Origin of the sequence: Nocardia yamanashiensis NBRC 100130 (assembly GCF_001613325.1) — a bacterium.
GTDB classification, from domain to species: Bacteria; Actinomycetota; Actinomycetes; order Mycobacteriales; family Mycobacteriaceae; genus Nocardia; species Nocardia yamanashiensis.
This window is the reverse complement of the sequence record NZ_BDCD01000051.1, coordinates 1-43941: the sequence shown is the minus strand read 5'-3', so window position 1 is coordinate 43941 and position 43941 is coordinate 1. Positions and strand designations below refer to the sequence as shown.

Annotated in this window: 48 protein-coding genes and 1 pseudogene; 30 read left to right on the top strand and 19 right to left on the bottom strand. The window is 65.5% G+C overall.

Going from position 1 to position 43941, the window contains the following annotated elements; all coding sequences use genetic code 11:
* The coding region (locus NY1_RS43955) for a hypothetical protein (protein ID WP_169815477.1) at positions 1-189 on the top strand (189 nt) is incomplete at its 5' end.
* A gap of 672 nt (positions 190-861) precedes the next feature.
* Positions 862-1263 (top strand): hypothetical protein, encoded by a 402-nt coding sequence (locus NY1_RS39610; protein WP_067722868.1) that lies wholly within the window; start codon positions 862-864, stop codon positions 1261-1263.
* A gap of 247 nt (positions 1264-1510) precedes the next feature.
* Here NY1_RS39610 and NY1_RS39605 read toward each other — a convergent pair whose 3' ends face one another.
* Positions 1511-1762: a MerR family transcriptional regulator gene (locus NY1_RS39605; RefSeq protein WP_084536245.1), complete on the bottom strand. Its 252-nt coding sequence runs from the start codon at positions 1760-1762 to the stop codon at positions 1511-1513.
* Positions 1763-1922: 160 nt separating this feature from the next.
* On the opposite strand from NY1_RS39605, the gene NY1_RS39600 reads away from it, so the two are divergent.
* A complete protein-coding gene (locus tag NY1_RS39600) occupies positions 1923-2459 on the top strand; it encodes a hypothetical protein (RefSeq protein WP_157762799.1) in 537 nt (178 codons plus the stop codon).
* Positions 2460-3162: 703 nt separating this feature from the next.
* Here the strand turns inward: NY1_RS39600 and NY1_RS39595 are convergent.
* Complete coding sequence (locus NY1_RS39595) at positions 3163-3588, bottom strand: hypothetical protein (RefSeq protein ID WP_157762798.1); 426 nt, start codon at positions 3586-3588, stop codon at positions 3163-3165.
* 121 nt (positions 3589-3709) lie between these two features.
* The gene (locus NY1_RS43485; RefSeq protein WP_157762797.1) at positions 3710-4888 is read right to left on the bottom strand and encodes a hypothetical protein; all 1179 of its coding nucleotides are present in this window, start codon (positions 4886-4888) and stop codon (positions 3710-3712) included.
* A gap of 194 nt (positions 4889-5082) precedes the next feature.
* Between NY1_RS43485 and NY1_RS39585 the strand changes: the two genes are divergently transcribed.
* The 5 genes from NY1_RS39585 to NY1_RS43475 all read left to right on the top strand — a co-directional run bounded on the left by NY1_RS39585 (position 5083) and on the right by NY1_RS43475 (position 8871).
* On the top strand, positions 5083-5475 hold the full coding sequence (locus tag NY1_RS39585) for a hypothetical protein (protein ID WP_067722858.1): 393 nt from the start codon (positions 5083-5085) through the stop codon (positions 5473-5475).
* Positions 5476-5675: 200 nt separating this feature from the next.
* Positions 5676-6053, top strand: coding sequence for a hypothetical protein (locus NY1_RS39580; protein ID WP_067722856.1), 378 nt, complete (start codon positions 5676-5678; stop codon positions 6051-6053).
* Positions 6054-6444: 391 nt separating this feature from the next.
* The gene (locus NY1_RS43480) at positions 6445-6651 is read left to right on the top strand and encodes a hypothetical protein (protein WP_157762796.1); all 207 of its coding nucleotides are present in this window, start codon (positions 6445-6447) and stop codon (positions 6649-6651) included.
* Between the two features lie 748 nt (positions 6652-7399).
* Positions 7400-8410, top strand: coding sequence for a YncE family protein (locus NY1_RS39575; protein ID WP_067722854.1), 1011 nt, complete (start codon positions 7400-7402; stop codon positions 8408-8410).
* Positions 8411-8724: 314 nt separating this feature from the next.
* The gene (locus NY1_RS43475) at positions 8725-8871 is read left to right on the top strand and encodes a hypothetical protein (RefSeq protein WP_157762795.1); all 147 of its coding nucleotides are present in this window, start codon (positions 8725-8727) and stop codon (positions 8869-8871) included.
* A gap of 579 nt (positions 8872-9450) precedes the next feature.
* Here NY1_RS43475 and NY1_RS39570 read toward each other — a convergent pair.
* Positions 9451-9786, bottom strand: coding sequence for a hypothetical protein (locus NY1_RS39570; protein ID WP_157762794.1), 336 nt, complete (start codon positions 9784-9786; stop codon positions 9451-9453).
* 93 nt (positions 9787-9879) lie between these two features.
* Here NY1_RS39570 and NY1_RS39565 point away from each other — a divergent pair, with 93 nt between their 5' ends.
* Positions 9880-10254 carry a hypothetical protein gene (locus tag NY1_RS39565; protein WP_157762793.1) on the top strand — a complete coding sequence of 125 codons (375 nt, stop codon included), beginning with the start codon at positions 9880-9882 and terminating at the stop codon, positions 10252-10254.
* Between the two features lie 470 nt (positions 10255-10724).
* On the opposite strand, the gene istB is transcribed toward NY1_RS39565, so the two are convergent.
* A complete protein-coding gene (gene istB, locus NY1_RS39560; protein WP_067722848.1) occupies positions 10725-11513 on the bottom strand; it encodes an IS21-like element helper ATPase IstB in 789 nt (262 codons plus the stop codon).
* Entirely contained in the window at positions 11513-12730 is a 1218-nt protein-coding gene (gene istA / locus NY1_RS39555) for an IS21 family transposase (RefSeq protein ID WP_157762800.1), read from the bottom strand. Before istA ends, istB begins: the two co-directional genes overlap by 1 nt.
* Positions 12731-13003: 273 nt before the next feature.
* Here istA and NY1_RS45270 point away from each other — a divergent pair, with 273 nt between their 5' ends.
* Positions 13004-13132, top strand: coding sequence for a hypothetical protein (locus tag NY1_RS45270; RefSeq protein WP_267888496.1), 129 nt, complete (start codon positions 13004-13006; stop codon positions 13130-13132).
* A 32-nt stretch (positions 13133-13164) separates the two neighbouring features.
* The gene (locus tag NY1_RS39550; protein ID WP_084536235.1) at positions 13165-15810 is read left to right on the top strand and encodes a tetratricopeptide repeat protein; all 2646 of its coding nucleotides are present in this window, start codon (positions 13165-13167) and stop codon (positions 15808-15810) included.
* A gap of 130 nt (positions 15811-15940) precedes the next feature.
* On the opposite strand, the gene NY1_RS39545 is transcribed toward NY1_RS39550, so the two are convergent.
* The 3 genes from NY1_RS39545 to NY1_RS39535 all read right to left on the bottom strand — a co-directional run bounded on the left by NY1_RS39545 (position 15941) and on the right by NY1_RS39535 (position 17131).
* The gene (locus NY1_RS39545; protein ID WP_067722842.1) at positions 15941-16285 is read right to left on the bottom strand and encodes a DUF6968 family protein; all 345 of its coding nucleotides are present in this window, start codon (positions 16283-16285) and stop codon (positions 15941-15943) included.
* 10 nt (positions 16286-16295) lie between these two features.
* Complete coding sequence (locus NY1_RS39540; protein WP_157762792.1) at positions 16296-16667, bottom strand: hypothetical protein; 372 nt, start codon at positions 16665-16667, stop codon at positions 16296-16298.
* A 128-nt stretch (positions 16668-16795) separates the two neighbouring features.
* On the bottom strand, positions 16796-17131 hold the full coding sequence (locus tag NY1_RS39535; protein ID WP_067722838.1) for a hypothetical protein: 336 nt from the start codon (positions 17129-17131) through the stop codon (positions 16796-16798).
* A 209-nt stretch (positions 17132-17340) separates the two neighbouring features.
* Between NY1_RS39535 and NY1_RS39530 the strand changes: the two genes are divergently transcribed.
* Entirely contained in the window at positions 17341-18546 is a 1206-nt protein-coding gene (locus NY1_RS39530) for a helix-turn-helix domain-containing protein (protein WP_067722836.1), read from the top strand.
* 205 nt (positions 18547-18751) lie between these two features.
* Here the strand turns inward: NY1_RS39530 and NY1_RS44305 are convergent, their stop codons facing one another.
* Together NY1_RS44305 and NY1_RS45495 are read right to left on the bottom strand one after the other, a co-directional pair.
* Positions 18752-19618, bottom strand: coding sequence for a transposase (locus tag NY1_RS44305; RefSeq protein ID WP_233434687.1), 867 nt, complete (start codon positions 19616-19618; stop codon positions 18752-18754).
* 55 nt (positions 19619-19673) lie between these two features.
* Positions 19674-19976, bottom strand: a pseudogene (locus NY1_RS45495) (IS110 family transposase); the annotation flags it as partial.
* A gap of 1168 nt (positions 19977-21144) precedes the next feature.
* Here NY1_RS45495 and NY1_RS39520 point away from each other — a divergent pair.
* Together NY1_RS39520 and NY1_RS39515 are read left to right on the top strand one after the other, a co-directional pair.
* Positions 21145-21642: a hypothetical protein gene (locus tag NY1_RS39520; protein ID WP_067722833.1), complete on the top strand. Its 498-nt coding sequence runs from the start codon at positions 21145-21147 to the stop codon at positions 21640-21642.
* Complete coding sequence (locus NY1_RS39515) at positions 21639-22820, top strand: NsdA family TPR-like regulatory protein (RefSeq protein ID WP_157762791.1); 1182 nt, start codon at positions 21639-21641, stop codon at positions 22818-22820. The genes NY1_RS39520 and NY1_RS39515 overlap by 4 nt, the downstream gene beginning before the upstream one ends.
* Positions 22821-22824: 4 nt before the next feature.
* Here NY1_RS39515 and NY1_RS39510 read toward each other — a convergent pair whose 3' ends face one another.
* The 3 genes from NY1_RS39510 to NY1_RS39500 all read right to left on the bottom strand — a co-directional run bounded on the left by NY1_RS39510 (position 22825) and on the right by NY1_RS39500 (position 24875).
* Positions 22825-23181 carry a hypothetical protein gene (locus NY1_RS39510; RefSeq protein ID WP_067722829.1) on the bottom strand — a complete coding sequence of 119 codons (357 nt, stop codon included), beginning with the start codon at positions 23179-23181 and terminating at the stop codon, positions 22825-22827.
* Positions 23178-23435: a hypothetical protein gene (locus NY1_RS39505; protein WP_067722827.1), complete on the bottom strand. Its 258-nt coding sequence runs from the start codon at positions 23433-23435 to the stop codon at positions 23178-23180. Before NY1_RS39505 ends, NY1_RS39510 begins: the two co-directional genes overlap by 4 nt.
* A 222-nt stretch (positions 23436-23657) precedes the next feature.
* Positions 23658-24875 carry a helix-turn-helix domain-containing protein gene (locus tag NY1_RS39500; protein WP_067722825.1) on the bottom strand — a complete coding sequence of 406 codons (1218 nt, stop codon included), beginning with the start codon at positions 24873-24875 and terminating at the stop codon, positions 23658-23660.
* A gap of 35 nt (positions 24876-24910) precedes the next feature.
* Here NY1_RS39500 and NY1_RS39495 point away from each other — a divergent pair, with 35 nt between their 5' ends.
* Both NY1_RS39495 and NY1_RS39490 read left to right on the top strand, forming a co-directional pair.
* Positions 24911-25627 carry an HAD family hydrolase gene (locus NY1_RS39495; RefSeq protein ID WP_067722823.1) on the top strand — a complete coding sequence of 239 codons (717 nt, stop codon included), beginning with the start codon at positions 24911-24913 and terminating at the stop codon, positions 25625-25627.
* 280 nt (positions 25628-25907) lie between these two features.
* Positions 25908-26360: a deazapurine DNA modification protein DpdA family protein gene (locus tag NY1_RS39490; protein ID WP_067722821.1), complete on the top strand. Its 453-nt coding sequence runs from the start codon at positions 25908-25910 to the stop codon at positions 26358-26360.
* 501 nt (positions 26361-26861) lie between these two features.
* On the opposite strand, the gene NY1_RS39485 is transcribed toward NY1_RS39490, so the two are convergent.
* From NY1_RS39485 to NY1_RS39470, 4 genes are all read right to left on the bottom strand, one after another.
* Complete coding sequence (locus NY1_RS39485; RefSeq protein WP_067722819.1) at positions 26862-28424, bottom strand: hypothetical protein; 1563 nt, start codon at positions 28422-28424, stop codon at positions 26862-26864.
* A gap of 505 nt (positions 28425-28929) precedes the next feature.
* On the bottom strand, positions 28930-31074 hold the full coding sequence (locus tag NY1_RS43470) for an FYVE zinc finger domain-containing protein (RefSeq protein ID WP_157762790.1): 2145 nt from the start codon (positions 31072-31074) through the stop codon (positions 28930-28932).
* Positions 31075-31214: 140 nt separating this feature from the next.
* Positions 31215-31562, bottom strand: coding sequence for a helix-turn-helix domain-containing protein (locus NY1_RS39475; RefSeq protein ID WP_067722815.1), 348 nt, complete (start codon positions 31560-31562; stop codon positions 31215-31217).
* Complete coding sequence (locus NY1_RS39470) at positions 31552-32685, bottom strand: tyrosine-type recombinase/integrase (RefSeq protein WP_233434686.1); 1134 nt, start codon at positions 32683-32685, stop codon at positions 31552-31554. The genes NY1_RS39475 and NY1_RS39470 overlap by 11 nt, the downstream gene beginning before the upstream one ends.
* A gap of 94 nt (positions 32686-32779) precedes the next feature.
* Here NY1_RS39470 and NY1_RS39465 point away from each other — a divergent pair, with 94 nt between their 5' ends.
* Positions 32780-33358, top strand: coding sequence for a deazapurine DNA modification protein DpdA family protein (locus tag NY1_RS39465; protein ID WP_157762789.1), 579 nt, complete (start codon positions 32780-32782; stop codon positions 33356-33358).
* Positions 33359-33483: 125 nt separating this feature from the next.
* Here the strand turns inward: NY1_RS39465 and NY1_RS39460 are convergent, their stop codons facing one another.
* The gene (locus NY1_RS39460; RefSeq protein WP_067722811.1) at positions 33484-34212 is read right to left on the bottom strand and encodes a hypothetical protein; all 729 of its coding nucleotides are present in this window, start codon (positions 34210-34212) and stop codon (positions 33484-33486) included.
* 820 nt (positions 34213-35032) lie between these two features.
* Here NY1_RS39460 and NY1_RS39455 point away from each other — a divergent pair.
* The 13 genes from NY1_RS39455 to NY1_RS39405 form a co-directional block, all read left to right on the top strand.
* Complete coding sequence (locus NY1_RS39455) at positions 35033-36091, top strand: DUF4192 domain-containing protein (protein WP_067722809.1); 1059 nt, start codon at positions 35033-35035, stop codon at positions 36089-36091.
* Positions 36092-36199: 108 nt separating this feature from the next.
* Positions 36200-36724, top strand: a complete 525-nt coding sequence (locus tag NY1_RS39450) for a hypothetical protein (protein ID WP_067722806.1) — start codon at positions 36200-36202, stop codon at positions 36722-36724.
* Positions 36724-37086: a hypothetical protein gene (locus tag NY1_RS39445; RefSeq protein WP_067722804.1), complete on the top strand. Its 363-nt coding sequence runs from the start codon at positions 36724-36726 to the stop codon at positions 37084-37086. Before NY1_RS39450 ends, NY1_RS39445 begins: the two co-directional genes overlap by 1 nt.
* 20 nt (positions 37087-37106) lie before the next feature.
* Positions 37107-37271 carry a hypothetical protein gene (locus tag NY1_RS43465; RefSeq protein WP_157762788.1) on the top strand — a complete coding sequence of 55 codons (165 nt, stop codon included), beginning with the start codon at positions 37107-37109 and terminating at the stop codon, positions 37269-37271.
* Between the two features lie 28 nt (positions 37272-37299).
* Positions 37300-37935 (top strand): hypothetical protein, encoded by a 636-nt coding sequence (locus NY1_RS39440; protein WP_067722802.1) that lies wholly within the window; start codon positions 37300-37302, stop codon positions 37933-37935.
* Between the two features lie 122 nt (positions 37936-38057).
* Complete coding sequence (locus tag NY1_RS39435) at positions 38058-39827, top strand: ParB/Srx family N-terminal domain-containing protein (RefSeq protein WP_067722800.1); 1770 nt, start codon at positions 38058-38060, stop codon at positions 39825-39827.
* Between the two features lie 98 nt (positions 39828-39925).
* Positions 39926-40381: a hypothetical protein gene (locus NY1_RS39430; RefSeq protein ID WP_157762787.1), complete on the top strand. Its 456-nt coding sequence runs from the start codon at positions 39926-39928 to the stop codon at positions 40379-40381.
* Positions 40382-41059: 678 nt separating this feature from the next.
* Positions 41060-41398, top strand: a complete 339-nt coding sequence (locus NY1_RS43460; protein ID WP_157762786.1) for a hypothetical protein — start codon at positions 41060-41062, stop codon at positions 41396-41398.
* A gap of 86 nt (positions 41399-41484) precedes the next feature.
* Positions 41485-41649: a hypothetical protein gene (locus tag NY1_RS39425; protein WP_157762785.1), complete on the top strand. Its 165-nt coding sequence runs from the start codon at positions 41485-41487 to the stop codon at positions 41647-41649.
* Between the two features lie 18 nt (positions 41650-41667).
* Positions 41668-42120: a DUF8317 domain-containing protein gene (locus NY1_RS39420; RefSeq protein ID WP_067722794.1), complete on the top strand. Its 453-nt coding sequence runs from the start codon at positions 41668-41670 to the stop codon at positions 42118-42120.
* 89 nt (positions 42121-42209) lie between these two features.
* Positions 42210-42623 (top strand): DUF6573 family protein, encoded by a 414-nt coding sequence (locus NY1_RS39415; RefSeq protein ID WP_067722792.1) that lies wholly within the window; start codon positions 42210-42212, stop codon positions 42621-42623.
* Between the two features lie 69 nt (positions 42624-42692).
* Positions 42693-43226, top strand: a complete 534-nt coding sequence (locus tag NY1_RS39410) for a hypothetical protein (RefSeq protein ID WP_067722790.1) — start codon at positions 42693-42695, stop codon at positions 43224-43226.
* A gap of 101 nt (positions 43227-43327) precedes the next feature.
* A partial coding sequence (locus tag NY1_RS39405) for a hypothetical protein (RefSeq protein ID WP_067722788.1) occupies positions 43328-43941 on the top strand: 614 nt, incomplete at its 3' end.

The window sequence follows — 43941 nt, the reverse complement described above, 5'->3', positions numbered from 1 at the left end:
GACGGAAGCATATCTACGTCCTGGTATTTCAACACCCGCTACGACAAGGGCGACCAGGGCCCTCGCAACCAGATCGCCAGTCTGGCCGTGCACGATCTGCAGAACATCGGCGACTACTGCGTGTGGCTCAACGCAGGTGACTTGAGCTTCACCAAGCCGATCCTCGGCCATCGGCAACCCCCGTGCTGAAGACGAGTAGGAGCTGAAAGAACCGTACTGTGCAGGAGTTCAAGACACCCCGACGATCCGCAGTCCCGTTCAGCCGCCAGCAGAATCCGCAGGTCAGCACTGAACACGACTTCGAGAAACGACAATTGGTGGAGGCGGGCGAACTTCCTGGCGCGGGTTCCCGCACTGCGACTCGTCACCGGAATACCGGTTTACGGGTGGTCGCGACGTCCGGTTTTCCAGCCCGGGACGGTGCCCTGTCAGTATGACCACAGCGAAATCACGGCTCGCACCGTTCCAGCTACGCGATGTCAACGGCGCGGATCGGCGGGATGGGTAGACCGCAGGTGGCCACGCTCACCTGACCGAGACCGATATCGAGGCGCTCGGACACGAACTCGACCAGGTCCGCACCGATATCGAGACGTCCCTCGGGCAGCGCGACGACGACTATATCCGGCGGGTCATCCGGGTTCAGCGTGGTCTCGAAGTGGGCGCTCGGCCATAACGTCGGTCACGACGGCGTCCTCGCGGCGTAGGTGTGTGAGGCAGGGTGGGGGCATTCGTAAGTTGGGTCGCCGTACCACGGACACCACTGGCCGGGATGGTCCCACCAGTGGGAAGCGAAGCTTGTCCGGTGATGTGAGAGGCTGGCCTGCCGTGCCGAAATCCTTACCGCAGGAGGAGTCATCCATGTCGAAGGCCGTACGCCGATTCGCACCGATCGCCGTGTTCGCTTCCGCCGCAGCCGGATTGATTGCCGCCGCACCGCAGGCCGCAGCGCACACCATCACCGCGGTCGCAGTCGCGCCCGGTTTGGGTGGCGGCTATGGCACCGGCTGCACCTATCAGGTCTCCGCGACCGTGGACGAGGACGCCTACCGAATCACGTTCATCGACAACGGGTATCCCATCCGCGGCGGTGGGAATCTCCAGGTCTCCGGCAACACGGCATCCCTGGCGTGGACGCCGGGCACGACCGGAAGCCACACCATCACCGCCCTTTTCACCGTCGGTGATCAAGCGCCCGCATCGATCACCGTGCAGGTCAACGGCGCCGGAACCAACCTCGGCAGCAGCTGCTTCGCCCAGTGACGTTTGGTTGATCCTCAGCGACTCGGCGCAGGCCGAACAGTCTGGACACCTGCGGTGAGGATCGTCGACTGTTTGCTATTTGCGGGCGTCAAGTTTCGTTGTTGGCTGGGGATCACGGCCGTCTGCACCCATGCCCGCGAGAAGCAACAGCCCGTCCTCGGCAGGACTGCCAGGGGCCGCGGACTGAACGTCACGGGTTGGGGACCGCTTCTTCCTAGTGGAAGATGGTTCCCATCATGACGAAGCGTTACCCGCCCGAGGTTCGCGAGAAGGCCGTTCGTCTGGTCTTGGAGTGAATGGGCAGGTCGACACCCAGTCCTCGCAGGGTACGAACCAATTCCAGGCGAGTAACGGATTCGGCGTCGTAGAGCCGGTAGCCGGCCAGGCTATGAGTGGTCGGCGGCACGGTCCCTCGATCGGAGTAGAACCGAATCGTCTTGACCGTCAACCCGGTCCGTTCGGCCAAAGCCCTGATGGTGAAGAGCGTGTCGTCGTCCACGCCCGAACACTCCAGCCCCCCCAGATGGAGACTCAAGCCCTGAACCGAAGCAATTTTCGCGGCGCGATCGTCCGGAGCTCCATGGAGCTGTCGCCAACCACAGCGACGCTTCATTGCTACTTCTTCCGATCCCGCCACGACGACCACTACAGTCCAGGGCGTGGACGCGTCGAACGAAGTATCAACACCACCAACGATCTTTCGCTCTTCGTGGGCCCGTTGGTTGGAGATGATGCTGTTGGGCTCGGTGGGAATCGCGGGCGGCTGGCTACTGTTCATGACAACCACCAGCCCTGGCTCGCCGCTGATATTTCCTGTGTTAGCGCCGATCGTCCTGGGAACGCTATCGCTGTTTCTCGGACTCGATCACCTCACTCACCCCACCCCGGATATAGCGATCAACGAGCGGGCAGTCGTAATCAGCCCACACGGCCGAATCCCGTGGACAGCGATAGCGGGCGTCCACCTGATCACGGCCCACGGGAGCAGGTATCTGGCCATCGACATGGCCGAACCCGTGCCGCAACTCACTGAACGCCGTTGGCCCAGCAGGATTTACAGCCCGCTGAACAAGTTCACGGTGGGGTTGCCGGTTGCTGTTTCCGAACGCTGGCTGCGCCCGATATCGCTCGATGACATTGTCGCCGAACTGCAGAACCAGAACCCCAGCCTGGTCGTCACACGATCCGAACGCTGAAAAATCCGAGAGCCGGACCCTCAGCCGCTCCGACCCGGCGATCGAACCAATTCGACGGCTTCGAACAGGCCGTAGCGGCATACGAGAGCGAGGCGTGCCAGAAGGCACTGGCGGCTGCCCCGATCGCGTCGCTCGCGACTTACGCATCGTCGAGGGCATCGACTGACCGGCGGTCTCCGCTATCGCCGAGTACACATACGTGTCACATCCGCCGTCTTCCTCGACCTCAGTCATGATCCGCAGGGCTCCCTCGGGTGTCCTGTCGGTGGCCACCAGTATCCGCGCCACCCGCCAGTCGGCACTGTCCAGATCTCGTCCCAGCAGATCCCGACCGTCGACTCGCTGCCCGTCGACGGTGAATCGTGCCCGGCCCGTCCACTCGTAGCATGTCGGCATCCCCGATCATCAGGTCCTCGCTGACGACGTCCCGCTGCCCCCGCAGCAGCGCTGCATCGAGCCAGCCGGGATCCCGGTCCAAACCGGCTTCGTCGATGAAGTTGCCCCAGGCATGCAACGCATACGTACTGGCGAGATCTTAAGCCCCCTGACGCTTTCATTTCTCGCATGCCCGTTCCGATGACTGCCGCTCAGCGCGAGGTAGCGGAGGCTCATCAGTGGGCTGTGCCGAGCATCGGCCGTCTGATCAAGATTGATGTGGTCGGACTGTTCGTGCCGCACCAGTTCGAACGCGGGCACGCGGTCCTCAGGTGGGCTGTTCCCAGCGAGTGCAGAAGACCCCGGATGCGCGTGATCCGCGGTCCTCCGGTGGTACTTGGCCGCAGGCCTGGAACCAGCGTGCGCGGCCCAAGGCGTCGAATGCCTCCACCGCCGGGGTCCAGTGGCCTTTGGTGATCGGTTGCGAGCAGTCGCGCCACTTCGATTCGACGGCCGGGTCGTTGTCGTAGCTCCACGACAGCCACACCCGGTCGCGATCGGATTGGGAGACAACGAAATCCGCCCACACGATCCACCCGTATCTCGGGTGGCGTTGCGCCCGCAAGGCAACCTCCCGGTCCCGGATGGGGGTGCGCAGCGCCGTCGAGGTCGGATACAAGGTGTGGATTTCGGCGGCCAGGTCCGGCTCGCGCGACTCGCCGCAATCGGAGAACGACATCAGGGGTGAGTCCATGCGCGAACGGTACGGCTGCGGTGCGCGCCAGTCGTTCCATCGCACTCCTGCGCCGATGCCGACGCCGGCGCCGAGAACGGCCACGATCAGGCAGGCCAGCAACGTTCGCCGGATATGAGAATCAATCATCGGGTCGTGTCCAACTGCCGCAGGATGTGGGACCGCGTCCAACGACCTTGAACTCGTCGGGCACCGTCGCGCACACCCGGAACCAGCGGGGCGCGCCCAGCGGGCTGCGGGCTCGTACACCGGCGGTCTGCTGGACCTGGTTCACCAGCTGAGCCGGGCAGTGCTTGATCTGCGAGTCTTGCGGTTCGTAGACGTCGCTCCAGTCCAGCGACAGCTGATCGCGATCCGACATGGGTTGTGTCAGATAGGCGTACGCGATCCACCCCACCGACTCCTCGATCTGCACGCGCAACTCGGCCTGCTGCCGCGGGCGCGGATCACCCGGCGGGCCGTCCGCGGTGTTCATCCGCACGAACCCCCGTGTATTGAGCGGAATCGATTCCGCGCACGGCAGCACCGTGTACCGGCGCGGCCCGACCACCACCCGTGTCACCGTGAACGCCAAGGCGATCGCCGCCACCAAGGAAAGCGCTACTGCCGCCGCCGCGATCTTCCTGTGGTGCGGTGTGATTCGCCGCGCCCAGCGCGCTTTTACGGCGCCCCAGCCGCTCTGTCGATCGCCCGCTGAATTCCCGGCTACCTCGGCGACCGCGTCGTCGATCTCGGTCTGCCGAGGCGTGGCCGCGGGAAGTGCGCCTGCTACGAAATGGCCGTAATCCGAGGTCGATTCGGTCGAATCAGGCCCTCTGGTATTCGACGCTTCGACCGCATCGTCCGAGTCCTCGGTCTCCTCTTCCGATGCGCAGGCGCCCGCATCTTGAGTGGTATTGCCCCCGGCGGCGCGACGATTCGCCACGGCACGGGCGGCTGCGTCCTCGTGGCGTCGTTCGGCCAGACGGGTCCAGGCATCGAAGACGGCGTCGGCCACCTCCACCCCCGGATGACGGCGGGCCAGCGCGTTGCCGAGATAGTCGGCCAGACGACGCGCATCCTGGGCGTTGCGGGGCAGCGATCCGCCACTGAACCAGTTGTAGACGGTGCGGGTGCCGGACAGATGCGCTTTGACCGCCCCGACGGAGATCCGGGCAGTGGCCACGATCTCCGACAGCAGCTCTCCGAACTGCTGCCGCGTTTCCACTGCGGCCGCTCGTCGCGACCAGTCCTTCGAATCGAACGCCGGGCCGTCCGGACCGAGTGGCTGTGCCTCTCCACCGGATGACGCATCGACCACGATCGCAAGCTTAGGGCAGGCGCCGCCGAAACACGGCTGGTCACAATGACTTACGCACACCTTTTTCGAAAAGTGCACTTCAATGCGCACAGCCGTCGCTGCTCTGCTGAAGGCCGGCGGCCGCAGCCTCGGCCACCGCACCGCCGACGGCAGAGACGCCAGGCGAGCCTCCGCTCCACGAAAAGGAACTCACCATGTCCACGACCTTGCCCAGCCGCCTGCGCCGCCTCGCGGGCATCGGCGCCCTCGCGACCGTGATCCTCGCGCCGGTCGCGACGGCGGAGCAGCCGGCAGGAGGAGACCCGTGGCCGGGTATCGGCAATGCGCTCACCGCCGGCTCCCAATTGGATTGGCAGGGCATTCACGCTCGAGTGTCGGCGAACAAGTACACCCTCAGCGCCGATACGGGAACCGGTGGCGGTTACCTCCGAATCCAATACACCTCGCGCACTTCAGGATATGACGATTCCTTCTCCGTGCGGGCAGGCGGGCAGACCGGCGGCGTGCTGCTGACCTCCGCGGCGGCATTCACTGTCTGCGACAGCGCGAACAAGGTCTGCGCACCGGGCTGGACTGCGGCCGGTTGAGCAGAGGGGCATGAACCCTGCGTACACCTGCTACCCGACCAGGGCAGCTGCGCCGGGCCGGTGATGGCCTTCCCTCCGGTACGGCCGTCGGGCAAGTGACAGACCTCTGTAACGGAGTACGTCGTACTCCCCTGCGGCATAGAGCAATTCATTCGCAGTTCACAAATTTATCCTGTTGGTTTCGATCCGAAAGTCTAATCATGCGCCAGTCAATTCTCGCATTCGCTGCCGTGTCGGCGGCTCTCGTCGCCGCCGCTCCCCCGGCCTCCGCGGCTACACACGATGCGCACGCGGTAGTGCAGCTCAACGGCGGCAACGCCGGCGAGGCGAGTGTTCGCTCGGACGGCACGTGGATCTGGGTGTGGTCGGCATCCGGCTACCACGTGACGGTCAACGTCTTCGACCGCTCCGGCAAGAATTTCGGGTTCACCGCCGAGAACGGTGGCAGAACCGAAACTTATTTCTACGACGACGCCGACCAGGTCGCTCTGCCTCTGGAGCACATCACTCTGTGCGTCACCAATCTCTCGGGAACGATGATGCCCAGGTGCTCTAGTCCCGAGTACTTCGTCCACTGAGCGGACCCCGACATCGACTGCTTGCCGGACGCACGGAGATTCGTCGATACCCGCAGGGTTGGCGCGTCGAGGTGGTCCCGCAAGGCATCGAGCGTGCCGTAACGGGCAGGATCGCCCGGATCGCTCCCGGCCGCGATCGTGCAGTCGCGGCCCGGAGGGATCTCGCCCCGGCCTGCTCCGCCGGGACGACTACCGTTCGCGAAGATGGTCCGGCGTCCCATCGCGGCGGCTTCCAGGGGTGTACCGGCCGAGACCGCCCATTCCTCGGACATCCCGGTTCCAAGACCCTCCCGCGCCGGCGGGCACCGACTCGGCAGACCGTGTAGCACTGCTTCGGCAGGGTATCTCGACGGTAAACCAGATCCGACGAAGTACACCACGGGAGAACAGAGTGGCAGGGATCCGAGCCGACTCCGGTCGATTACCGGAACGGCGTGCCGAACTGATGAAAAAGCGGGCGAAGCTGATCGAGAACCTCGAACAGGTGCAACGGTTCGGCAGTGCCATGCCCGGCGAACAATGCGTGGCAATGCGCGAGGACAAGACGCTGCTCGACGCACGTATCAGCGAGATCGATCACGCGCTGGCCCAGCAATAGGCCAGGGGTCGCTGCGGTCGGCCGTCGCCGCACGGTCCGCGGCAGACCACGGCGATGTGCAACTGGTCGACCCGATCGACGGAACATCGTTGCCGACCACCGAATCAGCGTGCAATCCACGCCGCAGCTGGACATCTCGGGTCCTCTGATCGCAATCGTGTCCACCCAGACAGCCTCTTGCCGATGCGGGGAGCTCGAGCCGGCATCATCACGACTTCCGCCATCCGGTGATCGCTACCCGAAGCCACCGCCTCACATTTCCGACGTGACTCGCCATGGGCTGCCGATCGTCGAATGCGGAGTGTCCTGCATTCGAATGACATTGCCGCGCAATCGACCTCGATCGGTGTACCGAGCCGGATGGCCGCAGTTAGTCTGCTGACCGTAATCGGCGTCGATGATCCCCCGGGTGCGGCGTCGCGGTACAGCCGCGCTGACGCAGCGTGGACGAGCCTGATCGGTAGGGTCCATGCGTTTCAATCCGCCGCCGGGCTGGCCGCCGGCACCGCAGGGATGGATACCGGACCGGGACTGGATCCCGGACCCCAGCTGGCCGCCCGCACCGTCCGGGTGGCAGCTCTGGGTCGAGGACGGGCCGGAATCGAGCTCGCCACCACCTGATTCGCCAGAGATTCCGGCACAGACTCAGCCCGTCCGGCCTGAACACGAACCAAACGAGATCGACCAGATGGCCGATTACCCTGCCAGAGTCGGCGCCGCCCCCACCGCCGGTGATCGGAGACGACCCGTGCGCCGGCTCGCGGCGGTCGCGATCGTGCTGATACTGATCGCCTCCGCCGCAGTGCTGTACACGCTGTGGCCGAGTCCCGCACCGAAACTGGGTGCGGCCAGACAGGACGGCGCCTTCACGATCACACCGTTGACCACCACAGGAGTGAACGAGCTGGCGATCGATCCCCAGGATGGCACGGTGTACGCCTGCCAATCCGCCAGCAAGACGCTGTGGGCCCTCGACAAGAACACCCGGAAGGCGCGGGCTATGGACCTCACCTTCTACGAGATGCCCTCCCGCATCGCCGTCGACCCGGTCAACCATCTGCTGTATCGAACAGCGACCACGCACGGCAAAGGCGGAAACGGTTCGGCCGAAGGCATTTTCACGATAATCGACCCTGTAACCGCGACGACCCTAGCAACGATCAAGATCGGCAAGAGTGCAGGGGCGCTGGCCGTCGACAGCACCGGGCAGTACGCCTACATCGCCACCGACACCGGACTGTCGGTCGTGGACCTGCGTGCGCGCCGCGTGGCGGGCACCATCACGGCAGCATCCGGAATCGGCAATATAGCAATCGATTCCACAACGAACACGATCTACGCCACCGACTATTCAGCGGAGACGATAACCGTCGTGAACGTGCGGACCCGGACGATATCGGACCGTATCGCCATGGGGCGCAAGATCTCCGAGATCGCCGTCGATGCAGCCACGCGCACGGTATACACGAACGACTACGGTGCGGGCGCGGTAGCGGTACTCGAAGGTTCGCAGCACGCGGCGGCCGCCACCGTCGCGGTCGGCAGCGGTCCGACCGGCATCGTCCTCGACCCGGCAACGCACGAGCTGTTCGTAGCCAATCTCAAGGACGGCACCGTCACGGTCATCGATACCACCACCAAAACGATGACAGCGACAATCAAGGTGGGGCGCAGCCCATTCCGCCTCGTCCTGGACGCCGCCGCGCACACCGTCTACGTCTCGACCCAGGACGGCATCGAGGCCATCACCCGGACCTAGCCGGGCATACCCAGGCGAAGTCGGCCGCCTGGCCCACCGCCACGCGAGTCCGTTCCACCGCGTAGGTGCTGTGGTCGAGATCAGGGACGGTCCGCCTGCCCGGAGATGCTTCGGTGTACCGACGAACAGAGATTCGCCGACCGGATGCGCCCCTGCCGAACTTGAGGCCAGCGCACCGCTCATAACCCAGAAATATGTGCGAATTGCCGTGTTCAGGCCCGAATGCCCTGGAAAATTGCCCATAGGCCCCTGCCCGGCGGAGATCACGAGGAGTTTGCTGATCGCACACATCTAGACGAACGGGAGATCCCGTCATGGCGTTCCTGCTGACAGTCCTGGCCATCTACGCGGCATGTTCGGTGCCGATCACCCTGCTCCTGGCCCGCATGTTCCGAGCACCACGCGTGCTCGCCCGATCGGCGGCCGTCCGCGACCACGCCTTCCAGGACTCGACCCGGTAGCCGCAGCAGCATCCGCCGGGTGACCGCGACCGACACCGGTGCGGTGTGCGCGATCAGCTCGTGTGCGTAGGCCATCGCCGCGGGCAGTAGCTCCTCGGGGTGAACGACTTGGTTCGCCAGCCCGGAGGCGTGGGCCTCATCGGCCGTGATCAGGCGTCCGGTGAGCATCCAATCCACGGCGCGCGTGGTCGACGGGGGATCGTCTGGGGTTGCTTGCCGCAGTGAAGACGAGCGGGAGGCTGGATCGGATCTTTTGCGTGCCCGAAGCGGGTTCGGATTCCCGCGAAATCGTCGCCGTGGCTCTGTGAGGACTTCGACCTGGTCGCCTGCGACCTCGACGAAGCCATTGTCGTCCCTGGCCCGTGCCCGCACACTCCAGGGCAAGGTCCGCGGATCCGGTACCGCGCTGGTGACCTGCGGCGCGCGCGGCCCGCGCCAGGACTTGGCCCTGGCCGCGCGCCCGACCGCCTACCGCGAGCTCGGTGCAGACACGGCCGCCTCAAGGAAATCTGCCTGGACGTCGCGGCCCCCGCCGCGCCCGCTGCGTTGCGTGTCGCCGAAACCGGTTGAGCCTCGGCATCATTCGATCGGGTTGGGCAGGTCCGGATCGCATTGGCAGGCCCCGTCGCGCCACCACCCGCACCACGGGCACGGGATCGGCAGGCACAGGTAGTCGCCACTGGCCAGCCATTGACTCGCGTGCCGGCCCGGGGTGTGGATCACCGGCGGCTCCGGCGCGTCGACCCAGATGATCCGGTCGATATCCCCGGAGGCCTGCGCGGCCGCGGCCAGGTGCGGAATCGCGGTGATCGGGGTCGGGATCCGCGCCCAGGGCGGGCACACGTCGGCGCGCCAGGCCGGATCCGCCGTTTCCGCGCGTTCCGGCTCGTCGTCGTCGCCGAGCCTCGCGACCATGAGTTTCATCATGATCGCCGCAGATCACCGGGCGGTGACGACCGCCGCCCGGCCCGGACCTGACCGCTTTCGAATCTTGGGAGGAGGCCACCGATGAGCCCTACCAAAGCAGTGGACGTGCACGCCGAGATCGTGGCCGCCTACGGCAACGACTGGCCCGACCGGTTGCTGGATGACCTGCGCTTCGACACCGAAGCCCCGGCCGTGGACGTACCGCGCCTGGGCGAGGACGAAGACGTGCCCGTCACCTTCACCGCGACCGTGACCCTGCCGCGTGCCACGTACGAACGACTGCTGGCACGCGCCGCCGAGGCCGACACCAACCGTGACGAACTGCTCTCGGAATGGATCGCCGCCGAAGCCACCGCCCCCGACGTCCCGGCCATCAGCCGCGACGACGTGCTGCGGATCCTGGCCCGCCCACCACGTCACCCACGCTCCGCCTGGGCGCCCACACAACCTCGGTAAAAGCCCTGAAAGCTCTACGCTTTCAGGGCTTTGCTGTTCATCCCCCACTGTGTGTCGCCGTGCAGATCAGAGGCAGGATGTCGGGATGACCCATGGCCGAATAGGTGGGCCGCCACCGACCGTTGGTACAGCGTCGCCAAGCAGACCCGCGCCCTGATCCGCGACCGCATCGCCGCCGACGGGTTCATACCCCTGGTATCCACTGTGTCTGGCCTGGTCGCGTGTGTTTGGAGATCATCGAAGTGCCCTGCAATTCCGGGCAGGTCCGGCTGGAAACCCGTCCCGCCCGCACCTGGGGCCAGGAAGTCACGACCGATGGCTACCCACAGGCCCCGGAGGTAACTCGACCTGGGTGTGAGCCCCGGACATACGAGAGCGATGACTATCGCTTGTCGGGGGCGGTTCTACTGTCGACGCTCTTCGAAAATCGGCCGGTGGCGCTGGTCGAAAATCGGCCACTTGATGGTTGTCTAGTCTGCCGTGTTGTCGGTTCGCATGGACGGGAGTGTGTCGATTTCGGTGTTGCGGAGTCGGTAGCTGTTGCCTTTCAAGGTCAACACGTCGGCGTGGTGGACGATTCTGTCGATCATGGCCGCGGCGACGACGTGGTCGGAGAACACGTCTCCCCATCGGGAGAACGGCAGGTTCGATGTCAAGATCAGCGAGGCGTGTTCGTAACGGCTGGAGACCAATTGGAAGAACAGGTTGGCCGCGTCCTGGGCGAAGGGGATGTAGCCGACCTCGTCGATGATCAGCAGCCCGTAGCGGCGCAGCTTGGCCAACTCTGCAGCCAGGCGGCCCTGCTGGTGGGCGGTCTGCAGGCGGGTGACCCATTCGACGGCGGTGGCGAACAAGACCCGGTGGCCGTGGTGGGCCGCGGCGATGCCCAACCCGATCGCCAGATGGGTTTTGCCGGTGCCTGGTGGGCCTAGCAGGACAACGTTCTGGGCTTTGGTGATGAACTGGGCGGTGCCCAGGTGGGCGATGGTGTCGCGTTTGAGGGCGGGCTGGTGGTCGAAGTTGAACTCCTCGATGGCCTTTCGGGCGGGGAATCCCGCTGCGCGGATACGGATTTCGGCTCCGGAAGACTCCCTGGAGGACACTTCGCGGGACAGGACCGCGGCGAGGTATTCCTCGTGGGTCCAGCCGGCGTCGCGGGCCTGCTCAGCCAGCCGGGCGGCGCTGTCGCGGATCCGTGGCGCCTTCAAAGCGGCTGCGTAGTACTCGATCTGCTTGGCGGTGTCGCGTGGCGCGGACATCATGCGACCCCCTCGCCGGTGAAGTCGACGCCGAAGCGAGCGTCGTAGTCGGCCAGATCACGTGTCAGATCATCGTCTTGGGTTGTGTGGGAGTTCTTGTGGGCGAACGCCTCTCGCAATCTTGCCGCCGACCGGACGTGGTCGGGGTCGGTGATGGTGAGGGCCTTGGACCAGGCGCGGTGGTGGTTGGCGACGAGCAGTCCGTCGCAGCGGGCGACCACGGCATCCAGATCGGCATGGACGTCGATCATCCTCCCGATCACGACCGGGTCGATCGAGTAGTCGTTGCCCAGGACCCGCAGGTAGTAGTCGCGTGGCAGCCGAGCGCGGTAGCTGAATCCGATCGCCGGACCGATCGGAGGCAGGGCTGCCATCGCGGCTCGATCGGTGCCGATCAGCTCGTTCGGTCGCGCCGAAAGCCTCCGGACAAGACGGGAATTCGCGATCGGCAGCCAGTCGGCGAGCTGGAGGTTGAAGTCCGTCGGGGACTCGAATGATCGGCCCGGCAAGAACGATGTCTCGAGATAGCCGTTGGCGCGTTCGACGATGCCTTTGGACTCGGGGTCGAACGGTTTGCATTGGACGATGCTGGTCGCCAACATTCCGGTGAACGCAGCGACTCCGGTCGCCAGATGCCCGCCCTTGCCGATGCCTGATTCGTTGTCCCACAACAGTCTTCGAGGCACCCGCTCCAGCTGATCCGACAGCAAGGCCCACATTCCAGCCAGCAGATCCGCGGTGGTGCGGGTCGGGATCATCATCGCGGTGAGAAACCGCGAGAACGAGGCCACCATCACCAGCACCGGTGGCGTTCCGATCTGCCCGGCGCCCAACGGAATTCGCGTCGGCGGGAACCATAGATCACACTGAGCCTGGTCCCTGGGCCGGTAATCCAGGCGATCGGCCGGATCCTTCGGCGCATATTCCGGCCGCAACTCGGCCACTTTCTTGCGGAACCACGACGAGGATCCCGACCAGCCCACCCGTTCGGCGACCACCGAGGCCGGCATCGCCGGGAACCTGGCCAGCAGCTCGCGCACCAGCGACTCGAACGCATCGAACGCCGACGGGCCCGCCACCCGCTGATAGCGCGGTGGCGAGTCGGACTTGATCGCTCGCGCGACCGTGTCCCGCGAGATGCCCATCCGGGCCGCGATGGCCCGCATCGACAGCCCCTCGCTGGCGTGGAGATACCTGATCTGCGCCCAATCCTGCACTGAGATCACCCTTCCGATCGTGGACGGGTGGCCTACTTTTCGAAGAGCGCCAGTGGCCTACTTTTGGAAGAGCGCCGACATCTACAGTCATGAGTGCCATTTTGCTCAGACCGAGCTTGCCTCGACCATTACCCAACTCGCCTGAGATTTCCTCATTGCCGATCGTTCTCGCGCACTTCTCATCAGGGTCGATCAGTTAGCTGATCTGCGATTTTCCTTGTGCTGAAGTGGTTTTCGACCCACTGAGTGGGCGCGGAACAAGGGAGAACAATGATGTGGCGAGAGATTGGCCTGACCGTGCGCAAGGCGATGGCAAAATGGTCGGCGTTGTGGCGGTTCGTGGTGTGCGTGGTCGTCCTCACCGCGGCGGCCGCAGTGCTGTTGTGGGTCAGTGGATTGTGAAGGCCCCGCACTGATCTGGGCCAGGGGGCACGATGACTGCGATGGATTGCGATGATGCGGGTGCGCGCGCCCGCCTGGCCGACGAGCTGGCACGGCTGCGCGCATCCGTGGGCGACCCGAGCTACCGGAGGCTGGCCGAGATCCTCATCGAGCGCCGTGCTGGCGACGCGGTCGGTGAGACCACCCTGCGCAATGCTGCGACGGCGTCCGCGCCGGCACCGAAGCTGACCACGGTGTTGCAATTCGTGACCGCGTGCCGCGTCATCGCCGAGGCCGAACACCTCGGCATCGAAGAGCGGCACCGCGATTTCGAATGGTGGAAACGTCTGCTCGTGCGCGGGGATACAGATCCTCTCAGTTCGGCCGGAGGTTCTAACCGCGACAGCGATATTGATCGCCGGGCGTGGGCCGGGCTTGCGGTGGTTCTCGACGATACGGGCCAACCCCCACGAGCGGTGGAGCTGGACCCATACCGGTTGGGGGCTACCGAATCCCAATTCAGTGACCGCGATCGGCACGGATCCGCTGCCGAGGCTCCGAGGAAGGACCCGTACGTGCCACGCCGGGTCGACGACGATCTAATAGCGGCGTTCGGCCAGCGTCGGTTGACGGTCGTGATCGGGCCGTCGAAGGCGGGCAAGACCCGAAGCCTGTTCGAAGCGCTCGTGCGGGCAGCCGATGATGCGCGAGTGCTGGTCCCTGCGAAAGAAAGGCTCGGTGATCTGCCGGAGCATCCGGCGTACATCGGCAGCGCTGACCGGCTCGTGGTGTGGCTCGATGACCTGGACCGGTTCCTCGGCGGCAATGCGGGATTGACCCCCGCGAGATTGGCTCATCTGCTCTTGCGCGCCGCGCCCACCACGGTGGTGGGGACCCTGCGTCGTGAAGAATACGACCGATTGCATGATGCGAAGAGAGGCGAACTCGCCGGTGATATCGGTGAACTGATCCGCCAGGCCACCACAATCGACCTGGAATCCACTGTCCAAGATCCGGACGAGCAGGCCGTCGCCGAATTCGCCTATCCCGACCTTCCACTAGCCCACTACCGGAAACTGGGATATGGACTCGGGGAAGTCATCGCCGGCGCCCCGGCCTTGCTCGACCGCTATGACCGCGCCGCCCGGATCGACCCGCCGCTGCGAGTGGTGATCGAAACCGCGATCGACTGGGCACGCATCGGCCGATACGATCCGATTCCCGAACCTGTGCTGACTAACCTGGCCACCCTGGCCCTGCGCCGAACCCATCCCGAACACGACGTCGATCCTGCGGTGATGACCTCCGCGATTCGCGCCGCACGCACACCAGTCGAGGCCAGCGCCCATATTGCGGCACTGTCGACCCAGTGGCTCGACGAGCATACCCGCGGATATCAGGCCTTCGACTACCTCACCGCAGCCGATGACGGCCTGCACGGCCGTCCGCCCCGCACTATCGCTGAATCCTTTTGGCACACCGCGACTACCGACGCAGACCACGAAATACTCACCGAGATTGGTTCCCACGCCTACCACCGCCAGTGCTTCGGTGTCGCCCGGGACCTGACCCAGCGTGCCGCCGACCTCGGCGACGCCGCTGCCATGTTCAATCTGGGCTTCCTGAACGGCGAGCAAGGCGATTTCGACCAGGCACGAGCCTGGTACCGCAAAGGCGCTGACCTCGGTCATACCGGTGCAATGTGCAACCTCGCGATCGTGCTCGAAACAGCGGGAGATCCCGCAGAAGCAATGCGCTGGGAACGCAAAGCCGCTGACCTCGGCGACGCCCAGGCCATGTACAACCTTGGAGTTACGCTCAAGAGCCAAGGCGACCTCGACCAAGCCAAAGCATGGAATCGCAAAGCCGCCGACCACGGTAATGCCGACGCCATGTTCAACATGGGCATCGACGCCGAGGATGAAGGCAACTTCGCTGACGCCGAGGCCTGGTACCGCAGAGCGGCGGACTTGAATGCGGCTAAGGCCATGCACAATCTTGGAGTCCTACGGGCGAGGGCTGGCGATATCGCGGGCGCCCAGGGATGGTTTCACCTCGCGGCCGACCGCGGCTACATCGATTCCAAATACAACCTCGGATGCCTGTATGCCGATCAGGGTGATCACACTGAGGCCATGGTCTGGCTCCACGACGCCGCGGAACTCGGCCACACCAGCGCCATGCACAATCTGGGAGAACTGCTCCGCCATAACGGCGATCACGACCGTGCTGAGACCTGGTTGCGCAAAGCCTGCGAACTCGGCGAGCCCGCCTCGATGTTCAGCCTCGCGAACCTGCTGCTCTATCAGCGCAAGGAGCAGAACGAAGCCGAGGTTTGGTATCGAAACGCTGCCAACCTCGGCCATCAACAGGCAGCCTTCAGCCTCGGGTATCTCGCCGCAGAGCGCGGCGACTGGGCGGCCGCCGAAGCCGACTACCGCTCGGCCGTTGAACTCGGCAGCACCAAGGCCATGTTCAACCTCGGTCAACTATTCGCAGACCGTGGGGATCTCGACGAAGCCGAGATCTGGCACCGCAAGGCAGCCGAAGCGCACCTCGCCCCTGCCATGTTCGAACTGGCTAACCTGTTGTACGGCCGAAACCGTATTGACGAGGCGCTTAGCTGGCGTCAACGTGCAGTGGCCGCAGGTGACCTACGGGCACTGGCCTGGCTTCGGCCGGCAACACGGTCAAGTTGAGGCTGGGGCCGCCGGTCATACGCGGGTTGGCGGGGTGCGGCGATAAGTGTGTACTGTCCCAACCACTCAGTGAACTAGCCGAGCCGATGGCCCGGTATCCCGATCATTCGAGACACCCGGGCCACGTCCTCTACTCGACCAGCGCCAGCGTTAGATCCGGGCTACCGCCGTGCCAGGTCACCGGGTGCTTGAACCCCTCGAGGTCGGCTGCCGCCAGGATCATGGCGGACTGGAGCGCTTGCATGCTGTCCAGGCCAGCGCTGACCGCGACGCGAGGTGAGTCGCTCAGGCCGGTGATCCGCCACGGGCACAGCCATTCGTCCACGGTCAGATCGGAGTTCGGGAGCTTGCGGGTCACCTTGCGTGGTGCGCCGATCTCCACCAGCACCGTTCCGCCGTGCTCGGCCGAGATCAGTTCACGAACCGCGATCGGGTCGCCGAACTCACCCGCCGCCTCGATCAGAGCTGTCGTCATGTTTCCCAAACTATTCGCCGGAGTGGCCCGGATCGAAGATTTCCGGGTCTATGGGTACCCGCCGGTCGAAACCGAGCGGTTTCAGCAGATCGCAGAGGCATGGACTCGTCGTGTTGATGTCGCCTCTCAAACACTTTGCGTACCAGTCATCTACGACCTTGTAGCACTGCACCACCTTGGAGGAGTCGTTGATGAACCGGCTCAGGCAGTCGTTGCGGAGTTCCTCCCAGCGGCTATCGCACCAGTCTTTCGAGGGGGCCTCGGCGATCGCGCCGGGTGGTTGAGATGCCAGAGACAGAGCCAGCGCCGCGAAGAGCACGAGCAGGACACGGACCAACGACCACCGGCAAACCGCGGGCTGGCGAATTCGGTTGTAATGCATGATCTTTCGACCTATCCAGTTGTGTACTTCAATTGGCTGCGCCCGATGCCCCGATGCCCCGATGCGCTCGGTCGCGATTCCGGATAGCGAAGCCCGTCGATAGGTGCACGTTCGCGCATATATCTGAACTAGGCCACGCCATTCGGAAGCTCACCCATGGCGGTTCGGGCGTAGGTTTCCTCCGGGCTGACCGTGATCACGTCGGCGCGCTGCACCAGCTCGCCGGGGACCGTGCCGCCGAAGTGTGCCGCCGACGGCGTGACCACGGCGTCGGCTTCCAGTCGTGACACCGCCGTGCACAGCCGTGTCACGGGGCGGTCGGTGTGCTCATCGAAGATGAACACTCTGCGCAGGTCGTAGCCGAGCCGCTGTGCCAGCCGACGCACCTGGTTCTCGTCCCATACTCGACTGGCGCCCGAAATGTCTTCGCGCAGATAGCCGATCGCGCTCGGTTGCGGCTTCATGTCCTCGGCCCTCCCTCGGTGGATTCGATGCGATCCGAGGCCGGGAAGGTTGGGGGTGGAGCAACTACGTCCGGCCCCGGACGGCACTCTCACCCAACCCCGGTCGGATGCCGGGCGAGGGGCATACGCTGTGTTCAGGACTGCGTGACGGGATTTGAACACGGTTGCGAGGGGACCGAATGCCCACAGCGGCACAAAGATTGCTCGGGATGAACCCGAATCGGACAGGCGAGGCTCTGCGCGCTCTGCGCACGGCGCGCGGGCTGTCGCTGCGCGAACTCGCCGGGTTGCTGTTCTGCGACTGGTCTCAGCTGGGCAATATCGAGAACGGGCGGCGCTGGCCCTCGGATCGCGGGTGGGCCGAACGGACGGATCGAACGCTGGACGCGGGCGGGGTTCTCGTTGCGGCATGGGATTCCGACCAGCGCGAACGGGCGCACGCCGAGGACACTATGCGCCTGCTCGAGGAAGCGCGGCGCGGATCCGAGGAACTGCTGTATGTGCCGGACGGGGCCGACCTCGACGCGCTCGGCCAAGACATCTGGGATATCTCCACGAAGGCACGACTGGAGTCCTACGAGGAGACACTGAAACGGGCTCTTGGCGTGCGCGCTGAGCTGTTGCGGCGTATCCGATCAGGTGCACACACCCCCGAACAGATCCGGGACCTCTACGTGCTGCTGGGGCGGGCGTCGGGGGTGCTGTCGTACCTGACCCTGGATCTCGGGCAGGCCGACGCGGCGAAGCTGCACGCCCAGGCGGCGTTCAACATGGGTGAGCGCGCCGGACACGATCAGCTGCGTGCCTGGGCACGCGGCACACAGGCTCTCGCCTTCCGGTTCACCAAGGATTTCGATCTCGCCCGCGACGCCGCCACCGACGGACTGAACTACGCGGGCCGCTCCACCGGTACCGCCGGGCCGCGCCTGCTGTGCGGGCTGGCCGCCTCGGTCGCCAACCTCGGCGACTCCGTCCGCGCTCTGGAATTGCTCACCGAGGCCGACCGCGCCCGCGACGACTGCGGACCCGACGAGGTGCCAGGGCTTTTCACCTTCACCCCAGCGAAACAGATCTATTACCACGGGTTCTCGCTCATGTGGGCCGAGGACCCGAAAACGCTCCGCAAGTCGGTGGCCGCCTCCGAGGACGCCTTGAAGGCATGGAAGGTGCAGCGCTCACCCGGCGACGAGATGCTGACTACCATCTACCTCGCCTCGGCGAACGCCCGACTGGGGGACTTGGACGCGTCGCTGGCGGCCGTTGCCCCAGTCCTCGAGGTGTCGATCGAACACCACTTCTCCTGGGTGCGCAAACGGCTGAACCAGCTGGAATCGCTGCTGGGCAAACACTTCCCCAACTCCGCGGTCGCCTCCGAGATGCGGGAGACACTGACCGAGTACGTGCACGCCGCCTAACCGCGGAGTGGCCCGGACCACAGCGCCAGCCGAATCTGGGATCTTTTGCGTATCAGCGGATATGAGAATCACATCGTGGACATCACCCACGTTACCGCTGCAGATAACCTGGTTGACCAGGCAAAACGCACTACATGCTTTCCCGTCCCGCCCGCTACTTCACCATCATTGCCAGCGACGGCCGCAAACCGGAGGTAGCAGCCGGTCACCAGTACTTCGTGGGTTGCCTGCCCGCGAGTCTTGCTGCGCGACGCCCCACCTCGACGCGGAGGTGAGGCGCTGCGCGGATGCTCAGCGTCGGCTGTAGGTCATCGCCGCCTGGCGCTGGTGCAGGTTGATCCAGTCCATCGCGCTGCCGATGTTGTCCACGTTGACATGAATCGATGGGCGCGCCCTGGTGAGGCCGACGCGAGGGGCACCATGCATCGCCCTGGGCATGGGGTTGTACATCGGACTGATTGATGAGGTTCGAGAGTCGGCGTTTGAGTGCGCGCAGGGCTTCCATCGAGGTCTTGCCGCCGCCCTTGCGCAGGTCGTAGTAGACGCGGCCGGGTGTGGGGTTTCGTAGTTGAACGATGGCCATGATGTGCAGGACGCGGTTGATTTTGCGGTTGCCGGCGTGTGAGAGTCGGTGGCGTTGCTGCTCGCCTGAGGACGCGTCCAGGGGTGCGGTGCCGTTCCAGGATGCGAACCGGTCCCGGTCACGGAATCGATGGATGTCGCCGGTGTCGGCCAAAAGCCTTGCCGCTGAGGATGGTCCGATGCCGTGCAGGTCCATCAGGGTGGATCCGCGGTCGAGGACGAGCTGGCGCAGTTCCTTGTCCGCGGCGCGGGTCTTGCGGTCGATGGTCTCCAGTTCCTCGATCATTTCCACGACCAGTCGCCGCCGGACCCGCGAGGCGGCGTCGCGTGGGGTGACCTCGGCGATCAAAGCTCGAGCCTGTCGTGCGGTGAGGAATGCCTTGGCGCCGCCGGGAATCAGCTCGAGCAGCAGCGGGTGAATCCGGCACAGGGTTGCGGTGTGTGCGCGGCCGAGTTCGTCGCGGCGGTCGGCGAGCATGCCCAGGGCCACCAGGTCCGGGTCGGCTTCGACCCGCAGCAGCCCCGGGCGCGTGCAGGGCGGCCAGCGCGACCGAGTGGGCATCGACCGGGTCGATCTTGCGGCCGTTGCCGGTGGCGAACACCCGGACCTGCGCTGACAGTTTCGTCGGCACGTCGATCACCGTCTCGCCGTCGTGGACCAGCCGGTGCGCCAGGTGGCGCCCGATGCCGTTGCATCCCTCGACCGCCCATACCCGATCGGCGAATCGTCTTCCGGCGGTGAGCATTTCCGTGAATCCAACATTGTCGGTGGCGTATCTGCCGGTGACCAGGACGCGCCCGGTCGGGTCGACGGCTTCGATGGTGGCCGAGCGCTTGTGCGGGTCCATCCCGATGATGACCCTCAGCATCCCTCCCGTACTCGGTGACTTAGTTGGTGTCCGTGCGGGAGAGCACCGCTAGTACGAGCTGGGGCAAACCCCTCTTCAGCCACTCCCTGCACGGTGACCGGTGGGAGGCAAGCCAAAAGAGAGCCACACCAATCCAAACGGTCGGCAGCCACATGAAGGGAGCATCCCGCCGGGCACCTGGACCGGATGGGGGGGCGTCACTGCGCAATGCACGGTGTGAACGAAGGGCTGAGGACTCGGCGACAGCCCTCCCGTCGAAGTCTGTACCACCCCCGGCGATTTCGCATCCGCGCACGCGCTCAGACCCACCGCCAAGGCGATCGCGCAGACCAACGGCAACACACGCACCCCGACGAACCCCACTACTCCCCCAATCGGCACCACTGCGCGAATCGACACCCGCGCAGGACCTTCTATCGGCTGTCACGTCGGACTCCATCTCCTGCAACAGGGATATCACTCAAGGCAATCAGAGGTACGTCCTCGCAGGACACTTGCCCGGCAAAGCCTCCTCAAAGGGTTTCGGTGGTTAATCTTGCTGGCATGGGGAGGATTTGGCCGATCGCGGCCGTGACCATGTGCGCTCTGTTCACCGCCGCCTGCGGACACAGCGACTCAGCCGCGCGGAACGTGACGACGACACCCGCGACGACGAGCCCCACGCGTTCGAATCAGTCGGCACGCGACATCGCGACACTGCCGATGTGCGGTGACGTCAATACCGCGGCGAGCGAGGTCCCCGCACGCGCGAGCATCGTGGTCACGGATCACAGCTGCGCACAGGCCTGCGCAGTGCCGCTATTCGGCACCTTGATCTCCAGTCGGGCACCGTGGCCTACCTTCATGAATCGCCCGAACGGACTTTTCCGGCTTCACCATCGGGCTGCTCCCTCGCAACGGCGCAAGACCAGCAGACCGTCACCCATCAACACGGCGCCGAAAACGCCGGCCCCATGCAACATCAGCCCGCCAGGACCATCTGCGCCGCCTCGCGCCACATCGATAGTCCAATATCGATCCGATCCTGTTGCGCTCCAGGCACACTCGATCCCATGAGCCCGGTCGTGCAACAACTCCTCACCCTCGCCGCGGTGGTACTCGGTGCCGGCTCGACCTTCTCGGCCACCGTGCTGATCGAACGCACGAAATGGCGGCGCAACTCGACACCCGCTGGGACGATAAACGCCTCGCCGCCTACATCAACTACTCCAACGGCCTGAAAAAGGCCCTGATCGTGTGCATGCGCCTGGCCGAAACCCACGGCTACTCCGCCGAATGGCCACCCATCGACCGCGACGCAGCCATCGCGGAACTGGCCGCCACCGATGCAGAGCGAATCACCAACTGGGAAGCACTGTTCCTGCTCGGCTCCCCGGAAGCCATCGTTGCCGCACAACGCTGGAACGAAGCGATCTGGGGGTTCCGACATCTTGCCTTGAGCGAACACCCCGCCCACGAGGACTACGTGCGGGCCTTCGACACGATGGGTCGCCTGCGGAACGAGTTCTACGATTGCGCACGCGCTGATCTCGGCGTCATCAGCGGTGCGCTCACTCCCCAGATCGGCGCCTGGCTCCGGGAACCTCCGCCCGAATCCGGCTCCTCCATCGGGGGTAGTCAGGGCACCAGCGAGCCTGGTCGTTGAAGGCTGTCGGGAAAGCCGACGGCGCGTTGCTGGTCGTCTTCGACGCCTACGCCGAGCCTGCACTGTTGGAGAGGACAATCGGTTCCGAACACGGTCCATCGGCGCTCGTCGCCCCGCTGGTGGACCCACACTCCATGCTGAACCCGGACCTGAAGGTGTGGCTGGGTATGAATCGACGCCAAGTTCTCCAATTCCTCACCGTCGCAGGCACACTCCCGGCCGCGAGCGTCCTGGCGTCCTTGCAAGAGGATCTGCAGGCGCGTGTCGTGCGCGGGCTGTCGGTCAAGGTCGATACCGCCACCATCGAAGGCATCGAGAATCTGGCCGACGCGGTCGGCTGCCAGTACGAAGCCTTGGGTCCGCACGCGGTACGCACGATCCGGGAAGGCCAGGCTGACCTGGTGCAGGCGCTGCTGCCCAACTGCCCCGCCCCGTTGCGGCCGCGGTTGAAGTCGGTGCAGGCCGGGATCGCGCGCACGCTGGGCTGGATGAGCTATGACGCCGGGGATTTCGAGGACGCACGCACCCACTACGACACGGCCCACAAAGCCGCGGTCGAAACGCGTGATGACCGTATGCTGGCGCTGGTGCTGTGCAACATGTCGCTGTGTGAAACCCGCGACGACAACCCGGTGATCGGCGTCAATCACGCGGTGTCGGCCGCGTACTGGGCCACCCGGGACCGGGACCGGCTGCTGCTGGCCTACGCACGGGATATGGCCGCCGAAGCACATGCCCAGCGTGGGGAAACACGGGAATGCCTGGCAGCGCTCGACGAATCCGCCACGTTGATCGCTGCCAGGCCCGAACCGACACTGCCCACCTATGTCTACGACGCGGGGTTGTCGGCCGGGTTCCGGGCCGAAGCGCTCACCATCCTCGGTGACGCCGACCGCGCGCTGGACGCCGCGCGGCATTGCGTGGATCTGCTCGATCCGGCCTTCGGGCTCTCCCACGGCTTCGCCCGCGTCGGACACGGCGCCGCGCTGCGGTTGGCCGGTGAAATCGACGAAGCCGCAACCGTTCTCACCCGCGCCGCCCACGACGCGGTCGCCTATGGTTCGCCTCGCCTGCACGGTGAAGTGGTCGCCGAACTCGACTGCCTGATCACCGCCGCCCCCAGCGCGGCCAGCGTGCGGCGGCTGGAAATGGAACTCTCCGATTGCGGCCTGACCTGAACGGTCACCGCCGACGACGTGGTTCGCGTTCGCCGCGGACCAGGCTCAGATGGCTGGGGACCGCTTGTTCGTGCCGGGTCGGCCGGTCGATCGAATCGACGTAGACAATGCTGGTCTGTTTGGCGATCGCCGTTGCCGCCTCCGTGTCGAGGTGGGCGGTGGTGGGGGTGATCAGCGCTTCGGCGCGTTCGGCCCACACGTAGTTCATCAGCCGTGCCGCGCTCGTGTCGTGGTCGGCATAGACCAGCACGACCAGCACATAGCCGAGGTCTTCGGCGGCGGTGTAGAGGTGGACCTGATCGATCAGTTCCCGATCGCCGCAGATCACGCGGGACAGGTAGCCGATCGCGGGCCGCTTCACCGGCCGGCCCCGGCCGGGTCGTGGTAGCCGCAACGCCGGATTTCCTTGCGGCCGCGGCTGGTTGCCCGCCACGTCGGTGGACTGTGCACGCTCGCGAACGCCAAGCCCCGCAACGCCAGGCCGCGCAGGAGTTCACGAGTCCAGCCCGCCGACAGGCCGGTGCTGGTACTGAGCTGGCGCACGGTGACCGCGCGCGTGACGTCCAATTGCGTGAGGATGTCCAGGATTTTCGCTTCCGGTGCTGTCAGAGCCATATCCTCGCCCCTTTTCCGGGTTGGCTCGAATTCGTTGTGCCCGTGCAGGTTTCGGGGGCGCCACGCGACCGGCCATGCGGGCCACACCACCCGGAAAGCAGGGTAGGAACCGGGTGCCGGCCAACCAACAGCGAGGATCGGCCGGAACCGGTCGTCGTGACGCTGGCCCGACCCTACGACCGAATCCCGCGCACGACCCGGTCTCTCGGACCGGGTGGCCCCTCAGACCGGGTCCGGGCTCAACCCCATCCGGTCGGCCAGGCCGAGTGCTTGGGTGCGGTGAATGCCGCTGCGGGAGTTGCGGATCAGGCGCGTCACCATCGCTTGCGCGGTCGGGTTGTAGCGCAGATCTTCCGGCGCGACCCGTTCGGCATCGAGCAGATGCAGCAGGCTTCCCGTCTCCTGGCGCCGTAGTTCGTAGGCGTGGGCCAGGTCCAGGGCGAAGGTGAAGCGCCACTCCACCGACGGGCATTCGCTCGTGTCGAGATGTTCGGCGATCCGCAACGCTTCCAGCGCGTCCCCGGCCTGCAACTCGATCGCGATCGCATGCAAACCGATATTGACCGACCCGAACATGGTGTGCCCCACCACGCCCGCCTCGCGGGCCGCCGCGGTCAGGGGTTGGGCGGTGTTCAAGCGTTCCCGTACTTCCCACAACCGCCCGGAACGAGCTTCGGCCACGGCCGCGACCAGCTCCAGGGCTCCGGTCATCGCGAGCGCGGCCGCGGTCGGGCCGGTATCGGCGAGCAGGGTCTCGGCTGCGGTGCCCGCGAGCTCGATCGCGGCTTCGTACTCCCCCGACAGCAGCAGCACGTGGCCCAGGTTCCAGCGGGCCACCGCCAATCGGATCGGATCATCGGCATCCTCGGCGGCCCGCAATCCCCGATCCGCCACCAGGAACGACAGATCCGAGCGGCCTACCCGGCGGGTAACCGTGCGGACCAGCCCGTACAGGTCCGAGGCGACGATATTCAGGTGCCGGCGGGCCGGGTCGTGGCGGCGGGCCCGCAGCGTGGCTTCGGTATCGGCGATCAACTCCGGCAGGCTCGGCAACAGGTCGCTGTAGCGGTGACCGCTGCCGTGCCAGATCCGCCAGGCGGTCTCGGTGCGCTCGGACAATTCGGTGATCTCGACCGCGGACCCGCCGCCGGACATCAGCGCCAGCGCCAACCGGTCCCCGGACACCGGCGGGGACACCGCTCCTGAGGAAGTCGGGGTCGCATCGTCACCCAGCAGGGCACCGACCGGGACGCCGAGCGCGGTCGCGAGCGCGCGAGTGACCTTGGTGGAGGGGGTTTTCCGGCCGCGTTCGATCTGACCGAGATAGTCGGTGCTGATCCCCGCCAGGCCGGCGATCACTTCTTGCGTCCGGCCGCCGCGTTCACGATGGCGCCGGATCCGCTCGCCGATATGGTCGGAAGATCGTGGCGACAAGGCCATACCGCCCACGGTAGAACCGGAGGACACCGCAGCGCATGAAATCGCTGGAGAACACCCCCACCCCGGTCCTGATCCTGTGGGACATCGACCACACCCTCATCGAAACCCGCGGTGTCGGCCGCGCCGCCTTCGCCGACGCCTTCCACCAGGTCACCGGCCGGGAGATGGAGCGGATGCCGCACATCACCGGACGCACCGAACCCGACATCTACACCGCCACCGCCGCACTACACGGAATCACCACTCCCCCACCGTTTCCGATGTTCGCCGACGCGCTCGCCGACGCCTACCGCGCCCGCCGCAGCCAACTCGGTCAGCACGGGCGGATCCTGCCTGGCGCCACCACCGCCCTCGCGCACCTGGCCGCGATTGCCGAGATCCGGCAATCAGTGCTCACCGGCAACACCCGCGCCGTATCGAGGCTGAAACTCGAAACCTTCGGGCTCACCACGCATGTGGACCTCGATATCGGGGCCTACGGCGACGACGACGGACACCGGCCGGCGCTCGTCGCGATCGCCCAGGCGCGCGCCAGCGCCCGTGACGCGATCGGCTACGACCGGCGTAACACCGTGCTTATCGGCGACAGCCCCGCCGATATCGCCACCGCCCACCACGGCGGCGCCCGCGTCATCGCCGTCGCTGCTGGCGGCACGCCCCGCGATCAGCTCGCCGAAGCCGACGAAGTCCTCGACGACCTGACCGACACGGCCCGCATCGAACGCTTCCTGCGCAGTCTCGGCCAGGAGTAAAAAGATGCCGTGAACAGCCCGGATGCATTGGTGGGTGATAACAACGTTCACCACTTCCCGCCGCATCGAGTTCCGAACCACTGGCCGGAATCAGCTGCACACCAACCTATTACACGACAAACAATTCTCTGACTATTCGAAACACATTGTGCAACAATAATATTCACCCGGTTCGATGGAGAACAGTTGTCACGGTGTGACCGATGCGGGGCGGAATTGTTGCCTTCACCAGGTGGAATACAGGCAACAGGTTCGCCGTCGACGAGGCAAGGGGTGCGGGATGAGGTTCTACTGCGGCACGCACGAGGAACGCTGGCTCGCCCTGGTCGCCGAGGGCCCGCTCATGGTCTCCGACACCCGCCTGCGCGACCGCAAAACCCTGCCGGTCGCCCTGGACGAATGGGTTCTGGACTCCGGCGGATTCACCGAACTCCAGAAACACGGCGGCTGGATCAGCACCACACCCCGCGAATACGTGTCCCGGATCCGCCACTACGCCAGCGAAATCGGCGGCCTGGTCTGGGCCGCGCCGCAGGACTGGATGTGCGAACCCATCGTCATCGCCGGGGGCCAGGTCGGACTGATCACGTTCGCCGGCACCGGCCTGTCGGTACGGGAGCACCAGGACCGCACAACTGGCAGGACCAGAGTATTCAAGCGCCTCGAATTCCTTAACTTGGTTGGCTGCACCGGTACAAGCGAGATCTCGTATCGGTGCCCGATCAGGCATTGAGCAGGTCCGGCGGCAGACGCGTTTAGGCTTTAGTGACGAACCCGGCCCGAACGGCCTTGTAGGCGACACTATCGTGCGCTCGGTCAGCGAACTGGCTGGTTGATCGTAACGAGCGGGACGGCCGCCGCGGCAACTACTGCAGCGCGGGCCATTGCGGTCAGCATCGAACTACTCCTGTCGTACGCGGGTGTGATGGCGGGCGGTTTCCGGCTGCCGTCGGTGATGGCGGTTTTGCTTCAGTGGGCGGGAATCCCCCACTACTCGGCCCGGTGCATTGGCACCCAAAAGCCGCGTCGACCGCTACTTCTCCCGCACGCCGATCGCCCCCACCCCTGCAAGGGGGTGGAGGCTTCTTTCCGGTCACCACCGGCGACTTCAATCCGGCCAGAGACGAACAGATCCGCCGCACCAGCCAAGAGGTTGGCCTACCGGCCGCCCTGATTACACATCGCACGTCGCGGCGGGCGACCACACGCTACGCCTGCCGCGCCCTGGATCGGTTCAGCCGGGGAAGTTCGCATGCTCGAAGAGGAAGTAGAACCGGTACTGCCCTCGGTCACCACCGTCATCAACTCCCGATGCATCGATGAAGTCACTGAATGCGGTGATTACTTGTGGCTCACCTGGACGCTGATAGCTGCGGGGAGGCGCGAACTCGGCCAGTGTCTGCCATGGAACAAACTTTGCTACAGGCAAATACGGATCGTCTCCGATACCAAACACATCATCCAATACGAATCCTGCTATCTTTCCGATACCTTCCTTGTACCAGGTCTGGTTTGCGACGGCGTCAGCAGGAACGCCAGTTAGGCCACTCAAGAGGGCCGCGCTCGCTTTGACGATCGTATCGGCTACCTGTTTCGAGATCTCTTCGACATCCCCAGAGTCATTTTCGATCAAAATAGCGCCGATGGTGACATTCACAAGCGGTCCCTCATAAAGCAGCTCAGATGTCAGAACCACACGGCCGCCAGGCTTCCCCATCTCCAACGTTTCGTTGCCGCCAGGAAATTGCGCTACGCTGGCCGACGCGGATCGACCTGGAGAATGGCAGAACACACTACCGTATACCTCGTCCTCGCCCTCCTGTCGAATGACGCATTCCAGGCCGACCCACCAAACGCGAACCCAGTCGCCTGGCGCGATCTCGGTATTCTTGTTGTTATCGAGAATTCTAATAGAACCAGAGCGGAAGTCGGCTTGATAACCACCCGGAACTCTGTATGGCTCGATGTCGGCACCAATTCGTGGCAGTCCAACTGCGGAGAGTTGACGGCCGTCGGTGTTCCACCGATCTTCGATTGACTTCTTAGCCTTTCGCTTGGCAACAGCTTCTAGATATTGCGCCCCTCGCAAATCGCCAATTATCGCGATACTTACTAATGCAAGGTTGCCGAGCCCCTGTAGCTGGCGAACGGGGATGCCCGTCTGAGCATTGATCTCGACGATCACGGTGTTTCGGCAGTCGTCATCGCTCATGGTCGTGATTTCACCGTCGCCGCGGATCCGACCTGAACGAATAAAAACCAGTGCCGCACCGGCACCTGCCAAGCTGTCGTCGTTCAAAGCCTGATAGTGTCCGACCGGCTGATTGGTTCGGTTGGCCAGCTCGGTGATGAGGGTGTTTCTGTGGTCCTCGCTGGACATCTCGTTAAGTTCATGCTGAGTCCGAAAGCTTCCGGTGAGCAGCACACCGCGGATGAAGGACTGGTCTCTGCCGAGGCCAGCGAGTACTAGATCGATATTCTTCATGCCTTGAACGATGGGAACTGGAGTACCAGTCTGGGCGGAGATCTCGACGATCGTCGTGTTCCGTGCGTCTTCGTCGCTCATCTTCTTCAACGTCTCATCGTCGCGGATTTTTCCTTCGCGTACGAATACGACTACTGCACCGACGCCTGCTAGGTCGTCGTCGTTCAGAGCCTGATAGTGCTCGACCGGCTGATTGGTTCGGTTGTTCAGCTCGGTGATGAGGGTGTTTCTGTGGTCCTCGCTGGACATCTCGTTCAGCTCATGTTGACTTCGGAACTTTCCTGCCAGCAGCACACCGCGGATCAGGGACATGATCAATATCCTTTGCTGAGATGCTCACCGTTCGTCGGCGACTCGAACGCGTGGTGGTTTTGGACGTTATGGCCGAGGTGTCCGCACCTGGGCGGTACGCCAATCGAGTGGCGCCCGCGCACTCGGCCAGCACCTCCAGATCAGCCGCTTCGAGGGCCCCCGACTCGGATGCTCGACTCAACAGCACATACGCCTCATCCCGGGCATGCCGTCGAAACGCATCGCGACCCGACTCGACATCATCGACCACAGACAAATATTCCCACCACGGCCGTATTGGCACACTCCGATTTCCGCCGATGGATGCATGCCTCTTCGCTACGTCCTGGCCCTCGACGAGCATCTCGCCGCAAGCGGCCCTGCCAACCCCGGCCGCCCACCGAGCAGAACACCCCGGTCGTTCGGCGGTCCGGCAGACACAGGTCGCTGGCACTGGCCGACCCTTCGGACTCCGCTTCAATAGACGCGACCCGCCACCTTCGAACGTCTCGAATGCCGTTGGCGGTCATGGTCGGGACTGGCGGTCGTGGACGTACTTCGCCCAGTTCCCTCCCGACGCTGCCGCCCATCGGACCGCGGTGCCCGGGCGAAGTCCTAGCACGCTTGCGACGATGGCGGGCGGCATTTCGGATGTCAGTTGCCGCAGGGCCGACGCTCGCATAGGGCGGGGCTGAATCCCCAGGGCGAGAAGCCGATTGGCGAGCGGGATCGGCCCCAAGGGGCGACTGGGATGCGTTCCGGGGAAGAGCCACCGCGTGGGGAACTGCCTCGACGGGCCGTCGGATCGCGGGCAGGGCAGCTGGATGATCAGCGAGGCAAACGGTTCGGGAAGTTCCAGTTCGTCGTCGCCGAGCCTGAGCATGACGACCGCATTGTCCCTGCGGACGTGGTCGAGGGTCAGCGCGGTCACCCGCGTCAGCGGCTGTGCGTAGAGCACGACGAGCGCGGCGGCGACGCGGTCGGCCGGATGGATGGAGTCGTCATCGACGAGTCGGTGCGCGACAGCCCATCGAGACTCGGAATCGGTTGGTGTCGTGGGTATTCCGCGATATCTCTGCGGCAGATCGAGGGTCCGCGGCATATGTCTGCGCCGCCTGGCCCATATGAGGAAGGGGTGAGCACGATGCCGCTGCGCATTGGCTTCTCTGAACCAGTCGTCCACGTCTTCCTGGCGGCAGCCTGCGAGGGCCCGTCCGGATGCCGCGAGGCTGGCGAGGAAGTCCACGACCTCACGCAGGTCCTGTCGGGCGTTGCCTAGGCTGGACTTCATGTAGTGCCCGGCCTCGGCGCGGCGACGCAGTCGTGGCAGCACCTGCCACCTCAGCCAGGACCGCACGGTTCTGCTGTCCACGGGTCCGAGCCCGGCCAAGGTGTCTGGCAATTGACGGACCCAAGCGTTGATGGGCCGGAACGGGTCGTCGGGCAAAGCGCCGGAAGCGACGAGCAGGTTGCGGAGGTGTTCCACGTCGCGGCCTGCCGGGAGGTGGTCGAGCGCCGCGTGGGTGAGGTCCATCTGCCTATCTCGCAGCGCTGACAGTCGTTCAGCGACATGCGGGAACGCCAACCAGATCCGGGTCGTGTTCGGCTTGGCGGCCAGGATCGCTTCTCGCAGCGCGGCCAGGGGTCCGCCGCCATCGGGAAGCAGTTTGTCGACCTCTCGCTGCAAGGCACAGTGCTGGCAGACCCAGATGCCGTCGCATCGGGTGCGGCGCGCGGGTTCCTGGCAGTCCTCGCAGAGTTTCGGTACGAGACTTCGACATCGACGGCAGGTACCCGCGCCGCCGAGTCGCTGGTCCGGATTGCCGCAACCGGCACACGTTCCGCGTATCCGCGGTCGGGTCCGGTCGTTGCGGCACCGACCGCACATGTTCTCGCCGGGCAACCGCGACGACCTGCCGCATGTGGGGCATCTCCTCACGCAGGCGTCACAGCGCACCACTCCCGGACTGACCGTGACACAGTTCAAGCTGATGTGGGGGTTCGGTCCGGCTTGGTGTCCGCACTCGTGGCAGATCAGGGCAGGAAGACCGGTGGCGGTACCTGTGGAGACGAGAGCGACGATGAGGTTGGCCGTAGCGCCCGGAGGCCAACCCAGCTCCGATTCCTGGTCGAGCTCGCCTGTCACCCGCCGGAGATATTCGAGGTTGGGGGCGACGTCTTCGATGACGGCGATGATCTTCGGACGCTCGGCTCCGGGGTCGCGCGCCAGCACCCAGTCTCCGATGCGGTCGCGCAGCTCCGTTGTCTCGGCTCGCCGCCGCTGGCCGCGAATGCACATGTGGCACAAGGTGCGTCCGGTTGCATCGAACGCGTATGGCCTGCGAACTTTTCCGCAGGCTGGGCACGGCCGCTTTTCCTGCGACCGGCAGTTCGCGCATGTGCCGCCGTCGACACGCTTGTGTTTACGCGCGCGTTGCCCGCATCTTGTGCAGACCGGGTGTCGGGGCGCGATGTGCTGGGCGCCCGCGTCGGTCAGCAGTCCAGCGAGACGGTGCAGCGGGGCCATACCGCTGGTAGGACCGCCGGACAGGGCGTCGGGGTATTCGGCCAAATGCTTGGCGAGCATGCTCACATGGCGTTTGAGCGGGGCGGCCTCGCGAACGGCGGCGGTGATGACCTCTACGGGCAGTTCCGGCTCGACGGCGGTCACTGCAGCGACGATGCGGTCCCGTTTCCTCTGCAGGTCTGCCGCGGCGATGTGCCGCTTCTTACAGCGGCCACACCAGCGTCCGCCTCGTGGCGTGAGGCCGATGAGCTGACGAGCCTCGCTGCACACGGCGCAGGTCTCGGTCATGGTTGTCGACGAATCTCCGCCCGGCGGGGCTTGCGGTCGGCAACCACGCTGTCGGCCTTCGCTATTGCGCCGCCGGTGCCGGTCGCCTTGGGCCGCCTCGCCTCCGCCACCGGCTCGATCAGGTCGTTGGGCGTGCAGTCGAGGATGTCGCACAGCGCCACAAGGATCGGCAGGCTCAGTCGTTCCGGAGTTTGGGTCACCAACCGGTATACCTGCGCGGCCGATAGCACGACGCCGCGGTCGGCGAGCAACGGCACCAGATCGGTGGTGGCGAACATGTCCTTGCCGGCCATCAGTGTCCGAAGGTTCCAGCGGTATCCAAGTTTGCCGCTGTTACTCGCCATTGGGGTCTCCTACTTGTGCATGTGGAGCGAACGCCCGGTCCAGAGCGCGGCGCAACACCTTGTTCTTGTAGTCCGAGCCGACCGATGTGTAGATCGCTGTGGTGGCGCCCCAGGCGTGGCCGACCTGCTGCTGGACGAAGAGATGGTCGTACCCGTCCTCGAGCAAGTGGGAGATGTAGGAATGGCGCAGACAGTGCGGCCCGAGTTCGGATGGCAGGCCGATCGCGTCACGGCACGCGGCGAAGCGAGTGTTGAGGTAGTCGTTGCTGATTCGCCCGCCACGCTCGGTAGGCCACATCGTCGTGCCGGCGATGGCGTACATCGGCCTGATGTCCTCCACCCACTCGGTGACGGCTTCCACCGCCCAACCCATAGTCGAAAGCACCGAACGCCGCTTGGGCGGGCTGCCGCGCTTTGCCTTGCCGTAGCGCACCGACAGCGCCGCGTAGCGCCCGAACTCGGGTGTGGCCGAATTGCCTGACCAGTCAACGGTTTCCAGCATGGCGGTCTCCCTGCGCCGCAGCCCCCACGCGTAGATCGTTTTGAACATCGCCGAGTCCCGGTATGCCGCGAGCCAGCCCTTCCGCCTGGATCTGCGCACAACGGTGACTCGTTCGTCGCAGTAGTCGAAGAAGTCCTGGAGTTCGTCCCGGCTCATCGGGCGGTTGCCGGGCCGAGCCTCCACCTCAGCACGATGGACTGCGGTGTTCCATTCGTGGAACACCTGCACTGGATGCGTGCCGAAATGCTTCTCGCACAACATATCCCAGCCGTAGCGGATATCGGTCAAGTACTCCAGGAACAGGGCCACCTGCTCCTGGTAATGGCGAATCGTGGAATGAGCCAGGCCCCGGTCGACCAGCGATGCGGTCCACTCCTCGACATCGCCCGGCGCCCACTTCCATGGGTATTCGTTGGTGAACGCCACAAACCGCCGTACATTCTGCTGCCGTTGCTCCACGGTGCCCGGTGTCAGTAGCCGCGACGCCTGCTGTACCGCCCATCCGGCCAGCATCGCTTTCAACACCGTTTCCTCTGGCTGCAACAGCGCAACACCTGAGGCAAGCATCGACTCGGCCGCCCCGGCGACCGCGTGCAGCTGGCCACGACCTTCCGAGCCCACTCCGAGCACTCCTTACCTCAAACCAATGATGGATTCGATCATCCGATGCAATGCGGCACGTGAATGCGGACGCTACAGCATCACAAAAGTCCAGGTGAGGGAATCCATTCAAGCCAAATGCCCGTGCGGTTCCACCAGCAAAGACGTGGATACCCACGATCGCGGATACCTCATCGGATGTAATAGTCCGGAGTTGGTGGCGAACCTGCTCGAACTCCGGGACCTGGCGGCGGACCTGCCCATCATGCCGGTCCTGCAAGGCTGGCAGGTCGGGGACTATCTGCGGTGCGCGCAAATGTATCTCGACGCCGGTATCGACCTGACCAGCGAACCGATCGTGGGTGTCGGGTCGGTGTGCCGGCGCCAGTCCAGCCGCGACGCCGCGGAGATCTTCGCGACCCTGCACGACCAGCTGCCCGGGATCCGGATGCACGGGTTCGGCGTGAAGACCGAAGGTCTCGGCCGGTACGGGGACCTGCTCGCCTCCGCCGATTCGTGCTCCTGGTCCAAAGCGGCCGAACACGAACCCCCACTCCCAGGGTGCACGCACCAGCATTGCCAGAACTGCCTGCGCTACGCCCTGCGCTGGCGCGACCGCGTGCTCGCCGCGGCCGCCGAACAGGCCCGCCGGCCGCGGGGAATCCAGCTGTCCCTGGACATGTCGGCCGCGTGAACCATTACGCGGCCTGAGCGGCCCAATGCTGACGGCCCGTGGCACCGGGCGTGAGCTAGCTAGCGTGCTAGCTACCCACCTAGCTAGTGGAGCCAATGTGGTGTAACAACACCCGGGGCTGGTTGTCAGTCAGCCGGGGTGAGGTCGAGGTATTCGCGCCAGGTCCCCCACCGCTGTTCCTGCTTGTCACCCGGCCGCAACGGCAGGCCGGGCAGTTTCCGTTCGATCTGCAGCGCGGTCAACGGCGGAGAGACCGGCGCCAGACTGAACGGGCCGGGAAGGTCTTCCCACTGCGCGTGCGGGTCCAGCGTGCGGACCCGGGCCACGACACCGTCGTGCACGTATACGACCGCGCGTAACCGGTTTCGGCGGATCGCGGGAATCCTGGTCGGGCCCGCGGACAATCGCCGGTCCATCTCGAATTCCGGATCCGGTGTGCCCGCGAATTCGGCATCGAGTTCGGCCAGCCGGTTGAGACTGCGGTAGACGATCAGCGCCGATTCCGGGGGCTGCGGCGTGGCCGGTAATCCCAGCTCCGGGAACAACTCTCGCGCCCACTCATACGGTGCGAACACCGCTTTCGGGTGCGAGTCCACCGTGACGATCGTGTGCACGCCCTGATCGAGATGTTCGCGGATCGGTTTCATCGCGTTCTGCGCCCGGCGGGAGTTCATCTCCTCCGCGCGGGCCGGTTCGATCGCGCGTTCCTGCCCGATCAGCCACAGATCATGACCCATCAGCACCCCGGCCGGCTTTTTCGACCGTTCCAGGACGATGACGTGATTGTCCTCGAACGCTTCGTTGACATGCGGAGCCAACGCCCTGGTCAGCGTCGAGAACGTCACCATCGCCATATCTATAGTTTACGGTTTTCATGCACTTCGGAGGCGGTTACCGGCCGATCCGGGCTGGTCAACGCCCTGTTCCATGGGCGGGTCGGGCCAGTTCGGGCGCGTCGAAAGCAAGACAGAGAAGGCGGTGAGCTGCCGCGGCCGGGGAGCCGTCCCCGGCCCGCGTAGCTCCCGCGGGCTCACCCCGTGTGCCGCGGCCGGTACGCGACCGGCACGCATCGCACACCACCGCCGGCCACGCGCCGGGTTTCCGCGACCTGGCGGTCGCGCGTCGCCCGGCCTCAGGGTGTTGGCGTTGCCCTCCACTGGACCCAATCAGGGGCTATCACGGCACCCCGGGGAGCCCAAGCAGCCAAAAGCGGGCGGCTTGACCTCCCCGGGCCACCGTGATCGGAGGCGCCCCGGGCCCAGCGAAGGACAACACCAACACCCCCACCCTCCTTTAGGCCGTGCTCCGGTTCCTCCGCGACCTGCGGCCGCGCACCAGGGGCTCCGCCCCCGGACCCCCGCCCCTCACGCCGGGGAGGCGGAGCCTGCAAAGGCCAACCAAAAAAAAGTCAAGACAAAACCCCAGGAAAAAGACGAAAAACAAGGCCAAAAAGGCGGCGCAACATTCCCCGAACCGCCACCATACATGCACGTAAAAAGCTATTATAGAGAAGTGGTACGGGGTGCAGGGTAGGCCCCGCGACCAGGGAACTTTGAGAATTCCACAGTGTGATTTCTGATCATCCCGTTTCGTTCCTGCCCGGTCTGTCTGTAGCCGACCGGGCCGGGAGAAACGGTCATCCCGTCCGAAATTCACGAGGAAGGACGAATTTCCATGGAACCGAATATCACCAACCCCGACGCTGCCGATCCCGGGCATGTGATCGCAGCGGTCCCGACCCTGCTGCACCAGACCCCAACCGAATCGATGGTCCTGCTGCTGGGGGTGCAAGGGCTGATCCGCCGTCATTGCGTGTTTCCGCTGGAAGGGTCGCCGAACCTGCTCTACGCGCGGATGACCCGCGCGATCGGCGACGGCCCCGCCGATACCGCCTATCTGATCGGTATCACCACCGCGCTGGCGGTCCCGGCCCCGGGACAGTTCGCGCATCTACCCGCCCCGTACCGGGCATTACCCGGCGCGTTCATCCACGCACTCACCGAACGCGGCATCACCCCGGCCGGGGTGTGGGCGACCACGGCCGTACAGCCCGCTACCCCGTGGTGGAGCTTGACCGGGTTCCCGCGCACCGGCACCGTGGACGACCCCGCCACGATCATTCCCGACACCGGGCCGCAGGTGCTGACCGGGTTACACGACCCGTACCGGGACGCGCTGGAAATGTTCGCCCGCGATCTGGAACTGACCGGGCAGGTCGCGGCCGCGTTGCCCGGCGCGCAGGCCGCCGCTGAAGCCCGGCTCACGACCGCGATCCGCAATCGGGAGGAAGAAGCCCACTTCCGGGGCGAGGTGGACGCGGTCCACGCCTACCTGAGCGAACTGAGCCGACTCAGCGACAATCCCGACACCGATGCCGACCCTGCCGATTTAGCGCGGATCACGGTCATCATGCGGTGCGGGCGCGTCCGCGACGAACTGTACGCGCAGGTAGCCGCCGGACCGGGCAGCTTCCACGCCACCGACCCGCACGCGGATCTGACGCTGTGGGGGCTGTTGACCACCGGCACCGAAGGCGAGGACCAGGCCCACGCCGCCGCCCTGCTCGCACTCGGGCTCTACACCCGCGCTGGAGATCCCACCGCCGCCCGGGTCGCGGTCGAGATCGCGGTACGAGCCGACCCGCAACACCGGGTCGCGGTCGCATTACACGAAGCGATCCGGCAGCGCCTGCACCCGGCCGACGTCCGGGCCGCGTTCCTGCACGTGCACTGAAACCCCCTCTCGCACACCGGGTCGGGCCATCTGTAGTGGCCCGACCCGACGTGCACCCGCCACCGATCCTGTTGCGCCCCAACAGGATCTACCGGAAAGGAACGCACGTTGAACACTTCGGCATCCTTCACCCGACTGACCAGCCCCGCAGAGCTGATCGCGGCGCTGCCCGATGTGATGACCCGCAGCGGGGAGCGGGAATTGCTGGACCCGCAAGTCATGGTCCTGCTCACCTGCGAACAGCACGCGCAAGGCTGGTGGCTGATCACCGACGCGGTCCAGTGCGGCTATGAGTACTACGACGGCATGTACCCGCTGGCGTTCGATGAGGAATCGACCGGAACCCACGTCATCGCGGTCATCATCGATCCCGACGCCGATGGATGCGGCGACAACGGAATCCGTCATCACTGCCTGCTGCGCACCGCCGAAATCCAGTTGCACGAGGACTACGATTTCCGGCTCGCCGCCACCTACGGAACACGCGGCATCGCGACCGGTCAACCGGTGTGGTCGGAAGACAACGACGCCTACCACGGGCAAGTCCCCCGCCTGCGCGATCCGTCCAGCAAAGGCCGATACCTGGTGTCCACGGCCGTACTTGCCCGCCCGATCATCCTCACCACCGCGTGATGAGCGCTCCCCGGCCGTTGGTGCTGTCCCCGACCGTGTCCAGCACGGTCGGGCAGTTCCTCACCCGCCACCGCCGCGCCCTCACCACGCCCGGCCCGCACGGTGCCCACGACCCGGCCGCCGTAACCGTGGCACGGATCCTGCACACCGCGCAGCTGGATTGGTCGTTTCACGCCCCGACCGAGTTGGAAGGCGTGCGGAAAGTGTTGGGTCGCCGTCTGCACGCGCTGGCGTATATGGCCGCCCAGGCCCGCGCGCAGGACCCGCCGGACCTGTCGCGGCTGACGCTGTATCGGCAGGCCGGACCGAAGTTGGCGCGCGTGATCCGCGCCCTGGAAACCGAATTCGCCGACCACCTCTGACTCGGAAGGAAGCCCCGGTTATGGCCGTGTCCTGCCCGTGGTGCCGTCTCAACCACATCGATGACGATCCCGACCCCGACCAGCTGTGCCTTACCCATCTCGCCGAGTACGAGGGCACCAGCGTGAGGCAACTGGTGCGCGGCGAGGCCATCCAATACGCCGAATGGCACGACGCCACCCACTGAAGTCCCCCGACCACGACAAGAGGTTTTCATGCCCGCACGAATCCTGTTCCGTATCAACGATATTCACAAGGACCGAATGCAGGTGCGGCGCGAGTCCGCCGACACACTGATCCTGCTCATCCAGCGGCCCAGTTCACGGCAGTACGCACGCATCACCCACGCCGACGCCGTCGAGCTCGCTACCGGTCTGATCACCGCGTCCCCCACCCCCGGGGCGGTATTGGCGCGATTCCTCGACCTCGACGGCGACGGGGTCACCGCGACCTGCGAGCCCGGCGGGCTGATCCAACTCCGGCTGTCGCAGATCGAGGACTGCAGCGACTACGTCCAATTCCCCGACGACGACGCCGCCCAACTCGCCGCCGCACTCGCCGACGCCGCCGGTGTCGCCCTGGCAGTCCCGGCCCCGCAAGACATCCAGATCACCAACGCGGGCGCGCCACGCTTCTGCACCCTGGTCCGGGTCGGCGACCGGCACGGCGACGGCGACGCCGTCACGGTCGGGCGCGAAATCGCTTCCGGGGGATTCCTTTTGGCGGTCACCTACGGCGACCGCACCGGGGTCTGCGCATGGATTCAGATCAGCGACGACGACGCCGCACGAATCGCCGTCGCGCTCAACAGCCGCCCGGACCCCACCAGGGCCGATCCCGCCGCCGCCTAGAGCGGGGTTGCCCGCGATGGCCTGAGCACCGCCCACCCCGGCGAACACCGTGTTCCGACAACCGATTCCGGCCGCGCGTTCTGTAGACGCGCGGCCGACCCGAAACCCGAAAGGCCGAACGCATGACCACCACCGAAACCCCCACCCCCGATATCGGCGAAGCCGCCGACCCGGTCCCGGCTCTCGACAGTCCCGCCGAGGAGCAGCCGGGAGCGGACACCCTGGAGCCGACGCGATTGACCGCCGAGCAGATCACCGACCTGCGGGCGCGGCTGGAAGCCTCCGAAACCGGCCGCGTGTCGCTGCTGTGGAACCCGAACGATCTCGTGTTCGGCCGCAATATCCGCAAGCACGCCACCGCGACCATCAACCGGGAGTACGTCCAACGCATCCTGGACAACAAGGACGTGTTCGAGCAGGACCCGACCGTGTGGATCAACCCGGACGGCTATTTGCAGGTCAAGGACGGCCAACGGCGCACGCTCGGTTCCCGCGCCGCCGGACTGACCGCGATCCCGGTGATCCTGCGCTACCCGCCCGAAGGCGACACCGAGAAACAACAGCGCGTCTCGGAAATCGGCGGGCAGCTCACCGCGAACGAGGACCACGAGGCACTGACCGCCCCCGACAAGTTCGATGCCGTCACCGAACTGCTGGACCTGGGCGTGTCCGTGACGAAGGTCGCCCGCGTCACCCCGGGCATGAACACCCGGGATGTGAAGGCGATCAAGGCGATTCGCCGCGCGAAGACCACCGCCCCCATGGACTTGGCCGTGGACGGACAACTCACGCTCGAGCAGTCGGCCGCCCTGATCGAGTTCGAAGACGACCCGCAGGCGGTCGCCACGCTGACCGACGCCGCCCGCAAGGGCCAGTTCGACTACGTCGCCACGGCATTGCGGAACAAGCGCGAATCCGACGCCGCGTACGCCGAAGCCGCTGCGGTGGTCGAGGCCGAAGGGTTCACCGTGCTCTATCACGAGCCGAAGTGGAACGAGCGTGACACCTACGTCTCGTCCAACCGGTTGCACGGCCCGGACGGCACGGCATTCGACCCGGCCACGATCACCGAGCCCAAGCATTGGGCAGTGTGGCTGGACGACTACGAGAAGTATTTCGTCCGCGAGGACGGGCGCGAGGTTCCCGAGCACGCGATCGATTGGGACACCCAGGACAACCCGGATCAGCCGCCGCACGAAGGGCTGTACGCGGTCGCGGACATCCGCGTCGAGCAGGTGTGGCTGCGGCACCACTACTGCATCGATGTCCCGGCTACCGGGTTGACCGATCCGCGCGCCACGCCCGCCCCGTCCCCCGACAGCCCCGAAGCGCTCGCGGCCGCCGAAGCCCAGGCCCAGCAACAACGGGCCGAGCGCGCCAAGACCAAGGCCATGAACAAGGCCGCCCGCGCCGCCACCCCGAAACGCCGTCAATGGGTCACCGGCCTGGTCGCCGGGGCGAAGGTCCCCAAGGGAGCCCACGTGTTCCGCAGCAAGCTCGAAGCCTCCGAACCGTCCATCATCTGCGAGCAGGCCGCCCCGTACATCACGGCCGGACTGTTGAACATGGACCGGGACAAGCTCATCAACGGCAGCGCGTTCGACGCAGCCACCGAGAACCGGGCCGCCGTGATCGGAGTCGCCATCGCGTGCGGCGCGATCGAAGCCCGCATGCACCCCAACTTGGGCGACAAGAACAACGAGCGCCCCGACTGGTGGCGGCGCACCAGCGTCAACACCTACCGCGACGGCATCGCGATCTTCAGCCACTACCTGGCGTTCCTGAAAGCCAACGGCTACCCGCTCACCCCCATCGAGCGCTACACCCTCGGCGAGATCGATGAAGCCACCTTCTACACCGAAGAAGCCGAACTCACCGGCGACACCCTCTAACCCCATCCGAAACCCCCTTGCGGGCCGGGACCGCCGCACACGCGCCCCCGGCCCGCATTCCATCCACCACCCACCCCAGTGCCGAAGAGGACCAGGCGATGCCACGCACACCCAAGCACCTCGATCTCTACTTCCCCATGACCAAAGTCCTGGAATACACCCGCGCCGCCGTCGCCGCGACCCGCCACCGGGCCGCCGTCGACGGGGACGCCCGGCCCGCGCTGATCTGGGTGAAAGACTCCGGGATCTACCTGCTCAGTTCCGCCCTCGAGCCCGGCCGCGACTACCGCACCAGCACAGACCATTACGTGCACGCGCGAGGATGGGAAGCAGGCACCGAACACGATCCGCACGTACGCGCCACCATCGGAGGCGACGACTTCCACGAGCACATGTGGCTCGATGACCCGTGGGATCCCGTGCCCGGCATGACCTTCGGTCAAGCCGTCGAAGCCTTCGCCGAAACCACCCAATGGTTCCTGATCAGCGCCACCCGCACCCACTACAGCAGGGAATTCATACCCCACCAGCCCACCGGAAACCGCACCGACTGAAAAGCGAGGAACCACACCGAAATTCAGAGCTACCGCGGCCGGGGAGCCGTCCCCGGCCCGCGTAGCTCCCGCGGGCTCACCCCGGGTGCCGCGGCCGGTCCGCGACCGGCACGCACCCGAACACCCCCGCCGGCCACCCACCGGGTTACCGCGGCCGGCGGCCGCGCGGCTCCGCTCCCCACCGGTGCCGGCGTCGCCCTTCGCTGGACCCAACCAGGACTATCACGGCACCCCGGGGAGCCCAAGCAGCCAAAAGCGGGCCGCTTGACCTCCCCGGGCCACCGTGATCGGAGACGCCCCGGGCCCAGCGAAGGACAACACCAGCACCGCTCACCGGTTCGGTCGCTCCACCGGTTCCCCCGCGACCTGCGGCCGCGCACCAGGGGCTCCGCCCCCGGACCCCCGCCCCTCACGCCGGGGAGGCGGAGCCTGCAAAGGCCACCAAAGAAAAAGCAAGAGCAAAACCCCAGGAAAAAGACGAAAAACCAGGCCAGATAGGGCCGCGACACTTCCCGAATCCCACCCAAGATGCACGTAAAACTACTATTATAGAGATGTGGGACGGGGTGCAAGATCGGCCCCGCGTTCAGGGTTCTTTGATAACTCCACAGTGAATCTCACCCCATCTCTGTTCACCGCGCACGCGTTTCGCGTGCGCCCACGAGAGGAGATTCCGCCATGAGCAATGGCAGTGATTATTGGGTACCGATGCCGGATTCGCCGTATCGAATCCTGCGTTTGCACCCGCAAGATAATCCACCCGGCCAGGACAAGCGGGTGTGGAGCCAATGGGGAGGGCGATACCGCAGCGTTCACCACGCCGCCGGATACGCCCGAGCTTGCCGCCCGGACACCGAGCCGAAACGGATTGTGCTGGTAGAGCAGCGATGCCCGACCCCCAGGCTCGGACACGAGAACCACCGCACCGTCACGATCTGGGAAGGCACCACCGTCCCGGACAAGCTGGGCTATCCCAGCTACTGCGCAGGCCCGGACGATATCGAATTCACCGAGTAGCCCGGGTGGATCCGATGTATATCGATCCGCACACCCTGTCGAGTGCTCTTTTCGTTCACCGTTCAGCACTGCGATTCGCTTCGAAAGTGTTGGGCACCGAGCACACCGACGACGCTTTCCACTACGCCGAATGGCTCACCCGGTTAGTGGTCGAGCGTGGCCAGCTGGCCAGTTTCGATCCACAGCACGAAAAAGACATGAAGCGCTGGGCCGCGCAAGGCCACGGACCCGAATGGTTCCAGTACTTCTAACCCGAAAGGAAACCCCACATGACCGTCATGTCCCCCGACGCCGCCGCGATCCTGGCACCCGCTACCGCGATCCAGGGAATACAGGTCAGCGTCTACCGCAACGCCGACGACCCCCGCGACTACACCAATCGCGGGATCAGTGCCCGTCACACCCGGCTGACCGTGGTCGGACTGGTAGAGGCCGGATTCAACAACCACTACGCCGAAATCCCGGCGTGGCGGCAAACCCCGTACACCGACGACGCGCCGCCGGTGGTGGTCGTCATCTCCAATCAGGAGCACACCGGCCAGCTGTACGCGTGGATCGAGCCCGCGATCATCCGCGCCGACGGCAGCGTGTTCCGCGACTTGGCCCACTTCGCCCACGGCGGCAACTACGCCGGATGCCCCGACCGTCGTTTCCGCGACGTCCTGGGCGCGCACCTGGGCTACCCGGCCCCGTCCCTGATCAGCATTTGCGACTACCGCTAACCCCCTGCCGGAACCGGGTGCGGTCTGGACGTTCTGTAGCCGCCCAGACCGCGCCCTCTCCGGTCCCTCTGCACGGAAAGGGATCACCGATGTTCGAAGACGCCGAGATCATCCACAGCGGAACCCGCGCCCAAGCGATCGCCGAGCAGCTGTTGCGCGATGTATCGGAGTTGGCCCGCGAACGCGGGTTCGCCGCCCCGGTCGCCATCACCGCGAACGCATGGAGACAAGCCGTGGCGTGGCCGCAAGAGGGCAAGTACGGCCAGAGCGAGAACGCCCGCATTTCGGACGTGCTGACGGCGGCACTGCACGCGTTCGCCTACGCCCTGGTCATGTGCCCCGAGGAGGGCGACTTGGGCACCGACCGTCTGCCATTCACCGTCCACCGAGAGGCCCCCGACAGCGCCGATCCGACCCCGAGCCCGGTAGCCCTGCTGCTGCACCTCGGATTCGGCGACGAGGGCGAACCGGTGTTCACGATCATGACCCCCCACGACAACTAGCCCCACCGGTCGGGGAACCGGGAACCCGGTTCCCCGACCGAATCACCCAGTCCGAGAGGAGCTTTCACAATGATGCTGCGCGTAGAAGACAACACCCACGCAACCCCGATCGCGGTTATACCACCCGCCCGGTTCGCCGCCGAAATGGGGGAACTGCGCCACTACGAACTCCAGGCCGAGTGGGACGCGATCACGGCCGTTCAAGCCAAACTGAACGCCGGAGAACACCTCACCCGCGCCGATACCCACCCTTTGGGCATCAGCGTCCGCTACCTCAGCGACGCCGAGGGAATCGCCGAACGCGCCCGCGAATGGTTCCGCACCCGCGCCGAAATCGAAACCGGCCACAGCCACGACCCGGGCGACCCGTGGGACGGCCGAGAAACGTTCATCGAGATCCTGCACACCGGCAACGCCGTCGTAGTCGGAATGAACGAGGTATGGGCGTTGCTGCCCGCCCCATCGCACTGGGCATATCTGGCCGCCAACGCCCTCGACTACGCCGGACAGTTCCTGCCCGATACGGCGCTCATTCGCCAGATCACCACTATCGGGGAGCCGATTCCCGGGCGAGATCTGCACGCCCACGCACTCACCTGGTGACACCAGGCCCCTCACACGAAGAAGGGGAACCGGGCCGTCTGTAGCGGCCCGGTGCCCCGATCTCACCCTACAACCCCGGCACCCGCCGAGGAGGCACCGTCATGTCTACACACACCCTGGAAAAGGTCGCGCCCGCCGTGACCGCCGCGCAGATGTTCGCCGATCTCACCGCCGAATGCGCGCCGATCTTCGAGCAGATGCAATGGGCCGAAGAGGAGATCGCGGCGGCGCAGCGCCGCCACCCTGCCGCAGCGGATCTGTTGTGGCATTCGTTCATCCTGTGCAAGCACGACCATCCGAAGATGTTGCGCGAGATTCTGTTTCGCGCGCACTGCCGCGAAATCCTCGACCGTGTCGTGGCCGGGCGCGATACCCGCGATGGCACCGCCGCCGAAGTCATCCTGGTCACCTACGCCGCATCGCTGGTCGCGCCGATGAATACCACCGGTACCGGGTTGTATCTGCGGATGTGGCGCAAGGCCGGACTGCCGCCGTTGGATCCCGAAGGCCATATCGCCGACCAGGAGCACTACGAAGCGCTCAAAGGCAGCCGCATCGATGATCTGGAAGCCGAGTTGCGGCGCAAGCTCCGCCGCCCCGACCGTGTCCATGACGCGGATCTGACCTGCTGCGGCAAGCACAACGGCGAGCCCGTGACATGCGCGTACGCCGGACCCCGGCCCGCGCCCTCCCGCCGCGAGCTCCCCGCCCCACG

Coding starts and splice junctions, on each gene's coding strand:
- NY1_RS39435 (WP_067722800.1), top strand. CDS start 38,058: ATGACCACCACCGAAACCCCCACCCCCGATATCGGCGAAGCCGCCGAC.
- NY1_RS39565 (WP_157762793.1), top strand. CDS start 9,880: ATGAGCCCTACCAAAGCAGTGGACGTGCACGCCGAGATCGTGGCCGCC.
- NY1_RS39585 (WP_067722858.1), top strand. CDS start 5,083: ATGTCCACGACCTTGCCCAGCCGCCTGCGCCGCCTCGCGGGCATCGGC.
- NY1_RS39505 (WP_067722827.1), bottom strand. CDS start 23,435: ATGGCTCTGACAGCACCGGAAGCGAAAATCCTGGACATCCTCACGCAA.
- NY1_RS39420 (WP_067722794.1), top strand. CDS start 41,668: ATGACCGTCATGTCCCCCGACGCCGCCGCGATCCTGGCACCCGCTACC.
- NY1_RS39440 (WP_067722802.1), top strand. CDS start 37,300: ATGCCCGCACGAATCCTGTTCCGTATCAACGATATTCACAAGGACCGA.
- NY1_RS39595 (WP_157762798.1), bottom strand. CDS start 3,588: ATGGACTCACCCCTGATGTCGTTCTCCGATTGCGGCGAGTCGCGCGAG.
- NY1_RS39410 (WP_067722790.1), top strand. CDS start 42,693: ATGATGCTGCGCGTAGAAGACAACACCCACGCAACCCCGATCGCGGTT.
- NY1_RS39455 (WP_067722809.1), top strand. CDS start 35,033: ATGGAACCGAATATCACCAACCCCGACGCTGCCGATCCCGGGCATGTG.
- NY1_RS39535 (WP_067722838.1), bottom strand. CDS start 17,131: ATGAAGCCGCAACCGAGCGCGATCGGCTATCTGCGCGAAGACATTTCG.
- NY1_RS39520 (WP_067722833.1), top strand. CDS start 21,145: ATGGCGGCGCAACTCGACACCCGCTGGGACGATAAACGCCTCGCCGCC.
- NY1_RS39495 (WP_067722823.1), top strand. CDS start 24,911: ATGAAATCGCTGGAGAACACCCCCACCCCGGTCCTGATCCTGTGGGAC.
- NY1_RS39550 (WP_084536235.1), top strand. CDS start 13,165: ATGACTGCGATGGATTGCGATGATGCGGGTGCGCGCGCCCGCCTGGCC.
- NY1_RS39445 (WP_067722804.1), top strand. CDS start 36,724: ATGAGCGCTCCCCGGCCGTTGGTGCTGTCCCCGACCGTGTCCAGCACG.
- NY1_RS39530 (WP_067722836.1), top strand. CDS start 17,341: ATGAACCCGAATCGGACAGGCGAGGCTCTGCGCGCTCTGCGCACGGCG.
- istB (WP_067722848.1), bottom strand. CDS start 11,513: ATGTCCGCGCCACGCGACACCGCCAAGCAGATCGAGTACTACGCAGCC.
- NY1_RS39610 (WP_067722868.1), top strand. CDS start 862: ATGTCGAAGGCCGTACGCCGATTCGCACCGATCGCCGTGTTCGCTTCC.
- NY1_RS43460 (WP_157762786.1), top strand. CDS start 41,060: ATGAGCAATGGCAGTGATTATTGGGTACCGATGCCGGATTCGCCGTAT.
- NY1_RS39490 (WP_067722821.1), top strand. CDS start 25,908: ATGAGGTTCTACTGCGGCACGCACGAGGAACGCTGGCTCGCCCTGGTC.
- NY1_RS39460 (WP_067722811.1), bottom strand. CDS start 34,212: ATGGCGATGGTGACGTTCTCGACGCTGACCAGGGCGTTGGCTCCGCAT.
- NY1_RS39430 (WP_157762787.1), top strand. CDS start 39,926: ATGCCACGCACACCCAAGCACCTCGATCTCTACTTCCCCATGACCAAA.
- NY1_RS39545 (WP_067722842.1), bottom strand. CDS start 16,285: ATGACGACAGCTCTGATCGAGGCGGCGGGTGAGTTCGGCGACCCGATC.
- NY1_RS39500 (WP_067722825.1), bottom strand. CDS start 24,875: ATGGCCTTGTCGCCACGATCTTCCGACCATATCGGCGAGCGGATCCGG.
- NY1_RS39415 (WP_067722792.1), top strand. CDS start 42,210: ATGTTCGAAGACGCCGAGATCATCCACAGCGGAACCCGCGCCCAAGCG.
- NY1_RS39540 (WP_157762792.1), bottom strand. CDS start 16,667: ATGCATTACAACCGAATTCGCCAGCCCGCGGTTTGCCGGTGGTCGTTG.
- NY1_RS43465 (WP_157762788.1), top strand. CDS start 37,107: ATGGCCGTGTCCTGCCCGTGGTGCCGTCTCAACCACATCGATGACGAT.
- NY1_RS45270 (WP_267888496.1), top strand. CDS start 13,004: ATGTGGCGAGAGATTGGCCTGACCGTGCGCAAGGCGATGGCAAAATGG.
- NY1_RS39475 (WP_067722815.1), bottom strand. CDS start 31,562: ATGGCGAGTAACAGCGGCAAACTTGGATACCGCTGGAACCTTCGGACA.
- NY1_RS43475 (WP_157762795.1), top strand. CDS start 8,725: ATGGCGTTCCTGCTGACAGTCCTGGCCATCTACGCGGCATGTTCGGTG.
- NY1_RS39570 (WP_157762794.1), bottom strand. CDS start 9,786: ATGGTCGCGAGGCTCGGCGACGACGACGAGCCGGAACGCGCGGAAACG.
- NY1_RS39485 (WP_067722819.1), bottom strand. CDS start 28,424: ATGTCCCTGATCCGCGGTGTGCTGCTGGCAGGAAAGTTCCGAAGTCAA.
- NY1_RS39580 (WP_067722856.1), top strand. CDS start 5,676: ATGCGCCAGTCAATTCTCGCATTCGCTGCCGTGTCGGCGGCTCTCGTC.